Here is a 56,963-nt window from a genome sequence, read left to right as displayed (position 1 = left end):
CGGCCTGGCTGCGACCCAGGTCGACATTCATCAGCGCATCATCGTCATCGATGTCTCCGAGAACCGCGAAGAACAGCTGGTGTTGATCAATCCGGAGATCCTGGAGCAGTCCGGCAGCACCGGCATCGAAGAGGGCTGCCTCTCCGTGCCCGGCAACCGTGCTCTGGTTCCGCGCGCCGAGTGGGTCAAGGTCAGGGCGCAAGATCGCCACGGCAACACCTTCGAGCTGGAAGCGGACGATCTGCTCGCCATCTGCATACAACATGAGATGGATCATCTGGTCGGCAAGCTGTTTGTGGATTACTTGTCCCCGCTCAAGCGCCAGCGCATTCGTCAGAAGCTGGAAAAGATGGCCCGTGAAGATCGCAAAGTCCTCTGAGGATCCGCTCCATTGAACAAGCTGAAACTGATTTTTGCCGGTACCCCCGACTTCGCCGCCCGTCATCTGGCGGCGTTGTTGTCTTCCGGCCACGAGGTCGTCGCCGTTTATACCCAGCCGGACAAGCCCGCCGGTCGCGGCCAGAAGCTCACTGCCAGCCCGGTCAAGGAGCTGGCGCTGGCCCACGATCTGCCGGTCTATCAACCTGCCTCCCTGCGCAATGAAGCGGCGCAGGCCGAACTGGCCGCTCTGGGTGCCGATCTGATGGTCGTCGTGGCTTATGGCCTCATCCTCCCCAAGGCGGTGCTCGATACGCCGCGTCTGGGTTGCATCAACGTGCACGGATCCCTGCTGCCGCGCTGGCGCGGTGCCGCCCCGATTCAACGCTCCATCTGGGCGGGGGATGCCGAAACCGGCGTCACCATCATGCAGATGGACGTGGGGCTGGACACCGGCGCCATGATCCGCAAGGTAACCTGCCCCATCGCCAGTGATGAGACCTCTGCCAGCCTCTATGACAAGCTGGCCGGTCTGGGCCCGCAGGCACTGGTCGATACCCTGGACGCCATGGCTGCCGGCGACACCGCCGCCGAGCCCCAGGACGATGCGCTGGCCAACTACGCCGAGAAGCTCTCCAAGGAAGAAGCCCGCATCGACTGGTCGATGGACGCCGTTGCCATCGAGCGCTGCATCCGTGCCTTCAACCCCTGGCCCATCAGCTGGTTCGACGTCGCCGGACAGACCGTCAAGGTGTGGCAGGCCGAGGTCGTCGCACAGGATCACGGCCAAGCAGCCGGTACCCTGCTCAAGGCCGACAAGCAGGGGATCGAGGTTGCCACCGGTCAGGGGGTGCTGCGCCTGCTGACCCTGCAACCTCCCGGCAAGAAGGCCATGTCCGTTTCGGATCTGCTCAACTCTCGCCGCGACTGGTTTGAACCTGGCACGCAACTGATTTGATCTGGATTGAATTGACACAAGCGGGGCCCTGGCCCCGACTTGTGCATCTAAGGTAACGCTATGAAAACACGCGCACAGGCTGCTCTCGTCATTCAACAGGTGCTGGATCAGGGTCAATCTCTCTCCGCCGTTCTGCCTGCTGCCCAGGAGAAGGTCGCCCCTCGCGATCGCGCCCTCCTGCAAGAACTCTGCTACGGCACCCTGCGCTGGCTGCCCCGCCTCGATGCGGCGGTCAGCGAGATGATGGACAAGCCGCTCAAGAACAAAAGCCGCATCTTCCACTACCTCATTCTGGTCGGCCTCTACCAGCTCATCTATACCCGCATTCCGGCTCACGCCGCCGTGGCCGAGACCGTCAACGCCGTCAAGCTGCTCAAGGGCTCTTCCCTGCGCGGCCTCATCAACGGCGTACTGCGCAACTTCCAGCGCAGCGCCGAAGTGATCCTGCTGCGCATCGACCGCGTCCCCAGCGTCCGCCTCGGCCACCCCGAATGGCTCACCAAGCGCCTGCGTCAGGCCTATCCCGATGACTGGGAGTTCATCATGGAGGCGAACAACCAGCGCCCGCCCATGTGGATCCGCAACAACAGCCAGCGCCAGAGCCGCGAGGCCATGCTGGCCCGCATGAGCGAGGCGGGCATCCCGGCCATGGCCGGTGTGGAAGGGGAAGATTGCATCCTGCTGGAGCGCCCCTGCGACGTGACCAAGCTGCCCGGCTTCGAGCAGGGTGACTGCTCGGTGCAGGACGGTGCCGCCCAGCAGGCCGCCGCCCTGCTCGATCCCCAGCCGGGCGAGTGGGTGCTGGACGCCTGCGCCGCCCCCGGCGGCAAAACCGCCCACCTGCTGGAACGCCAGCCGGCCCTTGCCGGCGTGGTTGCCGTCGACGCCGACGACAACCGCCTCAAGCGGGTGCAGGAGAACCTGGATCGTATCGGCCTTCAGGCCCAAGTGATCCACGGTGATGCCAGCACGCCGGATCTGTGGTGGCCACGGGGGCAGTTCGACCGCATCCTGCTGGATGCCCCCTGCTCCGCCACCGGCGTCATCCGCCGTCACCCCGACATCAAGTGGTTGCGCCGGGATCAGGACATCCGCGAGCTGGCCGAGCTGCAACGCCGCATTCTCGACGCCCTCTGGGGCAAGCTGAAGCACGGCGGCACCCTGCTCTACGCCACCTGTTCCGTGTTGCCGGAAGAGAACCGGGAGCAGATCCGCGCCTTCCTGGCCGATACCCCGGATGCCCGCCTGGTGCCGTTGCATGCAGAAGACACCCCGGCCTGTCCGGGTCGCCAGTTCCTGCCCGGCGAGGCGGAGATGGACGGCTTCTACTATGCCAAGCTCATCAAGCTGTAGGCCGAACCGGCGGATGGCAGGCCCGGTGACGGGCCGCCTCATTACGAAGCAACAACCTTGAGTAAGATGGCCTTATGAAAATCATCATTCTGGGCGCAGGTCAGGTGGGTGGCACCCTGGCCGAGAATCTCGCCGGCGAGAACAACGACATCACCATCGTCGACACCGACAGCGAGCGCCTGCGCGAACTGCAGGACAAATTCGACCTGCGGGTGGTGAACGGCCACGGCGCCCATCCCAGGGTGCTGCGCGAAGCCGGCGCCCAGGATGCCGACATGCTGGTCGCCGTCACCAACAGCGACGAGACCAACATGGTCGCCTGCCAGGTCGCCTACTCCCTGTTCAACACCCCGAACAAGGTGGCGCGCATTCGCTCCCCCGCCTATCTGGTGGAGCGGGATCGCCTGTTCCTGCCCGAATCCGTCCCCGTGGACCACCTGATCGCCCCGGAGCAGCTGGTGACCGACTACGTGCGTCGCCTGATCGAGTATCCGGGGGCGTTGCAGGTGGTGGATTTTGCCGACGGCAAGGTGGGCCTAGTGGCGGTCAAGGCCTATTACGGCGGCCCCCTGGTGGGCAATGCGCTCTCCACCCTGCGGGAACACATGCCCAACATCGAAACTCGGGTCGCCGCCATCTTCCGCCAGGGGCGCTCCATCCGCCCCCAGGGCACCACCATCATCGAAGCCGATGACGAGGTGTTCTTTGTGGCCGCAGCGGGCCATATCCGCGCCGTGATGTCGGAACTGCAACGCCTCGAGAGCCCCTACCGGCGCATCATGATCGTCGGCGGCGGCAACATAGGCGCCGGTCTCGCCCGCCAGCTCGAGAAGCGCTACAGCGTCAAGCTCATCGAGCGCAACCAGAAGCGGGCGGAGCAGCTCTCCGAGCATCTGGAACACACCATCGTCTTCTGCGGCGATGCGGCGGATCAGGAGCTGCTGGCGGAGGAGCACATCGACCAGATCGACGTCTTCATCGCGGTGACCAACGAGGATGAGGCCAACATCATGTCGGCCCTGCTCGCCAAGAAGATGGGGGCCAAGAAGACCATGGTGCTGATCCAGCGCGGCGCCTACGTGGACCTGGTACAGGGCGGCTCCATCGACATCGCCATTTCCCCCCAGCAGGCCACCATCTCTGCCCTGCTGACCCATGTGCGCCGTGCCGACATCGCCAACGTCTACAGCCTGCGCCGCGGGGCGGCCGAAGCCATCGAGGCGATCGCCCACGGGGACGAGAACACCTCCAAGGTGGTGGGCAAGACAGTGGGCGAGCTCAAGCTGCCCCCGGGCACCACCATAGGCGCAGTGGTGCGCGGTGACGAGGTGCTGATCGCCCACGATCGCACCCAGATACAGCAGGATGACCACGTGGTGATGTTCCTGGTGGACAAGAAGTACATCCCGGAAGTGGAGCGTCTGTTCCAGCCCAGTCCCTTCTTCCTGTAAGCCGGCCATGTCTCTGGCAACGGTATCCGGACCCGGCCCTTTTTCTCAGGAAAGGTCCGGGTCTTTTTTCAATCAACGACCAGGTTATCTTGCATGATCAAGCTGCATCCCATCGTCTTCACGCTCGGGCTGGTACTCTCCAAGCTGGCGCTCTTCATGTGGCTGCCCACCCTGCTGGCCCTGCTGACCGGTTCGGAAGGTTTCGTCGAATTTCTCAAGTCGGTCTTGATCACCCATGGTGCCGCTCTGCTCTGCCTCCATTACGGTCGCAAGGCAGAGTTTCACCTCGGCGTGCGGGAAATGTTCCTGCTCACCACCTCGGTCTGGGTGGTCGCCTGCGTCTTCGGGGCCCTGCCCTTCGTCTTCATCACCCATATCGACTTTGCCGACGCCTACTTCGAGACCATGTCGGGGGTCACCACCACGGGATCCACCGTGCTGTCGGGGCTGGACGGCATGGCCCACAGCATCCTGCTGTGGCGATCCATCCTGCAGTGGCTGGGCGGGGTCGGCTTCATCGTGATGGCGGTGGCGGTGCTGCCCTACCTCAACGTCGGTGGCATGAAGCTGTTCCAGACCGAGAGCTCCGATTGGTCCGACAAGAGCGCCCCCCGCGCCAAAACGGTGGCCAACAACATAGTGCTGGTCTATCTGGTGCTCTCCATGCTCTGCTTCCTCGCCTACTGGGTGAGTGGCATGAACCTGTTCGAAGCGGTCAACCACGCCATGACGACCCTCAGCACCGGCGGCTACTCCACCTCCGATCAATCCATGTCCCACTTCTCCCACGCGGCGCACTGGATAGGCACCCTCTTCATGTTCCTCGGTGGCCTGCCCTTCCTGCTCTATGTGCAGGCCCTCTCCCGCCGTGACAACAGCCTGTTCAAGGATGCCCAGGTGCAGGGCTTCTTCTGGCTGATCGTCTGGGTGACCCTGGTCGTCACCTTCTATCTCTGGGTGAGAGACATCTACGGCTTCATGGATGCCTTGCGCATCAGCAGCTTCAATATCGTCTCCGTGCTCACCACCACGGGTTTCGGACTCGGCGACTTCGGCACCTGGGGCCCGCTCACCACCATTATCTTCATCATCCTGCTGGCACTCGGCGCCTGCTCCGGCTCCACCTCGGGCGGGCTCAAGATCTTTCGGGTCCAGGTGGCCTTCGCCCTGTTCAAGAAACAGATGCGCCAGCTGATGCACCCCTCCGCCGTGTTTCCCCAGAAGTACAACGGCCGTCCGGTCAACGACGCCATCATCCGCTCCCTGATCTCCTTCGTGCTGGTCTACTTCGCCATCATCCTGCTCATCGCCGCCCTGCTCGCCGCCATCGGGCTGGACCCCCTGACCGCCATCTCGGGCTCCATCACCGCCGTGGCCAACGTGGGCCCGGGCATGGGGCCTGTCATCGGTCCCAGCACCAACTTCGCCAGTCTGCCGGATGCGGCCAAGTGGATACTGTCGTTCGGCATGCTGCTGGGACGCCTCGAGATCCTGACGGTGGCTGTGCTCTTCTTCCCCTCCTTCTGGAAGCAATAAGCAGCCGTCCAGGCTGTTGCATGAAACGAAAAGGGCAGCCAATGGCTGCCCTTTTCGTTGTCCCGGCGAATGACGACTCCCCTCAGTCCGCCGACTCCTCTCGCTCCAGCGCCCGGTCCACCAGCGCGTCCGGCAAGGGCTTGGTCACCTCGACCCCCAGCTCGCGAAAGCGCTCGGCCTGGGCGATCAGGTTGCCACGACCGTTGACCAGCCGCCCCATCGCCTTGTCGTAGCTCTCCTGCGCCTTGTGCAGGCTGCCCCCCATCTGCTGCATCTCCTCCACGAACAGCCGCAGCTTCTCGTAGAGGCGGCCGGCCCGCTCCGCTATCTGGCGCGAGTTCTGGTTCTGCCGCTCGTAGCGCCACAGGTTCTCTATGGTGCGCAGGGCCACCATCAGGTTGGTGGGGCTCACCAGCAGGATGTTGTGTTCCAGCCCGTAGCGCACCAGGGAAGGGTCTGCTTCCAGGGCAGCGAGGAAGGCAGGCTCCACCGCCACGAACATCAGCACATAGTCCAGGGTGCGCACCCCGGGCAACTGCTGGTAATCCTTGCGGCCCAGCTCGCGGATATGGTTGCGCACCGAGGCGACGTGCTCCTTGAGCGCCACCGCCTTCTCCAGATCGTCAGCGGCGTTGTACCAGCGCTCATAGGCGGTCAGCGACACCTTGGCGTCGATGATGATGTCCTTTTCCTGGGGCAGGTGGACGATGACGTCGGGCTGGTAGCGCTTGCCCTTGTCCACCTCGATGTTGACCTGGGTGTGGTACTCATGCCCCTCGCGCAGGCCGCACTCGGAGAGGATCCGCGCCAGCACCACCTCCCCCCAGTTGCCCTGCTGCTTGCTGTCGCCCTTGAGGGCCCGGGTCAGCGCCGCCGCCTCTTCGGTCATGCGGGCGTTGAGCTCGGCAAGGCGCTCCAGCTCGAACTTGAGGTTGTGGCGCTGGGCCGTCTCCTGGGCGTGGGTCTCTCCCACCTGGCGGCGAAAGCCCTCGAGCTGCTCCTTGAGTGGAGTGAGCAGGAGATCCATGCTGTTCTGATTCAGTTCGCGGAAGTTTCCAGCATTTTGTTCAAAGATACGATTGGCGAGGTTCTCGAAGTGCTGGCTGAGACGCTGTTCAGCCTCTTGCTGCAACTGCAACTTCTCGGCGCTGGCGATGCGCTCGCTGCGCAGGGTCGCCTCGGCTTCCTTGAGACGGGCGGTGAGCTTGAGCAGCAGGGTCTGCTGCTGATCCAGCTTCTGCTGAGCCAGCATCTTCTCGTCCTGCAGCGCGTCCCAGCGATCCTGCAACCCCTGATAACGCTCCTCCAGCAGCAGCGCCTCTTCACGGCCGCTGCGCCGCCCCCACCACCAGCCAAACAGCAGTGCCAGCCCGCCAGCCAGCATGGCAGGCCACCAGGTCAGCAGCGGGGTCATCGGCGCCCCCGCTGGCGCAGGAAGAGTTCGAGATAGCGGTTGAGCAGCAACCAGATCAGCACATAGAGCAGGTAGGCCGCCAGCACCACCCACTTGTGGCTGTTGACCCCGGTATCCAGTTCACTGAACTCGATACCCTTGAGATGGCAGTAGGCCCACATCAGCAGGGGGAAGACATAGAGCAGAGAAGCACGCCACAGAAATAGCCACATGAGTTCATTCAATCCCGCAAAAAGACCCGCCTAGCTTACACAAGGGCAACCCGGCTTGCGATCCTGCCCGCCGCTATTCTCTGGCTTGCCGGCCTAAAACTGGATAAAATTAACCCCTAATAGGTATAGAGGTGGGCATGACGCATTTTTTCTGTCGCTGGCTGGCACACGCATGGGGGAGCCCCCGCAGACCCGAGGTGGTCTGCCATGAGGCACGCCCGCCCTGGGCCATCGACGAGTCCCAGTTCCTCACCCTCTGCACCCGTTGTGGCGACTGCTTCAAGGCGTGTCCCAACGGCCTCATCAAACCTGCCGATCGCCCCGAATATGACGGCAGCCCCATCGCCGGTACCCCAGTGCTGGATCTCGCCTGTGGCCAGTGCAGCTATTGCGGCAGCTGCGCCAGAGCCTGTCCCACGGGCGCACTGGATCTCTGCCTCGGCCGCCAGGTGCAGACCCGGGTCAGGATAGAGGCGAGCTGCCAGGCCCGTCAGGGCTACTACTGCCTGCTGTGTGAAGATGCCTGCCCCCAGCAGGCGATCAAGGTCGGCAGCGAGGGAGTGACCGTCAACATGGCCGCCTGCGATGGCTGCGGCGCTTGCGGCCTCGCCTGTCTGCACGGAGCCATCACCCTTGTGCCCCAGCTCTGATCGCTGGCAATGACAGAGGGGCCCGCAGGCCCCTCTGTCATTCACCGTGGCATCATGCCATGGTCAGGATATTATCCTGCTCTATACCGAGAAGGTGGCACAGACGAGTGGGATCCCGCACCGCATCCGCCAAAGTGTACTCCCCCAGCACCTCCAGGAAGGCGTGCATGGCGCGGCGTAGAATGCCCTGGATGCGGCAGCCCCCGGAGAGACGGCAGTTTTCGCGCTTGCAGTCCACCGGGCAGAGCACGTGCTCCATGTCCATCACCACATCGCGCAGGTTGATGGAGACGGCGGCACGGCCGAGGCGGATGCCCCCATGCTTGCCACGCACCGTCTCGATGTAACCCTTGATGCCGAGCTGATGCACTATCTTGACCACGTGATTGCGGGAGATGGCGAAGGTGTCGGCCACTTCCGTGATGGTCGACAGGCGATCACCGGGCTGGATGGCCAGGAAGGTCAGGGTACGCAGGGCGTAGTCGGTAAATCGTGTCAGTTGCATGGTCGCACTTGCCTCTTACTACAAGCCAGAAATCAGGACGACAGCCGGTGGCCAAAGAGGGGGTCTGCACATGCGTGTGCACGGGATGGGCTTCTTCGACCGAGTCGTGAAGTCACAAGGGTAAGAGCAGCCCGGGCGGGTGTCGACGAAGATGTACATAAATCGACACTTTCTTTGATTGATCGCAAACTTGCCGCCTCAGCGAGGGGTTTTGGCGGTTTCCGTCGACAAACCCCCACCTCCTCTGCCATCGCCGGAGCCGTTGTCCGGCGAGTTCAGTGGGGCTGTTTCAGCCAGTTGCGCAGCGCCTGGGAGGGGATGGAGCTCTCGGAGGCCACCGCGAAGGCGCCCCAGTCCACGGCGCACTGCAACGCATCGGCCATGGCCATGCCCCGCGCAAGACCGTGGATGAGGCCGCCCGCGAAGGCATCCCCCGCCCCCGTGGTATCCACCACGGAGACCGGTCGCGCCGCCACCCTGACCTGCTCCTCCCCGTGAATGGCCACGGCGCCCGCCTTGCCCTCGGTCAGCACCAGCCATTCAAGCTGCTCCCCTGCGAGCTGGCGGGCATGCTGCCAGAGGTCGCTCACCTCGCCGAGATCGGAGCGGGAGGCCACCAGCACGTGGCAGGGGCGGCGGGCCTGCCCCCCCTTGGGATACTGGGCCACTACGAAACTCTTGGCGAGCATCTGGCGCATGTAGCCCACGATGGCGGTGCCCGGATAGTTCACATAGAGGCAATCCACCCCTTCGGTCGGCAGATCCCCCGGCAGATCCGGACGACGTGGGCGCCTGAGAATGGTGCGCTCACCGGTGGCGTCCACCAGCACCAGCAGCTCGCCGGTCTCGCCGCCAAAGCGTTCCACATGGCTGCAATCCAGGCCGTATGAGGCCGCCTGCTCCAGCAGCCAGTCACCGGTGTCGTCCAGCCCGACCCGGGAGGCGATGATCACCTCGTGCCCCGCCCACACCAATCCGATGCCGGTATTGGCGGCGCCGCCGCCGAGCCTGCGCCCCTGATCCACGTATTGCAGCCGCGCCCCCGCCACCAGGGGTTCGGCCAGGGAGAGCACATGATCACAGTTGAGATTGGCGAGCAGCAGGATGCGGGACATGGAAACCTCGGCGGGAGGAGGCCGACACCCCGGGGTGCCGGCACAGAAACGGAAGCGGGATCAGTAGACGGGCAGCTCCACCCCTGACAGCAGCTCGTCGATGCGCGCCTGGGTCGGCTGCTGCATCACGTTCTGGATCATCTCCTTGGTGAGATGGGGGGAGAAAGAGCTGATGAAGTCATACATGTAGTTCTGCAAGAGGATGCTCTTGCTGAAGCAGATCTGGGCCGGGCAAGGCTCGAACAGGTGCTCCAGATTGATGGCCACGAGGCCGGGGGCATCGCTATCGTTGGCAACCAGGGAGGAGATGATGCCGATGCCAAAGCCCAGCTCCACGTAGCGCTTGATGACGCCGGCATCCATCACCGTCATGTAGTAGTTGGGAGTGAGGCCGGCCGCCTGGAACACCCTGTCCTGCACCTGACGCCCGGTGGCGCCGCTCTCGTAGCTCAGGATGGGATACTGGCAGAGCTGCTCTAGGGTCGGCTTCTTCACCTTGGCCAGGGGGTGCTCCTGGGGCACCACCAGGGAGAGGGTCCAGAGGTAGGCGGGCAGCGCGATCAGCTCCTTGTCGAAGCCTATCTCGTGGGCCACGATGGAAAAATCCGAGTATCCCTTGCTGATCTGTTCCTTGGTGGCGGACATCACAGGATGCAGGTGGAACGAGATCTTGGGGTACTTTTTGGTGAAGTAGGTGACGCTTTTCGGCAGCAGGTAGCGGGCGATGGTGTGGGTGGTGTGGATGTTGAGGGTGCCCACGGTCGGATCCAGGTACTCCCGGGAGATGGCCTTGATCTTGCTCTCGATATTGAGCATGGCCTCGGCACACTTGATGATCTCCTCCCCCACCGGGGTGATCCGGTGCAGGTGCTTGCCGCGGCGCTCGAAGATGCGCACCCCCAGCTCGCTCTCCAGCAAGCCGATCTGCTTGCTCACCCCAGGCTGGCTGGTATAGAGCGCATCGGAGGCAACGGAGACGTTGAGATTGTGGTCCCGCACCGCGATCAGATACTTCAACTGCTGTAGTTTCAAGGTTGCCCCCTCACAGACTGACGCGGCGCTCGTCGATGGACTAGGCCGCCAAAAATGGCGGCCAGTGTATCATCCGGACTGGGCATATCGCCGCTTGATCCTTCATTTTGCTACAAAATCTAGCATCAGCGCGGTGGATATGACAAACGGGGTTCAGCGCGCGTCGGCCCCGATCGGCAGGATGCCGAGGAACTGCAGCAGCCACTGCATCATGGTGGCGGAATCCACCTCCCCTTCCAGGGAAGAGAGACTGCTCTGGTAATGTGCATCGGGCAGCCTGTCCCGTCGCCGCTCGATCAGGGCCCGGTTGTACGCCACCGAGAATTCCGGGTGCCCCTGGATGGCGACGATGTGATCCCCCTGCAGGAACATGAAGTTGGGGCAGAAGTCGTTGCCCGCGAGCAGGGTCGCCCCCGGCGGAAGCTGCTCCACCTGATCCTGGTGGCTTGCCAGGATGCGGATGGTGTCCAGACCCGGCGCCATCCAGGGTTTTGTCGTCTGCATGGCATGGACCGACACCCCCAGCCCCCACCCCTTGGTGGACTTCATTACCTCCCCTCCCAGCGCCTGGGCGATCACCTGGTGGCCGAAGCAGACCCCGGCCAGCTTGACGTTGGCATCGTGGGCCCGGCGGATCCAGTCGCGCAGCGCCAGGATCCAGGGGATGTCGCTGTAGGCATCGTGGCGCGAGCCGGTGATGAGCCAGGCATCGCATTCGGTCAGATCCGGGGGCAGATCGCCGTCGAGGGCGGACCAGACCCGAAATTCCAGCTCGGGGGCCAACGCCCGGAAACCCTTGATAAACATCTCGGAGTAAACGGGACCAAAATCCCCCACCAAATCGGGGTCCAGCCGGTCACAATCGAGAATACCCAGTCGCATCTGTTACTCCTTGACAGAAGCGCCCCCGCAGACCGGCGGCCTGCGGGGGCAAGAGATTAAAGCCATGGCAGCGAGCCGGGGGCTCACTTCATGGTCGGCATGGAGAACTCGGCGCCGGCGCGCAGGCTCTGGGGCCAGCGGGCGGTCACCGTCTTCATCCGGGTGTAGAAGCGCACCCCATCCGGCCCGTGCATGTTGAGCGGCCCGAAGATGGACCGTTTCCAGCCACCGAAGCTGTGAAACGCCATGGGCACCGGAATGGGAACGTTCACCCCTACCATACCGACCTGAACCCGCGTGGTGAAGTCCCTTGCGGTATCTCCGTCACCGGTGAAGATGGCGGTGCCATTGCCGTACTCGTGTTCGTTGATGAGGCGCAGGGCCGTCTCGTAGTCCGGGGCCCGCACGATGGCGAGCACGGGGCCGAAGATCTCCTCCCGGTAGATGCGCATCTCGGGGCCGACCCGATCGAACAGGCTGCCCCCGATGAAGTAGCCCTCGCCATGGCTCAGGCCCCGGCCATCCACCACCAGCTCGGCCCCCTCGGCCACTCCCTGATCCACGTAGCCGCGCACCTTGGCCAGGTGTTCCCGGCTGATGAGGGGCCCCATCTCGTTCTCCGGACTCTGACCGAGACCGGGGCCGACCCGAAGGGCCGCCACCAGGGGCGAGAGCTTCGCCACCAGGGCATCGGCGGTCTCGTCACCCACCACCACGGCCACCGAGATCGCCATGCAACGCTCGCCCGCCGCGCCATAGGCGGCCCCCATCAGGGCGGAAACCGCCTGATCCAGATTGGCATCCGGCATGACCACCATGTGGTTCTTGGCGCCGCCCAGGGCCTGCACCCGCTTGCCGTGAGCCGAGGCGGTGGCATAGATGTACTGGGCGATGGGGGTGGAGCCGACAAACGACACGGCACCGACCCTCGGGTCGGTCAGCAGCACGTCCACCACCTCCTTGTCGCCGTTGACCACGTTGAGCACCCCGTCCGGCAGGCCCGCCTGCTTGAGCAGTTCGGCCATGCGCAGAGAGAGGGACGGATCCTTCTCCGAGGGCTTGAGGATGAAGGTGTTGCCGCAGGCCAAGGCCACCGGGAACATCCAGAGCGGCACCATGGCAGGGAAGTTGAACGGGGTGATGCCGGCGCAGACCCCCACCGGCTGCATCATGGAGTGACTGTCCACCCCGCGGCCCACGTTGAGAGAGTGCTCCCCCTTGAGCAGGTGGGGAATGCCGCAGGCAAACTCCACCACCTCCAGCCCCCGGGTCAGCTCCCCCTGGGCGTCGGAGAAGACCTTGCCGTGCTCGCGGCTGATGAGCTGGGCCAGCTCGTCCCTGTGCTGCTCCATCAGCTCCTTGAAGCGAAACAGCACCCGGGCCCGCACCAGCGGCGGGGTCTGGGACCACTCCCCAAAGGCGCGCTCGGCGCAGGCAATCGCCTCGGCACACTCATCGGCCGTGCTGAGAACGACGGAGCCCTGCTGCTGGCCGGTGGCCGGATTGAAGATGGCACCGAAACGCTCGCTGCGACTCTCGGTCGTCTCGCCGTCGATGAAGTTGTCGATCCTGTAACTCATAAATCCTCCGTGATGGGTCATCCGTCCTCCCCTCGCCGCGCCGGGGCAGCACAGGGGGATGACGCCCGGGACGAGCGCCATCCTGTGTGATGTGGGGGTCAGTCCTGGGCCTGCAGGGCGTCCTGCAGCAGGGTGAAGAGATCGTCTATCTGGCTGCGCTCGATGATGAGGGGAGGCGACAGGGCGATGATGTCGCCGGTCACCCGGATAAGCGCCCCCTTCTCGAAACAGCGCACGAACACCTCGTAGGCCCGCTTGCCCGGTGCATCGGGCATGGATTCGAGCTCGATGCCCGCCACCAGGCCGTAGTTGCGCACGTCCTTCACGTGCTTGCAGCCCTTGAGGGAATGGGCAGCCTCCTCCCAGTAGCCCGCCAGCTCGGCTGCCCGGGTCAGCAGATTTTCGCTCCGGTAGATCTCGAGGGTGGCCAGACCCGCCGCCGCCGCCACCGGGTGGCCGGAGTAGGTGTAGCCGTGGAACAGCTCGATGGCCCCCTTGCCCGCCGCCATCATGTCGTCATAGATATGGTTTTGCACCAGCACGGCCCCCATGGGGATGGCGCCGTTGGTGAGCCCCTTGGCGCAGGTGATCATGTCGGGGATGACGTCGAACTCCTGGGCGGCGAAGGGGGAGCCGAGGCGGCCGAAACCGGTGATCACCTCGTCAAAAATCAGCAGGATGCCGTGTTTGGTACAGATCTCCCGCAGCCGCTTGAGATAGCCCTTGGGGGGCATGATGACCCCGGTGCTGCCGGCGATGGGCTCGACGATGACCGCCGCGATGTTGCTGGCGTCGTGCAGGAAGACAATCTTCTCCAGTTCATCGGCCAGGGTGAGGTCTTCTGCTGGCAATCCCTTGGTGAACGCATTTTTCCCTATGTTGAGGGTGTGGGGCAGATGATCCACCCCGGTCAGCAGGGAGCCGAACCACTTGCGGTTGCCGGGAATGCCCCCCACCGAGATGCCGCCAAAACCCACCCCGTGGTAGCCGCGCTCGCGGCCGATGAGCCGGGTACGGGTCCCCTGGCCGCGAGCCCGCTGCCAGGCCAGCGCAATCTTGAGCGCGGTGTCCACGGACTCCGATCCGGAGTTGGTATAAAAGACGTGACCGAATCCCTTGGGGGCGATCTCCACCAGCCGGTTGGCCAGCTCGAACGGCAAGGGGTGGCCCATCTGGAAGGTGGGGGCAAAATCGAGGTGGGAGATCTGCTGGGAGACCGCCTCGGCGATCTCGCGCCGACCATGGCCTGCGTTGCAACACCAGAGTCCGGCAGTGCCATCCAGTATCTTGCGGCCATCCTCTGAGTGATAATACATCCCCTCTGCCGACTTCAGGATGCGCGGCGCCGCCTTGAACTGCTGGTTGGCGGTGAACGGCATCCAGAATGCGGACATGTCGGGGGTATTGATGTCGCTGACAGGTTTCATGGTCACCTCATCCTTAAGGCGTTTAGTAACACCCGGCTCATGCCTATTAAATTAAACACCTGAATCCATAAAAAAGGGCTTTTATCGCCCGGCTTGGTGTCACCCCTCAGGGGTGGTATAAGATATTTAACACAATTTTAATAATAGTAAACAGTCAAGGAGTGTCTATCGATGGATATCGGTCACCGCCTCAAGGCGGTTCGCACCAAGGCGGCCCTCTCCCAGCGCGAGCTGGCAAAACGCTCCGGTGTGACCAACGGCTTTATCTCCCAGATCGAGAAAAATCAGGTGAGCCCCTCGGTGGCCTCCCTGCGCAAGGTGCTGGAAGGCATCCCCATGTCATTGGCCAGCTTCTTCACCGACGAGACGGAGATGGATTCCGAGGTGATCTTCCGTGCGGACGACATGCCGGATCTCGGCACCCACCCCATCAGCTACCGTCTGGTGGGTCACAGCCGCGCCAACCGCGCCATCGGCATGATGCAGGAGATACTGCCCCCGGGCGCCGACACCGGTGACGACATGCTGAGTCACGAAGGGGAAGAGTGCGGCATCGTCATCCGGGGTCAGGTGGAAGTCACGGTAGGCGAGCAGGTTCACCTGCTGGCACCGGGGGATGGCTACTACTTCGACAGCCGCACTCCCCACCGTTTTCGCAACGTGGGGGATCAGGAGTGCGTGCTGATCTCGGCCAACACGCCCGCCAGCTTCTGACGGGCCTTCTCCCGTAACAGCCCGCCGGGATCCCCCCTGCCCAGCCCAGGGATCAGGCCAGCGACACGGGCTCCCGCCCCGCCGCGCGACCCCCGACACCACAGGCCAGGGCGCCCAGTTTGCCCCGCCGTTGGCCCGGGTTGTTCGGGGTCAGTGTTTAATGAATTGTTACAAGATGGATTTACAAGCGGCAGGATGTTTAGCATATTGATACGCGGAGACTGACTTTCTGCCGGTTCAAGGAGTGAACATGAGTGACCTGACCCTGGCCCAGTGGCAACACAAGGCCGCCCATCTGACCCTGCCCTCGCAAGCCTTTATCGACGGCACCTACCGGGATGCCGTCAACGGCGCCACCTTCGATTGCATCAATCCGGCCAACGGCCAACTGCTGACCAGGGTCGCCTCCTGCGACGCCGCCGATGCCGAGCTGGCGGTCAAGGCGGCCCGTGCCGCCTTCGACGACAAGCGCTGGTGCGGCCTCTCTCCAAAGCAGCGCAAGCTTATCATGCAGCGCTTCGCCGAGCTGATGCGCCTGAACCTGGTGGAGCTGGCACTGCTGGAGTCGCTGGATATGGGCAAGCCCATCGGCGACGCCATGGGGTATGACGCCCCCGCCGCCGCGAACTGCATCGCCTGGAACGCCGAGGCGATAGACAAGATCTACGATCAGGTCGCCCCGGTGGAAGAGTCCGCCCTGGCCCTGGTGACCCGCGAGCCCCTCGGTGTCGTGGCCGCCATCGTGCCCTGGAACTTCCCCCTGGTGATGGCCTGCTGGAAGCTGGGCCCGGCGCTCGCCACCGGCAACTCGGTGATCCTCAAACCCTCCGAGAAATCCCCCCTCACCGCCCTGCGCATCGCGGGTCTGGCGAAGGAGGCGGGCATCCCCGACGGCGTGTTCAACGTGCTGCCGGGCTTTGGTCACACCGTGGGCGAGGCGCTGGCCATGCACATGGACGTCGACTGCATCACCTTCACCGGCTCCACCAAGATCGGCAAGCACCTGGTGCAGTGCTCCGGCAAGTCCAACCTCAAGCGCGCCTTTATGGAGTGCGGCGGCAAGAGCCCCAACATCGTGCTGGCGGATGCACCGGATCTGGATGCCGCCGCCCGCAGCGCCGTCGGCGCCATCTTCTACAACCAGGGGGAAGTGTGCACCGCCGCCTCCCGCCTGCTGGTGCAAAACAGCATCAAGCCCCAGTTCATGGAGCGGCTGCTGGCCCACGCCCGCGAATGGATCTCGGCCAACCCGCTCGACCCCACCACCCGCATCGGCGCCATGGTGGACCACATCCAGATGGAGCAGGTCCTCAACTACATCGCCATCGGCCAGCAGGAGGGCGCCAAGCTGCTGCTGGGGGGCAAGCGCACCCAGCCCGAGGAGGGCGGCTACTACATCGAACCCACCATCTTTGACGACGTGACCCCGACGATGCGCATCTTCCGCGAGGAGATCTTCGGCCCCGTGCTGGCGGTGACCGGCTTCGACACCCTGGAAGAGGCCATCGCCCTTGGCAACGACACCGACTACGGCCTGGCGGCCGCCATCTGGACGGCGGATCTCAACCAGGCGGTGAAGGGCTCCCGCGCCCTGCGCGCCGGCACCGTCTTCGTCAACAACTGGGATGGCGGCGACATGACCATGCCGTTTGGCGGCTTCAAGCAGTCCGGCAACGGGCGCGACAAGTCCCTGCACGCCCTGGAGAAGTACACCGAGCTGAAAAGCACCTGGATCCAGCTCGAATAACGTCATAAATGACGCTTATCAACAAAACAGGGGGGAGAAATCCCCCTTTCTCATTTTTACTCTTTTATCCCCTCGCTCAATCGATATAATCGTCAAATAGCAAGCCATTAAATTTAAAGATAAAAATGCTGTTTTTTCTGGGAAGTGTACTGTTTCTGGTGGTGGGACTGCCGCTGTTGTTCTTCGTGCTGGGCCAGGGGGAAGCCTATGTCACCTGGGGCCCCTGGATCTCCGCCATCGCCCTCATGCTGTGGCTGCTGATGGACGTGGAGAAGATCCGCCGCGGGGGCGGTCGCTGAAGTCGCTCCTGCTGTTAAAATCCCGTCAGACCCATTTATTGTCTTCTTTCCCTGCAAAAGGATCGCTACACTGACTTTTTGCGATGTTTCCCGACATCCGCACTCCAGTGAAGGTTATCCGCATGCAACAACAGATCCAGCGCCAGGGCGTCCTCTATGCCCTCGGCGCCTACACCCTTTGGGGCCTGGCACCCATCTACTTCAAGTCCCTCTCCGCCGTGCCGGCCGCCGAGATCCTGACCCACCGCATGATCTGGTCCTGCGCCCTGCTGATGGTGCTGGTGCTGCTCGGACGCCAGTGGCACAAGGTGCAGGCGGTGCTGCGCCAGCCCAAGGTGCTGCTCACCCTGGCCTTCACCTCCGTCACCGTCGGCGGCAACTGGCTGCTGTTCATCTGGGCCATCAACAACGGCCACATGCTGGATGCGAGCCTGGGCTACTACATCAACCCCCTGTTCAACGTGCTGCTCGGCATGGTGTTTCTGAGCGAGAAGCTGCGCCGCCTGCAGTGGTGGGCGGTGGGGCTCGCCTTTGTCGGTGTCGCCGTCCAGCTCATCGCCTTCGGCTCCCTGCCCTGGATAGCCCTGGTGCTGGCCTCGAGCTTCGCCATCTACGGCCTCATTCGCAAGAAACTGGCCCTGGACGCCCTCACCGGCCTGCTCATCGAGACCCTGATCATGCTGCCGCCAGCCGCCTTCTATCTGTGGGGCATCGCCGACAGCCCCACCAGCCACCTCACCCAGAATGACTGGCACCTGAACCTGCTGCTCATCGCCGCGGGCGCCGTCACCACGGCCCCCCTGCTCTGCTTCACCGCGGCGGCCACCCGGCTCAAGCTCTCCACCCTGGGCTTCTTCCAGTACATAGGCCCCAGCCTGATGTTCATCCTGGCGGTGACCCTGTATGGCGAGGCGCTGGCGCTGGACAAGATGATCACCTTTGGCTGCATCTGGAGCGCCCTGGTGCTGTTCAGCCTGGATGGCCTGCGCAGCGGCAAGCGGCGCCAGGAGGTCGGCTGAGGCGCCAGCGCAATAATCTACAAGCCAAGGGGCCGCTTTCGGGGTATCAATAGGGGATGAACGCACCCCAATCCCGCATCCACTACTGGCAATCCCGGCTGCTGCCGGGGGTTGAACTCTCCCACTCCCACCACAGGGAGTTCAGCTATGGCCGCCACGTGCATCTGGACTACCACATCGGTCTGGTGCAGCGGGGCGGCCAGAAGTTCATCCACAAGGGGAACAGCCACAACCTGGTGCGCGGCGAACTCTCCACCGTCAACCCGGACGAGATGCACGACGGCCTCAGCCTGCTGCCGGAAGGGTACGAGGTGCGGGTCTTCTCCATCGCCCCCGAGCAGCTGGCCCGCTGGCTGCCGGAACACCCCGAGCCCTTTTTCCACCAGGGATTGCAGAGCCGCCCCGACCTCTATCAGGGCTTTGCCCGCCTGCACATGCACCTGGACGGCCCTTCCCCCGACGGCCTGCTGGCGGAGAGCCAGTTGCTGGCCCTACTGGGCGAACTGTTCCGGCTCGCCCCCGAGCGCCACGCCCTGGCGGATCCCCAGCTCAGGTTCCTGCGCGACCATCTGCTGGCCCGGCTGGACGAGCGCCACACCCTGGAGGACCTGGCCGCCCTGTTCGGGCTGGATCGCTTCGCCTTCCTCCGTCAGTTCAAGAAGAAGACCGGCATGACCCCCTATGCCTGGCTCAAGCGGCTGCGCCTCGAACAGGGCAAGCGCCTGCTCGGCAGCGGTCTGCCGGTGAGCGAGGTGGCACTGGCGGTGGGCTTCTTCGATCAGAGCCACTTCCACCACGGTTTTCGTCAGGCCTTCGGGCTCACCCCGGCGGAGTATCGCCAGCAGATGCTGCCCGCCTGAATCGTCGCCGCTGCAATCTTTTACAATCTCCCGTCCCCCGTCCTGCCCCATGCTGTCACCTCCATACCGCTGTCGGAGGTCTTTTATGTTCACCAGCCTGTTTCTGACCCTGGGTCTCGTCCACCTCGTCGCCCTGGCGAGCCCGGGCCCGGATTTCGCGCTCATCCTGCGCACCAGCCTGCACAGGCCCACCGCCCTCGGAGCGGCCCTTGGCATCGCCCTCGCCATCCTGCTCCACGCCACCCTGAGCCTGACCGGCATCAGCCTGCTGATCGCAAGCCAGCCCTGGCTCTTTCTCGCCGTGAAACTGGTGGGTGCCCTCTATCTGGGCTGGCTGGGCTGGGGGGCGCTGAAAGCGGCCTGGCAGGGAAGCGGGGATCTGGCGCTGCGCGCCGGAGGCGAGCGGCCGGGCTGGCGCAAGGGGGTGAAGTGCGGGCTGGCCACCAATCTGCTCAACCCCAAGGCGATGCTGTTCTTCATGGGGCTGCTGGCCGCCATGGTGACACCCCAGGTGGATGGCCTGACCCGGGGATTGCTGATCCTGGAGCTGTTCCTGCTCTCCCTCGTCTGGTTCAGCGCCCTGGCCTGGAGCCTCTCCACCCCCCGCGCCCAGCACCTGCTCGGCCGCATCCAGCGCCCGCTCAACCTGATGACGGGCCTGCTGTTTGGCGCGGTCAGCCTCTCCATCCTGGTGGATCTGCAGGGGCACTGGCCAGCGGCCTGACCGGCACATCCTTGTTGGCGGCAAGCAGGGAGGGGCCTTGACGGACGGCGCGACTACTCCCCGCGCCGCATCCCCTTGCGCAGGTAGACGTAACCCTCCCCCGGGCTGCCCCAGCGCTGATGGGCGCCGTTGTCATAGGCCCTGTCCAGCAACCGGACGCTGTCCGGGCCGATCCAGAGGTACTGCACCAGGGTGGTGGCACCGCCAAAATCGGTGGCGCAATGCCCGACCCGAGTCTGTCCCTTGTACTCCCCGCCCGGCTGGCGGGTCAGCCAGATCTCGCACCCTTCGCGCAGGGAGAGTTGCTGCGGGGTGAGGGAGTCGAGCAGCTCGGGCCGACGCCAGGCGCCGGCAAAATCCGTGGCCCTCGGCATGGTCAGTTCGGCCATCAGGATGCGGCCATCGGGCAGGGAGGAGAAGCGGTAGATGCGCTGGCGAAACGGTCGCTGCGCCCGTTCGGTCAGAAACTGCTCCGCATAGACCCAGCGGAAGGGGCCCTCCCCGGGCCAGATCTCCACCAGCCGCAGCTCGGCGCTGGTGAAGCGGGCATCGAAAGTGGCCTGCTCCTGGCTGGAAAACTCCCCCGAGAACCAGGAGAGCAGGGGCTCCAGCCTCCCCTGCGTGGCATGGGGGCCGGGGGCCGTCACGAAGGGGACGGGCGCCGCCCAGATCAGGCTGGCGTAAAACAACCCCAGCAGGGCCGCCATCAGCTGTGTCATCGAATCCTTCCGAGTCGCTTGCATGGCGGCGATTATATGAGCGAACGGTGACAATAACCTCTATCTTGATCAACTCCTTGAAGAGAAAACGAAAAATCCTCTCTGCAGGCGAAAGGAGGCGACGCCCCCCGCAGGCCACGGGGATGACGGCTATCCTTGCTGCGACCCGTCCCTGTTGCCACCAAGAGGAGTCCCCCATGAACACAGTCACTCTGCATCGCGTACTCAAGGCCCCGCCACAGCGGGTTTACCAGGCCTTTGTGGAGGCAGACGCCCTGGCCAAATGGCTGCCCCCCCATGGCTTCACCTGCAAGGTGGCGGCGCTGGATGCCAGGGTCGGCGGCCAGTTCAGGATGTCGTTCACCCACTTCGCCAGCGGCCACACCCACGCCTTCGGCGGCGAGTATCTCGCGCTGGAGCCGGGCAAGCGCATCCGCTACACCGACCGCTTCGACGACCCCAACCTGCCGGGGGAGATGCAGGTCACCATCACCCTCACCCAGGTGCTGTGCGGCACCGATCTCGCCATCGAACAGGCGGGTATTCCGGCGGTCATCCCGGTGGAGATGTGCTACCTCGGCTGGCAGGAGTCCCTGATGCAGCTCGCCACCCTGGTGGAGCCCGAGATCCCCGCCGAGTGACCCGACACGGGGGCTCCCCCGGTGGCCCCCGCACAGATACCCCTTGTGAGAGAGGGGCCTGATCAGGTATCTCTGTGGGCAGGGCGGGCTGTGTTCTTGCAGCGACCATCCACCGCCAGGAGCCCCCATGAAACGAGTCTTGATGATGACCATGGCCGCCGCCCTGCTGGGCGGGTGCGCCGTGAAGAACCAGGTCACCCACAGCCTGCAGGCGATCCCGCTCACCGCCTTCCAGCAAAGCGAGAGCAACCCCAACCAGCGTATCTACAAGGAGCCCGGCGTGGATCTGCGCCAGTACCACGCGGTACTGCTCGATCCCTTGCAATTCATCCGCCAGGAGAACGGCCAGTGGTATCTGCTGACTGCCAACGAGCAGAACGAGATAGGCCGCTACTACCACGCCACCTTCCAGCGGGAGCTGATGAGCCACGGCGTCAAGATGGCTACCGAACCCGGTCCCGGCGTGATGCGGGTGCAGGCGGCCATCACCAACTTCGACCTGACCCGGCCCGACCCCAAGCTGCGGGATCTGCTGCCCGCCAAGATCGCCATCAACGTCACCCGCGAGGTAATAGGCAAGGAGCCCTATCTGCTCAAGGTGGGCAGCATGGCCCAGTTGCTCGACGCCCAGAGCGGCAAGCTGCTGGTGCGGGTGATGGACGCACGCGAGAGCCCGGACACCACCCACAAGGATTCCCCCATCACCGCCGAGGAGATGGAGAAGATGATCGATCAGTGGGCCGCAAGTCGCGCCAAGCAACTGGCCGACAACCTGGGGCGCTGAGCCGGGCCGAAAACGACAAAGCCTGCCAGGGGGCAGGCTTTGTCGTCGCTGAAGCACGGCTTATTGCAGGTTCAGACCGCCCAGGTAATCCCGCTTGCCCAGATCCACCCCGGCCTGGCGCAGCAGGGCATAGGTCATGGTGAGGTGGAAGTAGAAGTTCGGGATGCCGTACTCGTGGACACAGCTGTGGCCGTCCATCCCCTTGCCACCGGCCCAGTAGGGGTAGTAGTGGCCGCTCGCATACTGGCTGAAATCGGCGTCCAGCTTGCCTTGCAGATAGGCGATGGTCTTGGCCACGTGGGCGCGCAGATCCGCCATGGTCTTGGGATCATCCCCCAGCACCGGCGGCTCGCTCAGGCTGGCGGTGGCCACCACGGCGCGGGCGCTGTCGCAGCAGATCAGCACCTGCTTGCTCAGGGGCAGCATGTCGACGATGAGGCGCTCATTGAAGAAGTTCTCCACGTTGAATTTCTTCGCCTCGGCGTGGGCCTCGGCCTTGGCCAGACACTGGTCCAGGTTGGTCAGCATCTTGATGAACTGGGCTGCGATATCACGATTCATAATGCACTCTCGGTTGGTTGAAGGCAGTAAAACGAGCGGCTCCACTATAGCGCATCCCCCTTGCAGTTCGAGCCCGAGGGGATGAAAAGCGGGGACGTCCTCCTTGCCCTGCGACAGGCGGTGGCGATCACCGGCGGGCTGCGAGGCCAGAACGCCGCGCCCCGTCGCCGCACCGAGTCCCTCTTTCCCCTTTTTTTGATCTGTGACAGGCATCTCGTTTTTCGAGGGGCGTAGTCTGGAGCCCGTTGCCCCGGCACGGGCCGGGGCACCCATCCCACAAGGAGAATGCCATGAAGATCTACGATCGAAACCGCAATGTGCTGACCCTGGGCCAACGGGTGATGATTGCCGCCACCGGCGCAGTCGACACCCTCAAGGAGGCGCACACCGACAACCTGACCCCCTATGAGGCGGAACATGAGAAGTGCGTGCTGCTGACGAACAGCCAGGAGCGCTACGCCCCCATCGAGTTGATTAGACTAGGCTGATCCCGTTTTCCGTCACCCTACTCTTTACAATTCACCCGGCCGCACGCCATGTCGCTGGCCGGGTTTCTCTCTCCGATCTCGACTCCTTCTCCGAGCCGCTGCACCTTATGAGGGCGAGGCGATGCAGCTGGCCGGGATCCAGCCTGAGCCCCCCGCTTCGTTGTGAACCCAGAGCCAGCCTGCCAGCTCCCGATCCACCCGTACCCGCTCCCCCACCGCCACATCCAGCTCCCGGGCGGTATAGTCCTGGCGCGCCTGCGCCTCGCCGGCGCCGATCGGGGTCAGCAGGGACAGGGGCGCCCACCCCTCGTTGCCGTCTGCGGTAAAGGTGCGCACCCAGCCCGGGAACTCGTCGTCCTCGTGGCCGATGCGCACCCGCTCTCCGGCCCGAAAGGCGATGGGATTGGGGTAGCAGGTGTGGTGCGCCGTGGTGATCAACGCCAGCATTGTCTCGTCCTCCGACAGGTTATGTTTGGTGACGCCCCGAGTCATACCACAACCCGGGCCTGACGGCTCTATGCCGGGCCGACTCTTTCTGGTCATCCCCGGACTGCCAGGATCCCCACCTAGCCAGCGGCAGGCCATAAAAAGACCCGGACTGACAGTTCAGTCCGGGTCCAGTCACCCCTGCTCTTGATGAGAGAGGGGGTTATTGACTGCTGCTGATGTCTTCCAGGATCAGCAACTCGGGATCGACGCCCCCGACGCTGTCAGACAAGGCTGCCGCAGTTAATACCTGGCTGGTCGACAAGGTGACCGGCAGGGGGCCAATGACCGGGCTCTTGTCACCCGAGGCGGTGACGGTGACAAAGTAGTCACCGGCGGCAACCGCAAGATACCCGCTGTCCCCCTTGAAGGGCACAGCCTTGAGCACGGGGGTGCTGGCGCTGATGTCTGACCCCGTCGTCAGATAAACGTCCACTGCCGGAGCCGTGGGTGCCGCATGAAGCACGCGAAGCTGCGCCTCTGTCGCCACCGCGCGGCCCGTGTCCGTCAGCAGCAAGGGCTCAATGGTTTCGCCAGCGGGATCCAGCAACTGGCCGACGGCAAACAGGGAGTAGCGGGTGCCCGCCTTGAGCGGCACGTCGCTGGCATTGATCACTTCAGGGGTCGTGGCGCCCGTCGGCGTGACCACAAAATCATAATCCGCCGCCGCCAGATCCAGATATCCGGTATTTCCCTTGAACGCCAGCCCCTGCAACGGAGCGGCGGTCGGTGCGGCACCATTGACCCGGATATCCACGGCCGGGGCGTCAGCAACCCCATGGACCACCCTCAGCTGGGCCTGCTCATCCACAGACAGGAGAGGGGTTGCACCAGTGCTGTCGATGGCAAGCAGCTTGACCGGGCTTGGCCCCGCCCCCAGGTTGTCGATCGCCGCAATCAGCAGATCCGCACCGCCGGTGAGAGGCAATGGACCCGAGTCATACACCACATCGCTGCTGCCCGGCAGCGTCAGCCTGACCTGATACTCCCCGGCCGGCAGAGTCAGGGGATCGCTATAGGTCTTGAAGGGAATGCCGGACAGCGTCGGACTGCCCAATGCGGCACCGGGAGCGGTGACATGAACATCCACCGCAGGTGCGCTCGGGGCGGCATGCACGACCTGCACCCGGATCTCGCCGCCAGCGGGCATCTGGTCCGGCCGTTCAATCACCAGCGGGCCAAACGCGGTATCGCCGCTGCCCGTCAGTTTACCCACGGCCAGCACGTCGTACTGGGTGTCGGGTTTGAGATCGAGGGAGACCGGCCCGATGACCGTCGCGGTACCGCTCGGCAAAATCCCGTCCACTGCCACCTCGTGGCTGCCAGCCGCCACCGGCTTGAGCCCGCTGCTCGAGCCAAAATCAACGGCCGTCAGGAAGGCAGCCCCATCGACATTGACATTCACCCTGGGGGCATCGGGGGCGAGGTGGCTGATCCTGATGGCCGCATTGGGCGGACTGCTGTCATTGTCACTGCCTCCGCACGCAGTCAGACCCAATATCATTGCAAGTGCGGCACAACGTTGAATCCATTTCATCTGGTCATTCTCCATTGGTTGGTCCCCACGGGCATATGCATCTCGCTAATGACTGGATCATCACTTTTTGTGCTTTTTTCACCCTGCTTGTGACGCAGCATGGTGCACCTGGCAGGCGTGCTCGTCCCTTTGCTCTGCCATTCATTACTGTCAGTGAATTTTCATATCATCCGAGTGCCATTTCAGTGAACACATCACCGCCCTAGACTGCTTCTCGAACCTTAACGAGGAGTCTTGTATGAAACTCACCCCTATCCCGTTGCTGGCCGGCACCCTCGCCTCGGCCTTCTCTTTCAACACCTTCGCCGGTGACATCGTCTCGGTGCAGTTCAGCGATGGCCGCCCCGCCGTGACCGGCATCGAAGCGGTCAACAACGCACTCAACCCCATCGGCGTCAACGTGGTCACCGTCGACATCCCCGAGGCCGCCAGGCCGCTGCTTGAAGCCTCCCACCGCCGCGCCCTGACCAAAGCGGAGCACGGCGCCCTGATTGCGGCCTTCAACCTGAGTCAGGGGGAACTGCTGGATCAGGCCAGGCTCGCAGGGCGCGAGCCTGCGGTGCAAGGGGGCGGCGTCGCCACCGAGGAGACCGACGTCGGCCCCTACCCCAAGGTCTATGACCTGATGGCGCTGGACGAGCGCACCCGCAGCGCCGTGCTCGGCAAATATGGCCGCATGCACGTCAACTCCGCCGAGGACGGCACCGACATCGACGAGGTGATGACGGTGGTCAGCGGCGGCCCCTTCCGCTGGGGCTTTACCCTCAAAGACGGCAGCATCGCCCGCTTCCAGATAGACAAGGTGGGCCTGGAGGACAAGGCGGTGCGAGTCAGCTATCACGGGCTCGGCATGCACGCCGGGTTGATGGACGCAAAACAGGGGCTGCTGGTGGCCTTCGCCCACGGCCCCAGAGCGTTCACCATGCGCTACCAGGCGGACGTGCCCCACGCCCAGTTGCTTGGCACCAACCCCTGGGCCGATGTCGGCATCACCCTGCCCCCCGCCCCCGGCAAGGTGCAGTAAGCCGGTGCGTGTCATCTGGCGGCGAGGCCCGGGCCCTGCCGCCTGCTTTTATGCCTGCCATCACGGGCCGGGGTGCCCTGGGCCCATCGCCTCTCTTTCGTCTGCTTCTCTGCCACGCCCGGAGGGCCATGATCCGGGCCGGTCTGCCACGGGCAGCTCTATGTCTGGCGGGGGATGGGGGGTGGACACCCCGGGGAACCGCACTATTGTGATAAAAGTGCGCAATGATGGCGCCATCATTTACCAGTAGTGAATTAACGGGGGCAGGATGAACAAGATCACGGCGCTGAACGTCTTTCGCCGGGTGGTGGAAATGGGCACCTTCAGGGCGGCGGCGGACGACCTGCGCCTCTCCCAGGCGGCGGTCAGCAAGAACATCAACGAGCTGGAGGCCTATCTCGGCATTGCGCTGATCAACCGCACCACCCGGCGGCTGAGCGTCACCGAATCGGGCATGGCCTATTACGGCCAGATATGCGCCGTGCTGGACAGCCTGGAGGCCGCCGACCAGTCCATCATGGCCGCCTCCTTCACCCCCAGGGGCAGGCTGAGGATCGGCATGCCCATGTCCTACGGGCTGATCCGCCTCAACCCCCTCGTCTGCGAATTCCAGCGCCGCTATCCGGAAATCGGCATCGAGGTGATCCTGAGCGACGCCTACATGGATCTGGTGGATCAGGGGCTGGACGTGGTGATCCGGGGGGCAGGCACCCTGGAGGACTCTACCCTGCGCGCCAAACCCCTGTGCGAGGTGCAGCGGGTGCTCTGCGCCGCCCCCGATTACCTGAAGGAGGCGGGCCAGCCCGCCCACCCGGCGGATCTCAAGGGCCACAACTGCCTGCGCTACAGCCTCTCCTCCTCCCCCAACAAGTGGTTCTTCACTCGGGACGCGGAGAGCGTGGCGGTAGAGCTGCCCCCCGCCAGCTTCTGCGCCAACAACGGCATCGCCCTGAAACAGGCGGCGGTGCAAGGGCTCGGGGTGATCCTGGTACCGGATGAATTCGTGTCGAACGACCTGTCGGACGGCTCCCTGGTCAGACTGCTCCCCGACTGGCAACCCGACCCCCACGCCCTGTTCGCCGTCTACCCCTTCCACAAGGAGCAGTCCCGCAACGTGCGGCTCTTTATCGAATTTCTCGTCAAGGCGTTTCAGCCGAGGTAAGTCAGACAGGCAGGAGCTTGAGGCATTCACCTGTTGGAACCCGCCTGCATGTAGGTTCGATTAGCGAAGCGTAATCGGACGATCGCGTAATCGATCGCTCCCTCTGGCTACCGTCCGTCGTCCAGGATGACGCCCCCTGCCTGTGTTGCGGATGTATCAGCAAAAAGCCGCCTGCCGAGCTGGCGGATCAGCAGCAATGGCGCCAGCAGGGTGAGCAGTAGCCAATGGGAGTGAGGCAGAATAAAGGTTCGGATGATCTCGTGAGGCAGCCAGGTCGAGGCGGTAGCCGTCATAAAGGCGATGTCATAGGTCTGCCACAACCAGAGCCCGGCAAAGAGCGGCAGCAACAGCGGGCAGGGCGTCAGCAAAAACAGCGGCCAGAAGGCACAAGCAAGCACGGCGCTGAACTCCAGCATGGCCGGGGCCAGCTCGGCAAAGGTCCGCCCTTGGGAGAAGCCACTCCATTCGAGAGACGTATCCTCGGCCAGTGCAGGCCACCAGGATGCGTATTGGAACAGGGTAAACGAGATCATAAACAGCAGGCTGGCCAGCAGCGCCAGCACCGTTTTTCGCAAAAACCAGCGCCCCATCCGGCGCAGTGTCGGTATCCACTTAGACATCAATGACTCCCATCTGGTGACGGGGCAGTATGCTGTCACTGGCAACACCGTTAAAGCTGCATCTTGGGCCACTAACCTTTTTGGTGACGACACGGATAACCTACCAGACACAGCTGCGCTATGGAGAGCGAGGCATCTGGCAACGCCATTATTGGGAACATCTGATCCGGGATAAGCAGGATTCGCCATATGGATCATGTCCATATCAAACCATTCAAGCATGGTTATGTTACTCAGGTGGCCGATTGGCCGTATTCCACTTTCCATCGTTATGTGACGAATGACTGAATACACAATCGCCCAATTACACTTTTAGTAGTTGCATTGACGGTATAGTCTGAAGTATTTATAAAAACAACACTTAACTCATCGTTATTTGGAATAATCAACCCAAATGGTTTTCAACTACACCACAATAAGCGAACAAATTAAATGGCGGTTATTTAAATGGATGTTAACATAAGATACATAAGAAATTTCATTGGCAATGGATTTTTCTTCTCAACCATATTGGGGATTTATTATTTTATAATTTTCACACATTATGAGGGCATTCCATTTCCATTGAACTCTAGCTCTCTCCCTACCATATTCTCATCTTTAGGTATTCTTGGAATATTTCTTACAGGTATTTTTCTATTTTATTCATCAATGTCAATTATGATTATTGCCGACCCATTTAGAATTGATTACCATAGTGCTTTCTACAAAAAAACATTCTGCATAGAAAATAAAAAAGCATCAAGTATTGCAAACTATTTTATATTTTTTATCTCCCCCTCACTATTTCTTTATGCATTATTTGTTAATGATGCACTCAGTGGCATTACATTTACCGGATTCATAATAATGCCATTATTATTTTCAATTCATTTATTATCTGACAGAAGAGATGTAAAGTACCATGAAAATAAAGCCAACTATTTTGCAAAATTAGGGGCAAATTTTATTACGTTTGTTTATCTTGGTTTCTTCTCCATAATTTCATACAGTATTTTCTATTCATATATAACGTTTACGGTAGGCTTTGACTCCCCAATGAACTTTATTATCGCAAGCTTAGTTTTCTTTACGCTGAATTATTTTATAATCTCCCCTCAGAGAAAGAGAAATGGTTATGAGTTAAATGCTAAAAAATACAGCAAGGATGGATATATAAAAGATTTTATTAGTACACCAGCAGCGCCAATATACATAATTGGATTTATATTGTCATTATATCCCGACATAGCTTTTAAGAATGCCACCAAGGTATTTGCATTGATTAATGCAGGAGGAGGCATAGAGCGCTCATATTATTTCTCAAAAAGTAGATCCCCGCAAAATACACTCCCAAATGAATTTATAAAAGAATGCAGAGTGGACCTCTGTATAACAAAACCACTAAAGGTTGTTTTGGATACTCATGACATAATCTATGTGAGGGGCAACTTTGAAGGCCACAAAAACTCTCTTGTCAGCATTCAAAATAAAAATATGCAGGTGATTATTAAACCAAAGGATACAAAATAGGGTTCATATTTAATAAATATACTGTAGTTTTTATCTTAAAGAACTTTGTGTTGGTTTTTTAGGGAAGCCCATAATCAGAACCAAAAATTGCTTTACTGCCGAGAGTCAGAGGTAACGCTAGGGGCTCTATCAGGATGATGGCGAAGCCAGCGGATTGGCGGGGGTCGCCTTTCTTTTGGTGACTTTTCTTTGGCCACGCAAAGAAAAGTCACTCGCCCAAGCCCGAAGGGCGGGCGAAACCCTGTCGAGGGCCCAGCCCTCGCGTCCAGCACGGCGCCAGCCGTGCTGCCAACAACCAGGCACACAATTTCCCCATGACGCGAACGTCCGATTACGCTTCGCTAATCGAACCTACAGTCCTGACAAAAAAGGAGCCAACGGCTCCTTTTTCTATTGATGGTGGGTGCGCTGCGCCTTACAGCGCCTCAAGGCGGGCATAGGCCGTCACCAGCCACTTGGCACCGACGTCGTCGAACTGGATCTGCACCCGGCTCTGCTGGCCGACCCCTTCGAAGTTGAGCACGATCCCTTCCCCGAATTTCGGATGGAGTACCCGCTGGCCGAGCTTGATGCCGCTGGCGTCGAAGCTCTGCTGCACCTCGTTCTGGCTGAAGCGGCCGTACTGGGTGGGGCGGCTGACCTGGGTGCGCAGCCGGATCTCCTCCAGACACTCGGCGGGCATCTCGCGGATAAAGCGGCTCGGCTTGTGGAACATCTCGCGGCCGTAGATGCGGCGGCTCTCGGCATAACAGATGTAGAGCTTCTCCATGGCGCGGGTCATGCCCACGTAACAGAGGCGGCGCTCTTCCTCGAGGCGGCCCGACTCCTCGGTGGATTGCTGGCTGGGGAACATGCCCTCTTCCACGCCGACCAGCAGCACCAGGGGATATTCCAGCCCCTTGGCACTGTGCAAGGTCATCAGCTGTACCGCGTCGGCATATTCGTCCGCCTGATTCTCGCCGGATTCCAGCGCCGCATGGGCGAGGAAGGCGGAGAGATCGCTCATGTCCTCCAGCTCGTCCGGGCGCTGGTACTGACGGCAGGCGGTGACCAGTTCGTCCAGGTTCTCTACCCGCGCCTGGGATTTCTCGCCCTTCTCCGCCAGATACATGGCCTTGAGGCCGGAGTGCTGGATGGCGATATCCGCCTGCTGGTGCAGGGGCAGCAGGGAGACCTGCTCCTCCAGCGCGTCGATGAGATCCACAAAGCCGCGCACCGCGTTGCCGGCGCGACCGGTCAGCACCTTGTCATTGAGCAGGGCCTTGGCCGATTGCCACAGGTTCTGGCCCTGATCCCGGGCGTTGTTTCGCAGTATCTCCAGAGTGCGATCGCCGATGCCGCGGGTCGGGGTGTTGACCACCCGCTCGAAGCTGGCGTCGTCGCCACGGTTGTTGATAAGGCGCAGGTAGGCCATGGCGTCCTTGATTTCCTGGCGCTCGAAGAAGCGCAGGCCGCCGTAGATGCGATACGGCATGGCGTCCTGCATCAGCGCCTCTTCCAGCACCCGGGACTGGGCGTTGGAGCGATAGAGGATGGCGCAGTCGGCGAGCAGACCCCCCTTTTCTTTCCAGTCCTTGAGGCGGCCGACCACGAAGCGGGCTTCGTCCACCTCGTTGAAGGCGGCGTAAAGGGAAATCGGCTCCCCCTCGGCGCCCTCGGTCCACAGCTCCTTGCCAAGGCGCTCGGCGTTGTTGGCGATGACGCTGTTGGCGGCTTTGAGGATGTTGGCGGTGGAGCGGTAGTTCTGCTCGAGGCGGATGGTCTGCGCCCCCTCATAGTCGGTCAGGAAGCGCTGGATGTTCTCAATCTTGGCGCCGCGCCAGCCGTAGATGGACTGGTCATCGTCGCCGACGATCATCACCTTGCCGGTGTCGCCGGCCAGCATCCGCAGCCAGGCGTACTGGATGCCGTTGGTATCCTGGAACTCGTCCACCAGGATGTTCTGGAAGCGGTCGCGATAGTGCTCGAGGATGTGGGGCTTGCCCAGCCACAGCTCGTGGGCGCGCAGCAGGAGTTCTGCGAAGTCCACCAGCCCGGAGCGATCGCAGGTCTCCTGATAGGTCTTGTAGATCTGCTGATAGGTGCGGGTGACGGGGTCGCCGTAGAGGTCGATATCGCCGGGGCGCAAGCCCTCGTCCTTCTTGCCGTTGATGTAGCCCATCACGGCGCGCGGGGCCCAGTGCTTCTCGTCGAGGTTGAGGGCCTTGAGCACCCGGCGAATGAGGCGGTACTGGTCGTCGGAGTCGAGGATCTGGAAATCCTGCGGCAGCCCCGCATCCAGATGGTGGGCCCGCAGCAGTCGGTGGGCGATGCCGTGGAAGGTGCCGATCCACATGCCGCGCACGCCGTCACCGATCACCTTCTCGACCCGGCCACGCATCTCGGCCGCCGCCTTGTTGGTAAAGGTCACCGCGATGATGGAGAAGGGTGAACAGCGTTCCACCTGCATCAGCCAGGCGATACGGTGCACCAGCACCCGGGTCTTGCCCGAACCGGCACCGGCCAGCACCAGCAGGTTGCAACGGGGGGCCGCCACCGCGTCTCTTTGCTTGTCATTGAGCCCGTCGAGCAGGGTTGAAACGTCCATCACCACTCCTGTTTATTTATACAGGCGGGGATTATACGGCCTGAGCCGCCAGAGACCAACCGGCAGGATCAACGAAGGGGGCGGTGATAGTCCCGGTATTGGCCCAGTACCTCACCGGAAAAGCTGAGCAACCGGGCGCGGGGGGCATCCAGCACCTGCTGGACGGGATCAAATCGCAGTGAAGCGGCCAGCATGCGGCCCTCAGGCAGGGTCACTTCCGTGTTCCCCATCACCAGCATGCCGTCCTGATAATGCCCATGCTCGAAGCGCACGATGACGTCATTCACCATCAAGGTGCCCTGCTTGAGCTGCAGTGATGCTCGTTGCATCTCTCGCAACGCAAACAGACTGGACAATGACGGACGCCCGCTGGGCATCCGCTGCAAGTATTCGTGGGTGGTCAATTGATATTGCAACTGACCCTGACGATCGAAGACACGCTCCCGATAATCGGTGTAGCGCGTCAGCATGCCGGCAGCCTGTGCCACCGGCATCCACAACAGGAGCGCCCCCGTCAGGAGCGCTCCCACTGGTTTACAGCTGATCGGCACAGCTGACCTTGTTGTCATCCAGGTCGGTACAGGAGACGAATACCTTGTCAAAGGTCGACCCGGCCACCGGCGTCATCTGGGTTGACCAGTCATAACCCACCCCCTTGGCATAGATGGCGGTGTGGCTCTCCTGATCTTCCTGCATCCAGCCGATGTACTTCAGTGCCCCGCGATCGCTCTGGGCAAGTGCCTTGAACTCGTCGCTCGTGATGAGACACATGGGCTCTCCCATGGCCTTGGACAGCTCGGCATCCCGCGCCCCCACGGCGCCATCACAGCCGCCGGTCACCTTGATGGTCATGTCACTGCGATCCAGCATCTCATCGAAGAACGGCAGCACATTGATGTTGTACTTCACCCCCACCTCTTGAGGCTGCCAGCCCATGCCGGTATTGACGTATCGGGTCTCGACGCTTTCCCACTGGATAGTGGGCACAGTGCCTGCAAAGTGGTTCGCCAGCTCCTTGAGAGTCGCGGCATTGGCCTCGATCTCATCCTGGGTCAACGACTCGTCCAGCTTGGTCTGATCGATGGTCAGAGCGAGGCTCACCGCATCCTTCAACTGCGACTTGGCCTTGGCCAACCGTGCTTTGGCATCGTCGGTCAAACGGAAGAAATCGGCGTGCGCCACCAGCGCATCCGGCTCGATTTCCTGCTGACTGAACTGGGTCTCGAAGGTGCTGCTGCTCTCTTCATAGGTGGTGGTCGGCTGCATGCCCCAGGTGTCCTTGATGTGCATACGCGGCAAGGTCACTTCTTCCTGCTGGGTGACATAGGCGCTGTCCGGACCGTACTGGTAGGAGGCGGCGATGTTGAGGGCCGATGCCATCGCCATCGCAGACGCCCGCAGTGCCTTGGCACCGTCGAGGTTGAGGGTGACGGTATCGTCATCGCCATAGGTGGCGCTGTAATCCGGATCCTGGATATCGGCCAGGGCAGCCGCGACGTTTTCCAGGCTGTCGGCATAGGCGCCCACCAGCTTGGCCACGTCACGGGTATATCCCTTGCCACCTTTGAGCGCCACGGAGGCGGTGCCGGGGGTGTGGATGATGACATCCATCACCTTGGCCAGGCTGGTGCTGTAACCACTGCCAATGGCGGACGAGGTGAAGGCCAGGCGCTCAGCCACCACGGGGTTGTTGGTCACCTCCAGCATGGTCAGCATGGCCAGCACGATCTGGCGATCGGCCTTGCCGCTCTCACCGGTCTCGGCCTGCAGGGTCTCCTTGTACTCCTTGAACTTGCTCTCGACGTCCAGGTTTTTCAGATCGGTCAGTCCCTGCAGATCGCTCAGCACCTTGTCGACCGCCACGGAGCGGCCATTGACGCCAGCCAGGGTGGCGGAGAGGTGGGCTTTCGCCGCAGCCAGAGAGACGACGGCTTTGGTGAGGCCCGCTGTTTTCAGCGCCTCAACCAGGGAGGTGTTGAAGGCGTCATCGCTACCCAGTTCGACGATCCCCAGTTGCGCGACCTGCGCCTTGTCGAGGGTGATGCCGTTCTCCGGATTGCTGTCCCTGTCGAGCGTCTGCAGCAATGCCGCAATGCGGATCGCTTTCTCCTTGTCGTCACCCGCCAGGGTGTAAGGGGTCACCAGCGAGTTGCCCGCCTTGAGGGTCACCGCCCCCAGGCGCTGGTTGCCCAATGCGAATTCGCAGGTGTCGCCATCATCAAACAGGAATTCACCCTTGGCATTGGTGACACCGGTGTAATCGTTGCACCGATAGTCGAGGCCACCTACGACGGAATCCAGGAAGACGGCAGTGTGAAGAGGCTTGCTGCCGGTGTCGGTGCCACCGCCATTGTTGCCACCATTGCTGCCACCACCGTTATCGTCACCACCGCCCCCGCAAGCGGTCAACATGACACCGGACAACACACAAGCCACTGCCATACTCAGCACGTTTTTTTTCATTTTTATCACCCGAACAAATGTCAAAAATACGGCCCCATCCCGGGGGCCAAGTTAATCCGGGTATAACCTAGCGTACCCATATGACAAACACCAATGCATTTCCATATGAGTGTGCTTGCCATCACGCAGGCCCCGAGCGAGCAGGAAAAACGGCCACAGACGACGGCCCTGGGAGGGGAAATAGCCATCCATCTTGGGCTGTCACACCTCGGGCGGACCTCCTGGCGCTCAGCCAGCCCGCCCGCCAGCGTGGCGTCGATGAGGCCGCAGGGCTGGTGCCGATGGAAGCCAGTTTTTTCATCAGGGGAGGAAAACGGTTGCGCCTAACGTCATGAATCCAAACACAAATGTCGATCGAGCCCTATTAATCCCGGAATTTAATTCTGCAAAAACACCATAAAACAAACACTTATAAGGCAATTTGCTTATATTTCAAACCGTTAACGCAAACGTTTTTCCTCTATGATCCCCTTGACCAACGGGCTGGCTCACTTACAGTTAGCCAGCGTGCTTTATGACCTGCCAAGACAGGTTGTGGACCCTCACATAACAATCAAGGATACGATCGTGACTAAAGTGCTCAAGCTGGCCACCGTGGCCGCCCTCACCCTCGCTGCCCTGTCCGCCCAGGCAGCCTCCGAGCCCGCCGTCATCTATGACACCGCAGGCAAATTCGACAAGTCCTTCAACGAAGCCGTGTTCCGCAACGGCGTCGAAGTCTACAACAAGGACAAAGGCGTCAAGGTCAAGGAGTTCGAACCTCAGAACGAAGCCCAGCGCGAGCAGGGCCTGCGTCGTCTGGCCAGCCGTGGCAACGGCCCCATCGTCGCCGTCGGCTTCAACATGGGTTCCGCGGTAGAGAAGGTAGCCACCGAGTTCCCGAACACCCAGTTCACCATCATCGACATGGTGGTCGACAAGCCGAACGTCCAGTCCCTCATCTTCAAGGAGCATGAAGGTTCCTTCCTGGTGGGTGCCCTGGCAGCCATCGCCTCCAAGACCGGCAAGGTCGGCTTCGTGGGCGGCATGGACATCCCGCTGATCCGCAAGTTCCAGTGCGGCTATGAGCAGGGCGCCAAGTACATCAATCCGAAGATCGACGTCTATCAGAACATGACCGGCTCCACCCCGGCAGCCTTTGCTGACCCCGCCAAGGGTGCAGAACTGGCCAAGTCCCAGTTCGCCAAGGGCGCCGACGTGGTCTATGCCGCCGCCGGTGGCACCGGTATCGGTGTCTATCAGGCTGCCAAGGACGAAGGCAAGCTGGCCATCGGCGTGGATTCCAACCAGAACCACCTGCAACCGGGCACCATGCTGACCTCCATGGTCAAGTCCGTGGGTCTGGCCGCGTACAAGAGCTGGGATGACGCCGCCAAGGGCAGCTGGAAGCCGGGCATCCAGTCCCTGGGTCTGGCCGAAGGCGGGGTTGACTGGGCGCTGGACGAGAACAACGCCAAGCTGATCACCCCGGAAATGAAAGCCAAGGTCGAGAGCATCAAGGCCGACATCATCGCCGGCAAGATCAAGGTGCACGACTACATGAGCGACAACTCCTGTAAGTACTGATCCTGCAAATACCGAGTCACTGCTACGACTCTCAACCAGTGATGACCGGCCCGCACGGGCCGGTTTTTAGTCTCTACTTCATGACCCGCAAGGACTGCATCATGGACCAGACAGATCGCTATGCCATCGAATTAAGGGGTATCGATAAGCGGTTCGGCGACGTGTACGCCAACAAGCAGATCGACCTTCAGGTTCGTAAAGGCAGCATTCACGGCATCGTCGGCGAAAATGGCGCCGGCAAGTCGACCCTGATGAGCATCATTTACGGTTTCTACCACGCCGACAAAGGCGAGATGCTGATCGACGGGAATCCGTTCAAACCCCATGGCTCCCAAGATGCGATTGCCGCCGGGGTGGGCATGGTGCACCAGCACTTCATGCTGGTGAACAACTTTACCGTATTGGAAAACGTCATCCTGGGGGCCGAGAACGGCTGGCGCCTGGGCAAGAGCCTGGCGGCCGCCGAGAAGCTGCTGGGCGAGCTGGCACGGGACTATGGTCTCGAGGTGCCGCTGTACGAGAAGGTCGAGGATCTGCCGGTGGGCCTGCAACAGCGGGTCGAGATCCTCAAGGCGCTCTATCGCGGTGCCCGCATCCTGATCCTCGACGAGCCCACCGGGGTGCTGACCCCGCAAGAGGCGGATCACCTGTTCGAGGTGCTGAAAAAGCTGCGGGATCAGGGGGCGACCGTCATCCTCATCACCCACAAGCTGCGGGAGATCCTGGCCATCACGGATCAGGTCTCCATCATGCGCCGGGGGGAGATGGTGGCTCACGTCGCCACCAAAGACACCGACAAGGAGCAGCTCGCCGAGCTGATGGTGGGCCGCAAGGTGCGCCTCAAGGTCGACAAGGGCACCGCCCAGCCGGGCGAGGCCAAGCTCAAGGTCGAGGGCCTCTCTTACGTCGATGACGCCGGGGTGGAACGGGTCAAATCCGTCAGCTTCGAGGTGCGGGCGGGGGAAGTGGTCGGCATCGCCGGGGTCTCCGGCAACGGCCAGTCCGAGCTGCTCAGCATGCTTGGGGGCATCCTCAAGCCCAGCAAGGGCGGCTTCACCATCGCCGGGGCGCAGCGCCACGAGGTGAGCCAGAGCCACCCGGCCGACCCGGAGCAGGTGCGCAACTTCGGCCTCGGCCACATCCCGGAAGACAGGCACAAGATGGGGCTCATCAACCGCTTCGAGGCGAAAGAGGCCTTCATCCTCGGTTATCACCGCCGTGCCCAGTACAACAAGGGCTGGCTGCAGGACAAGGAGGCGATCCGCCAGGATTGCCAGGCCAAGATGGACAAGTGGGACGTGCGCCCGCCGAGCCCGGAGCACAAGACCGCCAACTTCTCCGGCGGCAACCAGCAGAAGCTGGTGATCGCCCGGGAAGTGGAGCAGGACCCGGATGTGCTGCTGGTCGGCCAGCCGACCCGGGGCGTCGACATCGGCGCCATCGAGTACATCCACCAGCAGATCATCGCCATGCGCGACAAGGGCAAAGCCGTGCTGCTGGTCTCGGTGGAGCTGGACGAGATCATGAGCCTCTCCGACCGCATTCTGGTCATCGCCGATGGCCGCATCGTCGGCGAGCTGGACGGCGCCAGGGCGGATGAACGCACCATCGGCCTGATGATGGCGAACATAGTTCCTGACGACGTGGCGGCAAGCCAATCACAAGGGGCCACATCATGAAGGTCACAACCACTTGTAACGGATTCGGCCTGATGATGGTCAACACACCAGTCCCCGACGATATCAAGGAGGCCCATTCATGAGCCAAGCACGTGTTCCTGCCTGGATATCCGTGGGCGTGCTGCCCGCAGTCAATATCCTGCTGGCCTTCCTGGTGTCGGCCATCCTGTTCTATTACCTCGACATCAGCCCCATCGAGGCAGCCGAAATCATGTGGTACGGCGCCTTCGGCACCGGCGAGGGGATAGGCTTCACCCTCTACTACGCCACCGGTTTCATCTTCACCGGTCTGGCGGTGGCGGTGGCCTTCCACGCCGGCCTGTTCAACATCGGCGGTGAGGGGCAGGCCTATATCGGCGGCCTCGGGGTCGGTCTGGTCTGTCTGCTGCTCGGGGACGTGCTGCCGTTCGCCCTCTTGCTGCCGCTCGCCATCATCGCCGGCGGCCTGTTCGGCGCTGCCTGGGCCTTCATCCCGGCCTGGCTGCAAGCCAAGCGGGGCAGCCACATCGTCATCACCACCATCATGTTCAACTTCATCGCCGCCTCGCTGATGGCCTACCTCTTGGTCGACGTCTTCAAGCCGCCAGGATCCATGGCCACCGAGAGCAAGGTGTTCGCCATGGCGAGCTGGCTGCCGAAGATGAGCGAGCTGCTGGCGGCGGTCGGCGTGACGGTGCCGAACAGCCCGCTCAACATCAGCTTCTTCTGGGCGCTGATCTGTGCGGCCCTGGTGTGGGTCTTCATCTGGCATACCCGCTGGGGCTACGAGATCCGCTCCGTGGGCGCAAGCCAGAGTGCCTCCGCCTATGCGGGCATCTCCTACCCCAAGGTGGTGATCCTGGCCATGGTGATCTCCGGCATGCTGGCGGGCTTCTTCGCCCTCAACGTGCTGCAGGGTGAGCTGCACCAGATCAAGCTCAACTTCGTGGAAGGCTTCGGCTTCACCGGCATCGCGGTGGCCCTGATGGGTCGCAACCACCCGGTCGGCGTCATCATCGCCAGCCTGCTGTTCGGCTTCCTCTACCAGGGCGGCGCCGAGCTCAGCTTCGAGTTCGGGGTGGACCGCAACATCGTCGTGGTGCTGCAGGGTCTGGTGATCCTGTTCTGCGGCGCCCTGGAGCACATGCTGCGCCCGCGCATCGAGCAGGCCTATCTGGCCTTTGCCAACCGCCCGGCCGCCCAAGTGAAAGGAGCCTGATCATGTTCGAAATGCTGATCCTGATGCTGGACGCGACCATCCGTACCGCGCCTCCGCTCATCCTGGCGGCCATGGCCGGGATGTTTTGTGAACGCTCCGGGGTGGTCAACATCGCCCTGGAGGGCAAGCTGCTGGCCTCCGCCTTCGCCAGTGCGGCGGCGGCCGCCGTCACCGGTTCCGCCTGGATTGGGCTGGGGGTCGGGGTGGGGATCTCCATCCTGTTCGCCCTGCTGCACGGCTTCGCCACCATCACCCACCGGGGTGATCAGGTGGTGAGCGGCATGGCCATCAACATCCTGGCGGCCGGTCTCACCGTGACCCTGGGGCGCTACTGGTTCGATCAGGGGGGCCAGACCCCGGCGCTCTCCGGTGCGGCGCGCTTCGCCCCCATCGACCTGCCCTATGCCAAGGAGCTCTATGACGTGCCCGTCATCGGCCAGCTCTACAGCGAGCTCTTGAGCGGTCACTCCCTGCTGGAGTACGTGGCCTTCGCCGCCGTGCCCCTGGCCTGGTGGGTGCTGTTCCGCACCCGCTTCGGCCTGCGGCTGCGGGCGGTGGGCGAGGCCCCGGCCGCGGTGGATACAGCCGGTATCTCCGTGGTGCGGATGCGCTACACCGCCCTCATCATCGGCGGCCTGCTGGCGGGGATCGGGGGCACCTATCTGGCGGTAGCCCAGACCGCCCAGTTCATCCCCAACATGAGCGCGGGCAAGGGCTTCATGGCGCTGGCGGCCCTGGTGTTCGGCAAGTGGCGACCCTGGAACGCCATGGCGGCCTGTCTGCTGTTCGGCTTCCTCGACGCGGTCGCCATCCGGCTGCAAGGGGTCAGCATCGGCGATTTCCCGATCCCGGTGCAGGCCATCGAGGCGCTGCCCTACATCCTGACGGTCTTCCTGCTGGCCGGTTTCATCGGCAAGGCGGTGGCCCCCAAGGCCCTCGGCACCCCCTACGTCAAGGAGCGGGAATAGCCCCGCCCTTCATGCCATGCAAAAGGCCCGCACATGCGGGCCTTTTCTTTTTCGGGCGACGGCTCAGCCGATGGGCCGTACCAGGGCGGGTTGGTGGGGATCGCTGAGGCGCTCGGCCAGATAGTCCACCAGCAGCCGCACCTTGGGGGAGAGGTGGCGGTTGTGGGGATAGAGGGCCCAGATCCCCTCCTCGGGGGCCCGCAGCTCCGGCAGCAGCTCGATGAGCTCCCCCCGGGCGAGGTGGTCGTTCACGTAGTAGTCCGGCAACTGGATGATGCCGATCCCCTTGATGGCCGCATCCAGCAGGGCGTGGCCGCTGTTGCACTGAAGCAGACCGCGTACCCGCACGCTGTGGGGTTTACCGTTCAGGGTGAAGTGCCACTCGTCCCCGTTGCCCACCAGGCAGGTGTGACGGGCCAGCTCCGAGAGACTGTTGGGCATGCCGTGGCGGGCGGTGTAGGCGGGGGAGGCGCACACATAGGGTACCCTCTGCGCCAGCTTGCGGGCCACCAGGGTCGAATCCTTGAGGTGGCCGAGGCGGATCGCCAGATCGAACCCCTCGTGCACCAGATCCAGCAACTGGTTGGTGAGGTTGAGGGTCACCTCCAGCTGGGGGAAGCGCACCATGAAGTCGTTCACCAGGGGGGCGATGCGGCTCTCGCCGTAGGAGACGGGGGCCGTGATGCGCAAGGAGCCCTGGGGCACCGCCTGATGGCGTCCCACCGCCAGCTCCGCCTCGTAGAGGTTGTCCAGCAACTGGCGGCAGTGGCGAAAATAGATCTCCCCGAGTTCGGTGAGTCGCACCTGGCGGGTGGTGCGCAGCAGCAGCTTGGCCTGCAGCCTGTCTTCGAGCTGCGCCACCTGGCGGCTCACCTGGGCCACCGACACCCCGAGCTTGCGCGCGGCCGGGGTAAAGCCCCCCTGCTCCGCCACGCTGACAAATTCACAGACCCCTTCCCAGCCGAACATTATTACCTGTGTGTAAAAGTGATTTGATACTTAGCGTTATTATCACCAAATCGGCGGGAAACTACACTGGATCTCCGAACTCATTTCCGTTCATCCAACCACTACGAGGACGTCATTCATGGCACAGGTTCAGAGCATCAAGTGTAAAGCCGCCATCGCCTGGGGACCGGGTCAGCCCCTCTCCATCGAAGAGGTCGAGGTCATGCCGCCCCAGGCCGGCGAGGTGCGGGTGCGCATCGTCGCGACCGGCGTCTGCCACACCGATGCCTTCACCCTCTCCGGTGAAGATCCGGAAGGGGTCTTCCCCTGCATCCTGGGCCATGAAGGGGGCGGTATCGTCGAGTCCGTCGGCGAGGGTGTCACCAGCGTCAAGGTCGGCGATCACGTGATCCCGCTCTACACCCCCGAGTGCGGCGAGTGCAAGTTCTGCAAATCCGGCAAGACCAACCTGTGCCAGAAGATCCGCGCCACCCAGGGCAAGGGGCTGATGCCGGACGGCACCACCCGCTTCTCCAAGGACGGCCAGCCCATCTACCACTACATGGGCACCTCCACCTTCAGCGAATACACGGTACTGCCGGAGATCTCCATCGCCAAGGTGGATCCGGCCGCCCCGCTGGAAGAGGTCTGCCTGCTGGGCTGCGGCGTCACCACCGGCATCGGCGCCGTGATGAACACCGCCAAGGTGAAAGAGGGTGAGAGCGTCGCCATCTTCGGGCTGGGGGGCATCGGCCTCTCCGCCATCATAGGCGCGCGCCTGGCCAAGGCCGGCCGCATCATCGCCATCGACATCAACGAGAGCAAGTTCGAGCTGGCCCGCAAGCTGGGTGCCACCGACTGCATCAACCCGAACACGTTCGACAAGCCCATCCAGGAGGTGATCGTCGAGATGACCGACGGCGGCGTCGACTTCTCCTTCGAGTGCATCGGCAACGTCAAGGTGATGCGCGCGGCGCTGGAGTGCTGCCACAAGGGCTGGGGCGAATCCGTCATCATCGGCGTGGCCGGTGCGGGCCAGGAGATCAGCACCCGTCCGTTCCAGCTGGTCACCGGCCGGGTGTGGCGCGGCAGCGCCTTCGGGGGCGTGCGCGGTCGCAGCGAGCTGCCGAGCTACGTACAGCGCTACATGCAGGGTGAGTTCAAGCTGGACGACTTCATCACCCACACCATGCCCCTCGAGCAGATCAACGAGGCGTTCGATCTGATGCACGAAGGCAAGAGCATCCGCACCGTCATCCACTACTGATCCCATGAGCGCCCCGCCCATCGATGCATGGGCGGGGCAAGGAGTCCTTACATGAATCTGGACATCATCAGCAGCAACAAGAGCTTCAGCGGCTGGCACAAGCAGTATCGCCACCGCTCCAATGTGCTGGGGTGCGAGATGCGCTTCGCCATCTACCTGCCGCCCCAGGCCCTCACCGGCCAGAAAGTCCCGGTGCTCTACTGGCTCTCCGGTCTCACCTGCACCGACGAGAACTTCATGCAAAAAGCCGGGGCCCAGCGCATCGCCGCCGAGCTCGGCATCGCTCTGGTAGCGCCGGACACCAGCCCCCGCGGTGAAGGGGTGGCGGACGATCCCGGCTATGACCTCGGCATGGGGGCGGGTTTCTACGTCAACGCCACCCAGACCCCCTGGCGGGATCACTACCAGATGTACGATTACGTCACCCGGGAGCTGCCCGAGCTCATCGAGACCCACTTCCCGGTCTCGACGAAGCGTGCCATCAGCGGCCATTCCATGGGCGGCCACGGCGCCCTCATCGCCGCCCTGCGCGAGCCCGGCCGCTACCGATCTGTGTCGGCCTTCAGCCCCATCAGCCACCCGAGCCGCTGCCCCTGGGGCCAGAAGGCCCTCGGCGCCTACCTCGGCAACAACCCCCTGCTGTGGCAGGAGTGGGATGCCTGCCAGCTGCTGCGCCACCACGACAGCCCGCCCCTGCCGACCCTGGTGGACGTGGGGCTGGACGACCCCTTCCTGGCGGAGCAGCTCGGCATCGACACCTTGGCCGAAGTGGCCGCCACCCGGGCGTGGCCCCTGACGCTCAACCGCCATGCCGGCTACGACCACAGCTATTACTTCGTGGCGAGCTTCATCGAGGCGCACCTGCGCTTTCACGCCAACCACCTGGGCGAACCGGCCTGAGGCTGACCCGCTCGTGGCCGCCCCGTCAGCGGGCGGCCATTCACCCGGAAACAGGAGACAAGGATGCCTCTCTTCACCACATTGCTGGCCATGCCGGACCAGTTCGAGCGGCTGCTGGCACAGGTCCCCACCGACCGTCTGGACTGGGAACCCGCCAACTGGGCCGGGATCCCCTCCGAGCGTTTCAGTGCCAGGGGGCACCTCTGCCACCTGCTGGACATCGAGGTGCTGGGCTATCAGGTGCGGTTTCGTCGCACCCTGGCGGAAAGCCTGCCGGAACTCGCCTCCCTCGATGGCTACCAGCTGGCGCTGGACCATGATTACCCCCGGCAGGATACCGCCACGCAGCTCGACCGCTTTCGCACCGCCCGCCTGCAGACCGTCGAATGGCTGAAGACGGTACCGTCCGACGCCTGGCAGCGCCGCGCCCGCTATGGCGGCTATGGGGAGGTGACCCTGGACGGTCTGGTGCGCCTGCTCGTCAGCCATGACCACCAGCACCTCGCCGGCATGCAGTGGCTGCTGATGCGCCTGAACGCCGATCTGGGCCTCGCACTCCCCCTCGAGTGAGGCGTCACCCAACAGCGTCGCATCCTGCAAAAAAGGCCCCGAGGGGCCTTTTTCATTGTTGCGGTGATGGGATCAGCTCCCCAACCGGCTCACCTGGCCCGAGCCCGCGATCTCGCTGGTCAGCGCTGGGCTGCCCCAGTAGTTGACCGCACCGGCACCAGCGATCTCTATCTTGAGCCGCGACCGGGCCCGCACCTCGACCTCGCCACTGCCGGCGATGCTCACCTCGACCTCCTCGCTGGCGAGCCCGGCCCCCTTGACGCCACCGGCGCCGGCGATGTTCAGCGCCATCACCCGGGCGGAGCCCTGCCCCAGATCCAGGTTGCCCAGCCCGGCGATGTTGCCCTCCAGCCGATCCAGCGTCAGCCCGCTGGCGACGATGTCCCCCGTGCCCGCCAGGGAGAGCACCAGATCATCCCCCTTGAAGTCGCGCAAGGTGCCGTTGCCAACTCCCGCCAGTGCCAACTCGTGCAGCGTCGGCAGGGTGATGGTGATCTCCAGCGGCTGGGTGGGGTCGAGCCGGTAGCCATCCTTGACCTCGATCTCCAGCTTCTCCCCCTTCTCGGTGAGCACCAGATAGGGCAGCAGATTGGCCTCCCCCTTGACCCTGAGGGTGTGGCTCTCTCCCGCCACCAGGTACAGGTTGGCGGGCACGCCCGCCAGCACCCGGGTCACCTCATGCCCAAGGGGATGCTGCTGCTCCACCACGGCCCCCTCCCCGCGCACCTTGACGTCATCCTGCCAGCTGCATCCGGTCAGTCCCAGGGCCAGCACCACGCCCAGCATCCATTTCATCCCGCTACTCCTCGTTTCCTCTTTGCCGCACGGCGCGGCAGGTGAGTGGCAATCAGCAAACCCTGTGCCATATGGATAACATCATGATTTATCTATCCATTTCAATATTTCGAGGCTCGAGGGGCACACAACAAAGAGTCATTCAGACCACAATCTGGTCAATCTGACCACACCCGAAGGGGGGTGTTGACCCATTTTTTTGGTTGCCGCCCCGGTTCGTTGAGCCAATAGTGATACCTGGTGCGTATAGAGCACTCCATCGCTGCTTCACCCGCCAGAATCAACAAGGAGTCAGAGCGTGACCCAAGCCAGCCACCCATTCGTCCATCCGGGCCTGCCTGCCCCCACCCGCACCCCGCTGCTGACCGGCGACGATCCCGACCACAAGCGCCGCGAGCTGCTCGCCTACTTCTGCCAGACCTTCGATCTCTACGACTCGCTGTTCGACTGCCTGGCCGACGAGCGGGCCTGGTTCAACAAGGCGATCCCCCTGCGCCACCCCCTCATCTTCTACTACGGCCATACCGCCGCCTTCTTCGTCAACAAGCTGCTGGCGGCCCGTCTCATCGAGAGTCGGCTCGACCCACGCATCGAGGCCCTGGTCGCCATCGGGGTGGACGAGATGAGCTGGGACGATCTGGACGAAACCCACTACGACTGGCCCACTGTGGCCGAACTGCGCGCCTACCGCGGCCGCGTGCGGGATCTGGTGTGTGATTTCATCGAGCGGATGCCGATCGAGCTGCCCATCCATTGGCAGAGCCCGGCCTGGGTCATCCTGATGGGGATAGAGCACGAGCGCATCCACCTCGAGACCTCCAGCGTGCTGATCCGCCAGCTGCCCCTGGCCTGGGTGCGCAGCCAGCCCCAGTGGCCGGTCTGCCCCGAGGCGCGCCACGATCTCGCCGCCGTCCCCGTCAACACCCTGCTGCCGGTGGCCGGCGGCCAGGTGCGACTCGGCAAGCAGGATGCCACCTACGGCTGGGACAACGAATACGGCGAGCGCCACATCGAGCTGGCCCCCTTCCAGGCCAGCCGCATGCTGGTGAGCAACGCCGAGTACCTGGCCTTCGTGCAGGCGGGCGGATATGAAGCGCCCGCCTGGTGGGACGACGAGGGCCGGGGCTGGCGCCAGTATGCCAACGCCCGCATGCCCACCTTCTGGGTCGGCGATCCCAATGAACCCGAGCAGTTGCAACTGCGGCTGATGACCGAGCAGGTCCCCATGCCCTGGGACTGGCCGGTGGAGGTGAACCAGCTGGAGGCCGCCGCCTTCTGCCGCTGGAAGGCGGATCAGACCGGCCTGCCCGTCCAGTTGCCAAGCGAGGGGGAGTGGATGCTGCTGCGGGAGCAACTGGCCGGCGATCAGCCGGACTGGATGGAGGCCCCCGGCAACATCAACCTGGCCCGCTTCGCCTCCTCCTGCCCGGTGGATGCCTGCCCCCAGGGCAGCTTCTTCGATCTGGTGGGCAACGTCTGGCAGTGGACCAGCACCGCCATCGACGGCTTCGAGGGGTTCAAGGTGCATCCCCTCTACGACGACTTCTCCACCCCCACCTTCGATGGCAAACACACCCTCATCAAGGGCGGGAGCTGGATCAGCACCGGCAACGAGGCGCTCAAGTCCTCCCGCTACGCCTTCCGTCGCCACTTCTTCCAGCACGCGGGCTTCCGCTACCTGGTCTCACGCTATCAGGAGCCCGTCATCGTGAATCCTTATGAAACCGACACCCTCGTCGCTCAGTACCTCGACTTCCAGTACGGCCCGAGCCACTTCGGGGTCTCCAACTACGCCGAGGCTCTGGCCGGTCTTGCCAGCGAGCTGTGCGGCCGCCATGAGCGGGCGCTGGATATCGGCTGCGCCACCGGCCGCGCCAGCTTCGAACTGGCTCGCCGCTTCGCCCACGTGGACGGGGTGGACTACTCGGCCCGCTTCATCGACGTGGCCCTGACCCTGGCAAGACAGGACAGCTTCCGCTATGCGGTGCCGGTGGAAGGGGATCTGGTGGAATATTGCGAGGCGCGCCTCTCCCGCCACGAGCTCGGTCGCGAGCAGAGCGAGCGGGTCCACTTCAGCCAGGGGGATGCCTGCAACCTCAAGCCCAAGTACGGCGACTACGATCTGGTGCTCGCCTCCAACCTCATCGACCGACTGCGGGAGCCCGCCCGCTTCCTGCGGGACATTGCTCCGCGCCTTCGCAGCGGCGGCCTGCTGGTGCTCACCAGCCCCTACACCTGGCTGACCGACTACACCCCCAAGGCCAACTGGCTCGGCGGCATCCGGGAAAACGGCGAGGCCCTCGGCACCTATCAGGCGCTGCAACGGCTGCTGGCGGAGGAGTTCGAGGAGCACATGCCCCCGAGGGACGTCCCCTTCGTCATCCGCGAGACCGCCCGCAAGTACCAGCACACGGTGGCTCAGCTCACCGTCTGGCGCAAACGCTGACGACGCGGCAAACGAAAGAGGGAGGCCCATGGCCTCCCTCTTCTTTATCCGGACCGCTTACCCCTCCTGAACCTGGGGCACCGCCTCCTGCTCGCGGTAGCGGCGGGCCAGCACGGCGCACACCATCAGCTGGATCTGGTGGAAGATCATCAGCGGCAGCACCATGACACCGACGCTGGCGGCGGGGAACATGACGTTGGCCATGGGCACCCCGTTGGCCAGGCTCTTCTTGGAGCCACAGAAGACGATGGTGATCTCGTCCGCCCTGTTGAAACCGAGGCGACGGCTGATCCAGACGTTCCACCCCAGCACCAGTGCCAGCAGCACGCAGCTCAGCAGCACGATACTGGCCAAATCATACCAGCCGACCTGGTGCCAGATCCCCTGCACCACCGCCTCGCTGAAGGCCACATAGACCACCAGCAGGATGGAGCTCTGGTCCAGCTTGCCGATGAGTGGCCGGTGGCTGTCGACCCAGCGACCGATGAGGGGGCGTGACAGGTGCCCCACCACGAAGGGCAGCATCAGCTGCACCATGATGGCCTGAATGGAGTGCCAGGTATCGACCCCCTCCCCCTGCACATTGATCATCAGCCCCACCAGCACCGGCGAGAGGAAGATGCCGAGAATGCTGGAGGCCGAGGCGCTGCACACCGCCGCCGACACATTGCCCCCCGCCATGGAGGTGAAGGCGATGGCCGACTGCACGGTGGCGGGCAGGGCGCACAGATACAAGAAGCCGAGATAGGTGGCCGGGCTCAGCCACTGGGGCACCAGGGGCGTGAGCAGCAGCCCCAGCAGCGGGAAGAGCAGGAAGGTGCTCGCCATCACCACCAGGTGCAACCGCCAGTGGCCCAGGCCCGCCAGCAGGTTCTGGCGCGACAGCTTGGCGCCATGCATGAAGAACAAGAGCGCCACCGCCAGCTTGGTCAGCAGACCGAACCAGACGGCTACCTGCCCCTCGCAGGGGAAGAAGGAGGCCAGGGCCACCACGGCAATCAGCACAGAGGTAAAAGGATCCAGACGCACGGAGAGTCTCCAGAGAAAGCGCGTCCCGCACGGGAGGGGACGACAGGGCACGGGGAAGGCGTCATCAGACTGCGACCCCGGATACGAAGGGACAAGCTTACCCCGAACACCCTGTGGTGCAAAGTTGAGCGGCAGCCTCATTTGTTTCATTTTGTTAAACGATAACGCACATTCTCACAGCAAAACTAAACGAATTTGCCCCTCCGGCCCCGGATCCGGCCAACAAAAAACGGGCGACCCTGGTCGCCCGTCTCCTGTTTGCCACATGCCGGTCAGCGCTGGCTGGCCAGGGGGCCGCTGCCCGCTTTCTTCTCATTGCCACCGAGCTTGCGGGCTTGGCGCTTCTCGAAGCGGGAGATCCACCAGTAGGCCAGCGCCGAGAAGACCGCGGTCATGAAGACGTTGATGAAGAAGGCGCGCACCAGATCCACCCCGGCCGGGAAGGCGGAGGCGCTCATGCTCACCACGAAGATGGCGATCAGCACCGACACCACGCCCATCCCGAAGGTGCGCGATCCCATGCGGAACTCGCGCGGGGTGTCGTCATGTTTCCAGCGGAACACGAAGTAGGCCACCATGATGAAGATCGGCGGCAACATGGCGGTGCCGGCAGTGAGGTTGATGGCGGTGTTCATCATCTGCTGCACCGACTCGGAACCGAAGCCGTTGACCACCAGCATCACGAACACGAAGACAAACTGCCACCAGGCGGCGCGCACCGGCACGCCATGCTCGTTGAGCTGGGTGGTCTTCTCGCCGTAAACCCCCTGCGGGATCTCGGAGAAGTGGATCTTCACCGGGGCCGAGGTCCACATCATCATGGAGCCGAACATGGCGATAAACAGCACCACGCCGACGAAGCGGCCCACCAGCGCTTCCGACAGCTGGAAGTACTGCGCCATGCCGGTGAAGATCTCCACCATGCCGCCGGCATAGGTGAGGCTCTCGCGCGGCACGAACACGTTCACCAAAAGGGAACCGACCGCATACATGGCACCGATGACGATACCGGCACTGATGATCACCTTGATAAAGGACTTCTGGCCCCCCTTCACGTCATTGAGGTAGGCCGCCGCCGTCTCGGCACCGCCCGCCGCCTGGAAGATCCAGCACATGATGCCGAGCGTCGCCCAGTTGACGGTAGGGGTCATCGCCTCCAGGGTGATGGGCTGGGCGGGTACATGATCGCCACTCAAAGCCATCAGGGCGCCCAGCACATAGATGGCGAACAGGGCAAAGACGCCGTAGGCCACTATTTCGGCAATCTTGCCGAGCCAGCTCGCCCCCTTGGTGGAGATGTGGGTCGCCGCCGCAAACAGCACGATGGAAATGACTGAGGTGACCATGGGCGAGAAGCTGTACTCATAGCCCAGCATGGCGTAGGAGGCGTAGGCGATGACGTTGGGCAGCAGGGAAACGAACCAGAACAGGTTCACGAACCAGTAGAGAAACGAGCCCAGATAGGCCATCCGGGTGCCGAGCGGTTTTTTAAGCCAGTCGTACATCCCCGACTCGGAGTTTTTATTGGCCGAGACGAACTCGGCGATGATGAAGACGAACGGGATGAAGTAGACGATGGTCGCCAGCAGGAAGATGGGGGCGGAGCTGAGCCCCAGCTCGATGTTGTTGTTGACGATGTTGCGCACGTTGAACACGGCGGCAAAGGTCATCGACAACAAGGCAAACTTGCCTATGGTGCCGCGTACGGATTCAGACATGGTGTCCTCCAGTGGACTCGCGTTCCCTGCGGGTAACGCTGTGACTCTGTGATGTGTTCGGCAAGGGTCTGTCGGCCCCGCGCTTTACTCTCTTGTTATGATCGGGCCGCGTGGACAGCCTCGTTGGTGAACCGGTGCCGTCTCCCGCACCGGCTCGCAATACCAGTCAGACGATCGGAGTGCCCGGCGCCATCGGCACCCGCGGCTGCAACAGCACGCTCTGGCTCTCGTCCGGGGCCTCGGCGCAGAGCAACATGCACTCGGATCGCTCGCCGCGCATTCGGGTGGGCTTGAGATTGGTCAGTACCACCACCTCGCTGCCCATCAGCTCCTCTTCGCGGTAGTGGGGCACCAGACTGGTGACAGTCTGCAGCGGCCGCTCGCCACCCACGTCTATCTGGACGATGTAGAGTTTGTCGGCCCCGGGGTGACGCACCACCTCCAGCACCTTGCCCACCTTCATCTCGACCCGCTTGAATTCGGCAAACTCGATCGTCTCGCTCATGCTCTTTTCCTTTTCTGGTTCAACGGTTTGCGGGTGGCCAACGGCCACCCGGTTTGATGGGGTCATGACGGCTGGATGACGACCTGCGCCGCTGGCTCGGCCTCTTTCGCGCGCGCCTCGGCGCTGAGGGAGGCCTCGTATCTGTTGTATTTCCACCAGGCGAAGCCGAGGAAAATCACGATCCCGCCGACGTTGTAGAAGACGATGGTCATGATGTCGGCGCCGGTCGGGAAGGTGGAGGCGAGGAAGCCCACCGAGAAGAGGACGATCAGCACCGAGACCACGGCGATGCCGGTGGTGCGCGACCCCATCTTGAACTCCCGCGGCAGGTGGTCGAGCTTCAGCCGCAGATTGAGGTAGGCCAGCATGATGAACAGCGGCGGCAGCATGGAGGCGGCGGCGGTCATGTTGATGACGGTGTTCATCAGATCCTGCGCTGTGTTGGAGCCCAGAGTCGGGATCACCATCAGCGGAAGCACGATGAGGTACTGGATCCAGGCTGCACGGGCGGGCACGCCGTTCTCGTTCAGCTCGACGGTCTTCTTGCCGAAGATGCCGGCCGGGATCTCGGAGAAGAAGATCTTCACCGGGGTCGCGGTCCACATCAGCAGGGAGCCGAACATGGCGGTGAAGGAGACCAGCCCAACGAAGCGGTTCATCAGGATCTCCGGCAAGCCGAAATGGGCCGCCAGCCCCTCGAACACCTGCACCGAGCCGCCGGTATATTTCAGGGTGTCACTGTGAACAAACACGTTGATCAACAGCGATGCGATGGAGTAGAGCACCCCGATAAAGATCCCGGCGACGATGATCACCTTCACGAAGGATTTGGAGCCCCCTTTCACGTCATTGACGTAGACCGCCACCGACTCGGCGCCACCGGCTGCCATAAAGATCCAGGTAGTGATGCCGAGGAAGGCCCAGCTGAAATCGGGGACCATGGCCTCTACCGTGATGGGGTCAGCCGGTTGCACGCCGCCCACCAGTGCCGCACCCGCCAGCAGAATGTAGGAGAGGGTCAGCAGCAGCATCAGGGACGAGGTCACAGAGGTGATGGGGCCGAGCATCTTGGCGCCGTTGGTGGAGACGTAGGTGGCAAAGGCAAACAGCACCATGCTCAAGGCCGTGGTCGCCACCGGAGTGAGAATGTACTCGTAGCCGAGGAAGGCATAGGAGGCGTAGGCGATAACCCGCGGCAGCAAGGAGGTGAAGAAGAAGAGGTTCACGAACCAGTAGGTGTAGGCGGAGATAAAGGCCCAGCGACCGCCGAGGGAGCTCTTCACCCAGGCATAGACGCCTGCTTCGGAGTTCTTATTCAGTGACACAAATTCCGCAATGATCAGGCAGAACGGAATGAAGTAAAAAATGGTAGCCAGAAAGAACATCGGGGCCGAGGCCAGACCGATTTCGATGTTGTTGTTGATGACGTTGTTGAAGCTGAATACCGCCGCGAAGGTGAGCGACAGCAGACCAAACTTGCCTATCGTATTGCGTTTGGAATCAGACATGGTGCATCTCCAGACCTGTAGTTATCTCGCGAAAGAGCGGGGCATGGGTTGTAGGGTGAGCCCCGCCCTTCCGGCTTTGTCAGTGCAGAACCGGCGGCTTGTTATTTGTTTTTGAAGTAGCCGCCTTCGACGGTGACCTTGATGATCACCTTGCGCACCGGCCCGTCGCCGACGAACCGGTAAGCCTCGTCGTTCTCGAAGATCACCACCTGACCGTTGCCCACCTGCTGGCGCTCACGCACCTCACCTGCCAGCCACTCGCGGTCTGTGGTGTCGTCATAGCCCTGCTCGACCCGCAGATCCGACTTGGCAGCCCACTCCACCGTCTCTTCCCCTTCCAGGTAGTAGTGGACGTCGAAGTAGCGGCGCTGCCCCTCGAACAGGGAGGTGGCCGGGCTGGCCCCCTCCTGCAAGCGGTAGGTGAGGGAGTCACCGATGGAGTGGCAGATGCCGGGCTTGAGGTTTGGCAGGTTGTTGATGGCCTCCACGCAGCGGCCCCACTTCTTGCCCTCCCGGTAGATGTTTTTGAACAGGGTCAGGTTGTCCAGGGTGATCATGCGAGGTTCCTCCCGCCGTTGATGGTGAGATCGAGCCCGGCCAGCGCAGCCGGATTGAGGTTGCCACGGGCGATGGGCAGCAGGGTCAGGCCGAAGCTGAATGGCTCGAATCGCACCCGCCAGGAGTCCAGCACCTCGGAGCCCCAGGAGTTGGAGCCGAGCCCCAGTACCTTGTGATCCAGATTGAGGGTGAGATAACCGCTCGGTTCCAGCTCGTTGATGTGCTGCGCCGCGTGGATATGCTCCCAGCTGTAGGGCCAGACGCTCAGGTTGATGGGGGCATCGGGCCGCACGTAGAGACCGGCGCCGTGGCGGTTGGTCAGGGTCGCCCAGCGCACCTGCTGGCGGTTGCCGTTGTCCTGCGGGAAGGGGTAGTGCTCCCACATCTCGCTAACTGTGCTCTGGAAGCTGTCGATCCAGTTGCTCTGGCGGCTGTCCTGATAGTTTTCGCCCGGCCCCATGCCGTAGTAGTGCACCCGGTCGAGATCCTGACGAATGCCCAGCTCGAAGCCGATCTTGGGGATGATGTCGTCATAACCGCCGTAGGGCTGACCGGACAGCGCCACATGCAGCTGGCCGTTCGGGCTAAGGGTGTAGACGTAGCGGCAGCGCATGCCGAAGTCGAACACCGGCGGCGCGATCAGGCTCTCCACCGTCACCTCGACCGCCTCGCCCAGCTGACGCCAGCTTAAGGTGCGGAAGTGTTCCTGCATGATCTGCAGGTGGTTCGGGTGCCACAGGCTCTCGTACTCCTGTTTGTGGTTGTCGATCATCGGCTTGAAGAAGGTGAGGCGTGGGGCTCGCTCGATGAGCTCGATACCATCCTGCTGCCAGCTCACCAGCTTGCCGTCGAGGCGTGAGAAGCGCAGGGCGAAGCCGCTGCCGCTCAAGGTCAGCGCGAGCCGCTCGTCGGCAATCTGCAATGCTGTGGCATTGGGATTGGCAAAGGGCTGCAGCTGACGAGTCGACTCCTTCAGCTGGAACTGGTACTGACCCAGTTCGTGCTCCGCCGCGCTGTAGCAGGTAGCTGTGGCCTTGATGACCCGCAGCTGGACGAAGGTTTCCCGCCTATCGAGGGATGGCAGTTCGAGTTGCAGCTCAGTGGTGGCACCGGGGGCCACCCCTTCCAGCCGGATTTGCTGGCTGGCCAGCAGTTCGCCTTCGGCCTTCACCTCGACCAGCAGGCGGATGTCGTCGAGAGTGGAGAACCAGTAGCGGTTTTCCACTTCCAGCTTGCCGCTCGCCAGATCCAGCGCGCGCACCTTGACCGGGCAGATCACCTGCTTGTATTCGCGCAGGCCCGGCCCCGGGGTCTGATCCGGGTAGATGAGGCCATCCATGCAGAAGTTGTAGTTGTTGGGGTAGTCGCCGTAGTCGCCGCCGTACTTGTAGACCGGGCGGCCCTGCTCGTCCTGATCCAGAATGCCGTGATCGCACCACTCCCAGATGTAGTGGCCCTGAATGTGGGGATGACGGTCGAACACCTGCTGATATTCGCTGAGGCCACCCGGGCCGTTGCCCATGGCGTGGGCGTATTCGCAGAGGATGCGCGGCTTCTCCATCGGGAACTCGCCGAAGCAGTTCATCTGGGAGACGCGGGAATACATGGTACTCACCACGTCCACCACCTCGGCATCGCGATCCTCTTCGTAGTGCACCAGCCGGGTCGGGTCGATCCCCTTGCAGCACTGGTACATGGCTCTGATGTTGCAGCCGTAGCCGGACTCGTTGCCCAGCGACCAGATGATGATGGAGGGGTGGTTCTTCTGGGCGTGCACGTGGCGCTCGATCCTGTCCACGAACACCGGCTCCCAGAAGGGATCATCGGTGATGCGGCTGAGATCGCCGACGTTGGCAAAACCGTGGGTCTCCACGTCGGTCTCCGCCATCACGAACAGACCGTACTGGTCGCACAGCTCGTAGAAACGCGGGTCGTTCGGGTAGTGGGCGGTGCGCACCGAGTTGAGGTTGTGCTGCTTCATCAGCACGATATCGCGTTCAACACGATCCATGCCGACCGCACGGCTCTTGAGGTGATCGTTGTCGTGACGGTTCACCCCGTGCAGCTTGAGGTAGTGGCCGTTGACGTAGAAGAGGCCATCCTTGACGGTGATTTCACGCACCCCGACCCGCTGCGGGATCACTTCCAGCAGATCCCCCTGAGCGTTGTAGAGGGAGAGCTGCAGCTGGTAGAGGTAAGGATCTTCGGCGCTCCACAGATGGGGGTTGGCCAGATCCAGCGTGAAGCGGCAATCACACTTGCCATCGATGGCGAGATGGTCGAGCGAGCCGCTGGCGATCTCGCTGCCCTGATCCAGCAGCGACCAGACCAGACGGTGGTCACGGGCAGCCGCCCCCAGATTTTCCAGCTGGATATCGCAGCTCAGGGTGGCGCTCTGGTTGTCGTCAGCCAGCGCGGTCTGGATGAAGAAGTCCTGCACATGGACCGCCGGTTTGCCCACCAGGTAGACGTCGCGGAAGATACCCGCCATCCACCACATGTCCTGATCTTCGATGTAAGTGGAGTCCGCCCACTGCATCACCCGCACCGACAGCAGGTTTTCGCCAACCTTGGCGTAGGCACTGATATCGAACTCGGCGGTGAGACGGCTCCCCTTACTGAAGCCGACATACTGGCCGTTCACATAGACCTCGAAGTAGGTCTCCACCCCGTCAAACTTCATGATCACCTGCTCGCCGTCCCAGGCCGGGCTCAGCGTGAAGCTGCGCTGATAGGCGCCGGTGGGGTTGTTGGTCGGCACGAAGGGCACATCGATGGGGAAGGGAAAACCCTCGTCGGTGTACTGCAGCTGACCATGTCCTTCCATCTGCCACATGTTGGGCACGGTGATCTGGCCCCACTCGCTCATGGGGCTGTGATAGAAGGCCTCCGGCACCTGCAGGGGATGGTCGAAGTAGTGGAACTGCCACTGGCCGCTCAGGCTCAGAAAACGGCGGCTCAGCTCGCGCTGCATGGTGGCCGCCAGCCCGTGGTCGGCATAAGAGAAGAAGTAGGCGCGCGGAGCCAGCCTGTTTTCACCAACGAATTGGACGTTTTCCCAGTTATTCACATGTCCTCCCGGAACAAGGCAACGTTAACTGGGTAAACTCTAGATAGACATTTACTAAATATCAGCTCTAGATAGGTAAAGTTTTAACCTGATCACAATGAACAGATGGTTTTGTGAGCGAGATCAGAAGCGGGAGATAAAGGAGAGCAAGATATGAATGAGTGGCATGGATGTTGATAGCAGTAGGCTGAACTGTAATTAAATCAATTATAAAACAATATGATATGAGTTTGCTGGAAGAGATGGGAAAGAGATTTGCTTGGGAGATGTGTTGCGCCACCGCAAGATGGCGCGACTAAAAACATAGGTGTTTTACTAAAATTATCGTGTAGTACCACGCAGGGTCAATTTGCTCGGTACCAGCACCCGCAGCGGGATATCCCGCTCGTCACGCAGCCGCTCAACCAGCAGGTTGACCCCCTGGGAGCCCATCAACTCGGAGTGGATCCGCACCGTGGAGAGCGGCGGGAAGGTGAACTTGGCGGTCGGGATATCGTTGACGCTGATAAGCTCGATCTGCTGGGGAATCGCCAGTCCCTTCTCGTGGATGGCACGCAGCACGCCGATGGCGATGGAGTCGGAGGCCACGAACAGCGCCTTGGGCCAATCCCCGGCCAGCATCTCCTTCGCCAGCTTGTAGCCGGAAGCGCTGGAGAAGTCTCCGCGATAGAGGTCGCTCTCCTGTACCACGCCAAGCCGCTGGCCATAATCGCGAAAGGCGAGTTCCCGCAGATCCGGGCCATCATCCTGGCCACCGATATAGCCGATGCGCTGATGGCCCTCGGCGATGAAGAAGTCCACTACCTGCTGGCTGATGAGTGCCAGATCCACGTCAATCGAGTCAAAATCGCCCTGAGAGCGGCAATCCACGAACACCAGCTGGGCAGACAGGCCGCGCAGCACGGCCAGCCGTTCTTCCGGCAGATGGCCGATGACCAGGATGCCATCGACGGCAGAGAGCTCACGCCCCTCGGCACCGTTGTAGCAGTGGGCCAGCTCGATGTTGAGGCGGGTACACTGGGTCTCGATGCCATAGCGGATGGCCAGATAATAAGGGTCGTTGACCTCGGTGCTCTGGGGATAGGCGTAGACAGCCAGGAGCTGCAGCTTGCTCTTGTGCACCCCTTTGCGGGCGCTGCTGGTCTTGTACTCCAGCCGCTCGGCAATCTCGAAGATCTTCTGCCTGGTCTCGTCCTTGACGCTCAGGCTGGGATCCTCGTTCAGCACACGGGATACGGTAGCAAGCGATACCCCCGCCTCCTGTGCAATTTCCTTCAACGTAGCCATCAATACCTCGCAGGCAGCATCACGTGTTCATCGGGCAACGGCTAAAGAGTAACGAGCAATCCCTTGATAGCCCAGCATTTTTACTGAAATAGAAGCAGGGAATTGAGGCGGGAGGACAGAAATGCAAAAAGGCCTCCCGCATGGGAGGCCTCTTCTGAATAGGTGCCTGACAGTGTCCTACTCTCGCATGGCGAATGCCACACTACCATCGGCGCTACCGCGTTTCACTTCTGAGTTCGGCATGGGATCAGGTGGTTCCACGGCGCTATTGCCGTCAGGCAAAAGCTGTACTGCTTGAAAATGGTGCTGATACCCAGAATCGAACTGGGGACCTCATCCTTACCAAGGATGCGCTCTACCGACTGAGCCATATCAGCACACTAACCGGTAAAGACCACGCTCAATGCGTAATCTAAAATTGGGTGCCTGGCAGTGTCCTACTCTCGCATGGCGAATGCCACACTACCATCGGCGCTACAGCGTTTCACTTCTGAGTTCGGCATGGGGTCAG

The 56,963-nt window shown here is 62.5% G+C and carries 51 protein-coding genes, 1 tRNA gene and 1 rRNA gene (1 of these 53 running past the window's edge); 26 read left to right on the top strand and 27 right to left on the bottom strand.

Annotated elements, in window-relative coordinates:
* The 5 genes from def to AB5Y51_RS07285 all read left to right on the top strand — a co-directional run.
* Positions 1–379, top strand: the 3' portion of a protein-coding gene (gene def / locus AB5Y51_RS07305; RefSeq protein ID WP_010672507.1) for a peptide deformylase. The gene continues 134 nt to the left of window position 1, outside the view; 379 of the gene's 513 nt are visible here — the last part of the coding sequence; its start codon lies off the left edge, out of view; its stop codon occupies positions 377–379.
* Positions 380–391: 12 nt separating this feature from the next.
* A complete protein-coding gene (fmt, locus tag AB5Y51_RS07300) occupies positions 392–1,336 on the top strand; it encodes a methionyl-tRNA formyltransferase (protein ID WP_042015233.1) in 945 nt (314 codons plus the stop codon).
* 60 nt (positions 1,337–1,396) lie between these two features.
* Positions 1,397–2,689 carry a 16S rRNA (cytosine(967)-C(5))-methyltransferase RsmB gene (gene rsmB / locus AB5Y51_RS07295; RefSeq protein ID WP_368178224.1) on the top strand — a complete coding sequence of 431 codons (1,293 nt, stop codon included), beginning with the start codon at positions 1,397–1,399 and terminating at the stop codon, positions 2,687–2,689.
* Between the two features lie 74 nt (positions 2,690–2,763).
* Positions 2,764–4,140: a Trk system potassium transporter TrkA gene (gene trkA, locus AB5Y51_RS07290; protein WP_010672504.1), complete on the top strand. Its 1,377-nt coding sequence runs from the start codon at positions 2,764–2,766 to the stop codon at positions 4,138–4,140.
* A 93-nt stretch (positions 4,141–4,233) separates the two neighbouring features.
* On the top strand, positions 4,234–5,676 hold the full coding sequence (locus tag AB5Y51_RS07285; RefSeq protein ID WP_010672503.1) for a TrkH family potassium uptake protein: 1,443 nt from the start codon (positions 4,234–4,236) through the stop codon (positions 5,674–5,676).
* Between the two features lie 82 nt (positions 5,677–5,758).
* Here AB5Y51_RS07285 and rmuC read toward each other — a convergent pair whose 3' ends face one another.
* Positions 5,759–7,090, bottom strand: a complete 1,332-nt coding sequence (rmuC, locus tag AB5Y51_RS07280) for a DNA recombination protein RmuC (protein WP_368178223.1) — start codon at positions 7,088–7,090, stop codon at positions 5,759–5,761.
* A complete protein-coding gene (locus tag AB5Y51_RS07275; RefSeq protein ID WP_010672501.1) occupies positions 7,087–7,302 on the bottom strand; it encodes a hypothetical protein in 216 nt (71 codons plus the stop codon). Before AB5Y51_RS07275 ends, rmuC begins: the two co-directional genes overlap by 4 nt.
* 137 nt (positions 7,303–7,439) lie before the next feature.
* Between AB5Y51_RS07275 and AB5Y51_RS07270 the strand changes: the two genes are divergently transcribed.
* On the top strand, positions 7,440–7,952 hold the full coding sequence (locus AB5Y51_RS07270; protein ID WP_010672500.1) for a ferredoxin-type protein NapF: 513 nt from the start codon (positions 7,440–7,442) through the stop codon (positions 7,950–7,952).
* Between the two features lie 52 nt (positions 7,953–8,004).
* Here AB5Y51_RS07270 and AB5Y51_RS07265 read toward each other — a convergent pair whose 3' ends face one another.
* The 6 genes from AB5Y51_RS07265 to AB5Y51_RS07240 all read right to left on the bottom strand — a co-directional run bounded on the left by AB5Y51_RS07265 (position 8,005) and on the right by AB5Y51_RS07240 (position 14,493).
* Entirely contained in the window at positions 8,005–8,457 is a 453-nt protein-coding gene (locus AB5Y51_RS07265) for an Rrf2 family transcriptional regulator (protein ID WP_010672499.1), read from the bottom strand.
* A gap of 275 nt (positions 8,458–8,732) precedes the next feature.
* Positions 8,733–9,572, bottom strand: coding sequence for a PfkB family carbohydrate kinase (locus AB5Y51_RS07260; protein ID WP_049636720.1), 840 nt, complete (start codon positions 9,570–9,572; stop codon positions 8,733–8,735).
* A 60-nt stretch (positions 9,573–9,632) separates the two neighbouring features.
* Positions 9,633–10,604, bottom strand: coding sequence for a LysR substrate-binding domain-containing protein (locus AB5Y51_RS07255; protein WP_041212153.1), 972 nt, complete (start codon positions 10,602–10,604; stop codon positions 9,633–9,635).
* Positions 10,605–10,757: 153 nt separating this feature from the next.
* A complete protein-coding gene (locus tag AB5Y51_RS07250; RefSeq protein WP_010672496.1) occupies positions 10,758–11,486 on the bottom strand; it encodes a glutamine amidotransferase in 729 nt (242 codons plus the stop codon).
* Between the two features lie 83 nt (positions 11,487–11,569).
* Positions 11,570–13,066: a CoA-acylating methylmalonate-semialdehyde dehydrogenase gene (locus tag AB5Y51_RS07245; protein WP_039039524.1), complete on the bottom strand. Its 1,497-nt coding sequence runs from the start codon at positions 13,064–13,066 to the stop codon at positions 11,570–11,572.
* Positions 13,067–13,164: 98 nt separating this feature from the next.
* Positions 13,165–14,493, bottom strand: coding sequence for an aspartate aminotransferase family protein (locus AB5Y51_RS07240; RefSeq protein WP_045522440.1), 1,329 nt, complete (start codon positions 14,491–14,493; stop codon positions 13,165–13,167).
* A 171-nt stretch (positions 14,494–14,664) separates the two neighbouring features.
* Between AB5Y51_RS07240 and AB5Y51_RS07235 the strand changes: the two genes are divergently transcribed.
* From AB5Y51_RS07235 to AB5Y51_RS07210, 6 genes are all read left to right on the top strand, one after another.
* Positions 14,665–15,207 (top strand): cupin domain-containing protein, encoded by a 543-nt coding sequence (locus tag AB5Y51_RS07235; RefSeq protein ID WP_010672493.1) that lies wholly within the window; start codon positions 14,665–14,667, stop codon positions 15,205–15,207.
* 250 nt (positions 15,208–15,457) lie between these two features.
* Positions 15,458–16,954 (top strand): aldehyde dehydrogenase, encoded by a 1,497-nt coding sequence (locus tag AB5Y51_RS07230; RefSeq protein WP_039039526.1) that lies wholly within the window; start codon positions 15,458–15,460, stop codon positions 16,952–16,954.
* Between the two features lie 125 nt (positions 16,955–17,079).
* The gene (locus AB5Y51_RS07225) at positions 17,080–17,253 is read left to right on the top strand and encodes a hypothetical protein (protein WP_010672491.1); all 174 of its coding nucleotides are present in this window, start codon (positions 17,080–17,082) and stop codon (positions 17,251–17,253) included.
* 122 nt (positions 17,254–17,375) lie between these two features.
* Positions 17,376–18,272, top strand: coding sequence for an EamA family transporter RarD (gene rarD / locus AB5Y51_RS07220; RefSeq protein WP_039039527.1), 897 nt, complete (start codon positions 17,376–17,378; stop codon positions 18,270–18,272).
* A 56-nt stretch (positions 18,273–18,328) separates the two neighbouring features.
* Complete coding sequence (locus AB5Y51_RS07215; RefSeq protein ID WP_049636721.1) at positions 18,329–19,132, top strand: AraC family transcriptional regulator; 804 nt, start codon at positions 18,329–18,331, stop codon at positions 19,130–19,132.
* Positions 19,133–19,217: 85 nt separating this feature from the next.
* The gene (locus AB5Y51_RS07210) at positions 19,218–19,856 is read left to right on the top strand and encodes a LysE family transporter (RefSeq protein ID WP_323880337.1); all 639 of its coding nucleotides are present in this window, start codon (positions 19,218–19,220) and stop codon (positions 19,854–19,856) included.
* A 53-nt stretch (positions 19,857–19,909) separates the two neighbouring features.
* Here AB5Y51_RS07210 and AB5Y51_RS07205 read toward each other — a convergent pair whose 3' ends face one another.
* Complete coding sequence (locus AB5Y51_RS07205; protein WP_041212148.1) at positions 19,910–20,575, bottom strand: chromophore lyase CpcT/CpeT; 666 nt, start codon at positions 20,573–20,575, stop codon at positions 19,910–19,912.
* A gap of 197 nt (positions 20,576–20,772) precedes the next feature.
* On the opposite strand from AB5Y51_RS07205, the gene AB5Y51_RS07200 reads away from it, so the two are divergent.
* Positions 20,773–21,216, top strand: coding sequence for an SRPBCC family protein (locus AB5Y51_RS07200; protein ID WP_045522445.1), 444 nt, complete (start codon positions 20,773–20,775; stop codon positions 21,214–21,216).
* A 127-nt stretch (positions 21,217–21,343) separates the two neighbouring features.
* Positions 21,344–22,000 carry a DUF3313 domain-containing protein gene (locus AB5Y51_RS07195; RefSeq protein ID WP_039039532.1) on the top strand — a complete coding sequence of 219 codons (657 nt, stop codon included), beginning with the start codon at positions 21,344–21,346 and terminating at the stop codon, positions 21,998–22,000.
* Positions 22,001–22,060: 60 nt separating this feature from the next.
* On the opposite strand, the gene AB5Y51_RS07190 is transcribed toward AB5Y51_RS07195, so the two are convergent.
* Positions 22,061–22,561, bottom strand: a complete 501-nt coding sequence (locus tag AB5Y51_RS07190) for a DUF1993 domain-containing protein (protein WP_042882230.1) — start codon at positions 22,559–22,561, stop codon at positions 22,061–22,063.
* A gap of 290 nt (positions 22,562–22,851) precedes the next feature.
* On the opposite strand from AB5Y51_RS07190, the gene ydfZ reads away from it, so the two are divergent.
* Positions 22,852–23,049: a putative selenium delivery protein YdfZ gene (gene ydfZ / locus AB5Y51_RS07185; protein ID WP_010672483.1), complete on the top strand. Its 198-nt coding sequence runs from the start codon at positions 22,852–22,854 to the stop codon at positions 23,047–23,049.
* Positions 23,050–23,154: 105 nt separating this feature from the next.
* Here the strand turns inward: ydfZ and AB5Y51_RS07180 are convergent, their stop codons facing one another.
* Positions 23,155–23,496: an SH3 domain-containing protein gene (locus AB5Y51_RS07180; RefSeq protein WP_048209201.1), complete on the bottom strand. Its 342-nt coding sequence runs from the start codon at positions 23,494–23,496 to the stop codon at positions 23,155–23,157.
* 202 nt (positions 23,497–23,698) lie between these two features.
* On the bottom strand, positions 23,699–25,072 hold the full coding sequence (locus AB5Y51_RS07175; protein WP_041214102.1) for a DUF4397 domain-containing protein: 1,374 nt from the start codon (positions 25,070–25,072) through the stop codon (positions 23,699–23,701).
* 238 nt (positions 25,073–25,310) lie between these two features.
* Between AB5Y51_RS07175 and AB5Y51_RS07170 the strand changes: the two genes are divergently transcribed.
* Together AB5Y51_RS07170 and AB5Y51_RS07165 are read left to right on the top strand one after the other, a co-directional pair.
* Entirely contained in the window at positions 25,311–26,096 is a 786-nt protein-coding gene (locus tag AB5Y51_RS07170; protein WP_368178222.1) for a hypothetical protein, read from the top strand.
* Between the two features lie 268 nt (positions 26,097–26,364).
* Positions 26,365–27,258 carry a LysR family transcriptional regulator gene (locus tag AB5Y51_RS07165; RefSeq protein ID WP_368178221.1) on the top strand — a complete coding sequence of 298 codons (894 nt, stop codon included), beginning with the start codon at positions 26,365–26,367 and terminating at the stop codon, positions 27,256–27,258.
* A gap of 107 nt (positions 27,259–27,365) precedes the next feature.
* Here the strand turns inward: AB5Y51_RS07165 and AB5Y51_RS07160 are convergent, their stop codons facing one another.
* Complete coding sequence (locus tag AB5Y51_RS07160; protein WP_368178220.1) at positions 27,366–27,878, bottom strand: hypothetical protein; 513 nt, start codon at positions 27,876–27,878, stop codon at positions 27,366–27,368.
* A gap of 447 nt (positions 27,879–28,325) precedes the next feature.
* On the opposite strand from AB5Y51_RS07160, the gene AB5Y51_RS07155 reads away from it, so the two are divergent.
* Positions 28,326–29,390: a hypothetical protein gene (locus AB5Y51_RS07155; RefSeq protein WP_270830029.1), complete on the top strand. Its 1,065-nt coding sequence runs from the start codon at positions 28,326–28,328 to the stop codon at positions 29,388–29,390.
* 415 nt (positions 29,391–29,805) lie between these two features.
* On the opposite strand, the gene uvrD is transcribed toward AB5Y51_RS07155, so the two are convergent.
* The 3 genes from uvrD to AB5Y51_RS07140 form a co-directional block, all read right to left on the bottom strand.
* Positions 29,806–31,977, bottom strand: coding sequence for a DNA helicase II (gene uvrD / locus AB5Y51_RS07150; RefSeq protein ID WP_324047330.1), 2,172 nt, complete (start codon positions 31,975–31,977; stop codon positions 29,806–29,808).
* 68 nt (positions 31,978–32,045) lie between these two features.
* Positions 32,046–32,507, bottom strand: coding sequence for a hypothetical protein (locus AB5Y51_RS07145; RefSeq protein ID WP_124244684.1), 462 nt, complete (start codon positions 32,505–32,507; stop codon positions 32,046–32,048).
* A gap of 4 nt (positions 32,508–32,511) precedes the next feature.
* Positions 32,512–34,419 carry a hypothetical protein gene (locus AB5Y51_RS07140; RefSeq protein WP_368178219.1) on the bottom strand — a complete coding sequence of 636 codons (1,908 nt, stop codon included), beginning with the start codon at positions 34,417–34,419 and terminating at the stop codon, positions 32,512–32,514.
* 588 nt (positions 34,420–35,007) lie between these two features.
* On the opposite strand from AB5Y51_RS07140, the gene AB5Y51_RS07135 reads away from it, so the two are divergent.
* The 4 genes from AB5Y51_RS07135 (at position 35,008) to AB5Y51_RS07120 (ending at position 39,851) form a co-directional block, all read left to right on the top strand.
* Positions 35,008–36,006 carry a BMP family protein gene (locus AB5Y51_RS07135; protein ID WP_041212138.1) on the top strand — a complete coding sequence of 333 codons (999 nt, stop codon included), beginning with the start codon at positions 35,008–35,010 and terminating at the stop codon, positions 36,004–36,006.
* A 101-nt stretch (positions 36,007–36,107) separates the two neighbouring features.
* Positions 36,108–37,685: an ABC transporter ATP-binding protein gene (locus tag AB5Y51_RS07130; protein WP_368178218.1), complete on the top strand. Its 1,578-nt coding sequence runs from the start codon at positions 36,108–36,110 to the stop codon at positions 37,683–37,685.
* 79 nt (positions 37,686–37,764) lie between these two features.
* Positions 37,765–38,883 (top strand): ABC transporter permease, encoded by a 1,119-nt coding sequence (locus AB5Y51_RS07125; protein ID WP_048209188.1) that lies wholly within the window; start codon positions 37,765–37,767, stop codon positions 38,881–38,883.
* Positions 38,884–38,885: 2 nt separating this feature from the next.
* Positions 38,886–39,851, top strand: coding sequence for an ABC transporter permease (locus AB5Y51_RS07120; protein WP_010672471.1), 966 nt, complete (start codon positions 38,886–38,888; stop codon positions 39,849–39,851).
* A 63-nt stretch (positions 39,852–39,914) separates the two neighbouring features.
* Here AB5Y51_RS07120 and AB5Y51_RS07115 read toward each other — a convergent pair whose 3' ends face one another.
* Complete coding sequence (locus AB5Y51_RS07115) at positions 39,915–40,820, bottom strand: LysR substrate-binding domain-containing protein (protein WP_368178217.1); 906 nt, start codon at positions 40,818–40,820, stop codon at positions 39,915–39,917.
* Between the two features lie 118 nt (positions 40,821–40,938).
* On the opposite strand from AB5Y51_RS07115, the gene AB5Y51_RS07110 reads away from it, so the two are divergent.
* From AB5Y51_RS07110 to AB5Y51_RS07100, 3 genes are all read left to right on the top strand, one after another.
* On the top strand, positions 40,939–42,066 hold the full coding sequence (locus AB5Y51_RS07110) for an S-(hydroxymethyl)glutathione dehydrogenase/class III alcohol dehydrogenase (protein ID WP_010672469.1): 1,128 nt from the start codon (positions 40,939–40,941) through the stop codon (positions 42,064–42,066).
* Positions 42,067–42,117: 51 nt separating this feature from the next.
* On the top strand, positions 42,118–42,966 hold the full coding sequence (gene fghA / locus AB5Y51_RS07105) for an S-formylglutathione hydrolase (protein ID WP_324062959.1): 849 nt from the start codon (positions 42,118–42,120) through the stop codon (positions 42,964–42,966).
* A 63-nt stretch (positions 42,967–43,029) separates the two neighbouring features.
* Positions 43,030–43,536 (top strand): DinB family protein, encoded by a 507-nt coding sequence (locus AB5Y51_RS07100; protein ID WP_010672467.1) that lies wholly within the window; start codon positions 43,030–43,032, stop codon positions 43,534–43,536.
* 72 nt (positions 43,537–43,608) lie between these two features.
* On the opposite strand, the gene AB5Y51_RS07095 is transcribed toward AB5Y51_RS07100, so the two are convergent.
* Entirely contained in the window at positions 43,609–44,331 is a 723-nt protein-coding gene (locus AB5Y51_RS07095; protein WP_171865057.1) for a DUF2807 domain-containing protein, read from the bottom strand.
* Between the two features lie 298 nt (positions 44,332–44,629).
* Here AB5Y51_RS07095 and ovoA point away from each other — a divergent pair, with 298 nt between their 5' ends.
* Entirely contained in the window at positions 44,630–46,777 is a 2,148-nt protein-coding gene (gene ovoA / locus AB5Y51_RS07090) for a 5-histidylcysteine sulfoxide synthase (RefSeq protein WP_368178216.1), read from the top strand.
* 57 nt (positions 46,778–46,834) lie between these two features.
* Here ovoA and AB5Y51_RS07085 read toward each other — a convergent pair whose 3' ends face one another.
* From AB5Y51_RS07085 to AB5Y51_RS07045, 9 genes are all read right to left on the bottom strand, one after another.
* A complete protein-coding gene (locus AB5Y51_RS07085) occupies positions 46,835–47,806 on the bottom strand; it encodes a bile acid:sodium symporter family protein (RefSeq protein WP_368178215.1) in 972 nt (323 codons plus the stop codon).
* 272 nt (positions 47,807–48,078) lie between these two features.
* On the bottom strand, positions 48,079–49,524 hold the full coding sequence (locus tag AB5Y51_RS07080) for an amino acid permease (RefSeq protein WP_368178214.1): 1,446 nt from the start codon (positions 49,522–49,524) through the stop codon (positions 48,079–48,081).
* A 166-nt stretch (positions 49,525–49,690) separates the two neighbouring features.
* Complete coding sequence (locus AB5Y51_RS07075) at positions 49,691–50,029, bottom strand: tRNA-binding protein (protein ID WP_319905516.1); 339 nt, start codon at positions 50,027–50,029, stop codon at positions 49,691–49,693.
* A gap of 62 nt (positions 50,030–50,091) precedes the next feature.
* The gene (locus AB5Y51_RS07070; protein ID WP_201895213.1) at positions 50,092–51,537 is read right to left on the bottom strand and encodes an amino acid permease; all 1,446 of its coding nucleotides are present in this window, start codon (positions 51,535–51,537) and stop codon (positions 50,092–50,094) included.
* 101 nt (positions 51,538–51,638) lie between these two features.
* Entirely contained in the window at positions 51,639–52,094 is a 456-nt protein-coding gene (locus AB5Y51_RS07065; RefSeq protein ID WP_227263142.1) for a beta-galactosidase subunit beta, read from the bottom strand.
* A complete protein-coding gene (ebgA, locus tag AB5Y51_RS07060; protein WP_368178213.1) occupies positions 52,091–55,165 on the bottom strand; it encodes a beta-galactosidase subunit alpha in 3,075 nt (1,024 codons plus the stop codon). The genes AB5Y51_RS07065 and ebgA overlap by 4 nt, the downstream gene beginning before the upstream one ends.
* A 321-nt stretch (positions 55,166–55,486) precedes the next feature.
* Positions 55,487–56,452 carry a transcriptional regulator EbgR gene (gene ebgR, locus AB5Y51_RS07055; RefSeq protein ID WP_039039553.1) on the bottom strand — a complete coding sequence of 322 codons (966 nt, stop codon included), beginning with the start codon at positions 56,450–56,452 and terminating at the stop codon, positions 55,487–55,489.
* 164 nt (positions 56,453–56,616) lie between these two features.
* Positions 56,617–56,731: ribosomal RNA gene (gene rrf, locus AB5Y51_RS07050) — 5S ribosomal RNA — on the bottom strand.
* 22 nt (positions 56,732–56,753) lie between these two features.
* Positions 56,754–56,829: transfer RNA gene (locus tag AB5Y51_RS07045), tRNA-Thr, on the bottom strand.
* Positions 56,830–56,963: the final 134 nt, after the last annotated feature.

The organism is Aeromonas sp. R7-1, assembly GCF_040908115.1.
In the GTDB taxonomy this organism is placed as follows: domain Bacteria; phylum Pseudomonadota; class Gammaproteobacteria; order Enterobacterales; family Aeromonadaceae; genus Aeromonas; species Aeromonas caviae.
This window is presented reverse-complemented; position numbering and strand designations above follow the sequence as displayed.

Excerpts from the sequence above, each read along its gene's own strand:
- rsmB (WP_368178224.1), top strand. The coding sequence starts at position 1,397 with ATGAAAACACGCGCACAGGCTGCTCTCGTCATTCAACAGGTGCTGGAT.
- trkA (WP_010672504.1), top strand. The coding sequence starts at position 2,764 with ATGAAAATCATCATTCTGGGCGCAGGTCAGGTGGGTGGCACCCTGGCC.
- AB5Y51_RS07285 (WP_010672503.1), top strand. The coding sequence starts at position 4,234 with ATGATCAAGCTGCATCCCATCGTCTTCACGCTCGGGCTGGTACTCTCC.
- rmuC (WP_368178223.1), bottom strand. The coding sequence starts at position 7,090 with ATGACCCCGCTGCTGACCTGGTGGCCTGCCATGCTGGCTGGCGGGCTG.
- AB5Y51_RS07275 (WP_010672501.1), bottom strand. The coding sequence starts at position 7,302 with ATGTGGCTATTTCTGTGGCGTGCTTCTCTGCTCTATGTCTTCCCCCTG.
- AB5Y51_RS07270 (WP_010672500.1), top strand. The coding sequence starts at position 7,440 with ATGACGCATTTTTTCTGTCGCTGGCTGGCACACGCATGGGGGAGCCCC.
- AB5Y51_RS07265 (WP_010672499.1), bottom strand. The coding sequence starts at position 8,457 with ATGCAACTGACACGATTTACCGACTACGCCCTGCGTACCCTGACCTTC.
- AB5Y51_RS07260 (WP_049636720.1), bottom strand. The coding sequence starts at position 9,572 with ATGTCCCGCATCCTGCTGCTCGCCAATCTCAACTGTGATCATGTGCTC.
- AB5Y51_RS07250 (WP_010672496.1), bottom strand. The coding sequence starts at position 11,486 with ATGCGACTGGGTATTCTCGATTGTGACCGGCTGGACCCCGATTTGGTG.
- AB5Y51_RS07245 (WP_039039524.1), bottom strand. The coding sequence starts at position 13,066 with ATGAGTTACAGGATCGACAACTTCATCGACGGCGAGACGACCGAGAGT.
- AB5Y51_RS07240 (WP_045522440.1), bottom strand. The coding sequence starts at position 14,493 with ATGAAACCTGTCAGCGACATCAATACCCCCGACATGTCCGCATTCTGG.
- AB5Y51_RS07235 (WP_010672493.1), top strand. The coding sequence starts at position 14,665 with ATGGATATCGGTCACCGCCTCAAGGCGGTTCGCACCAAGGCGGCCCTC.
- AB5Y51_RS07230 (WP_039039526.1), top strand. The coding sequence starts at position 15,458 with ATGAGTGACCTGACCCTGGCCCAGTGGCAACACAAGGCCGCCCATCTG.
- AB5Y51_RS07225 (WP_010672491.1), top strand. The coding sequence starts at position 17,080 with ATGCTGTTTTTTCTGGGAAGTGTACTGTTTCTGGTGGTGGGACTGCCG.
- rarD (WP_039039527.1), top strand. The coding sequence starts at position 17,376 with ATGCAACAACAGATCCAGCGCCAGGGCGTCCTCTATGCCCTCGGCGCC.
- AB5Y51_RS07215 (WP_049636721.1), top strand. The coding sequence starts at position 18,329 with ATGAACGCACCCCAATCCCGCATCCACTACTGGCAATCCCGGCTGCTG.
- AB5Y51_RS07210 (WP_323880337.1), top strand. The coding sequence starts at position 19,218 with ATGTTCACCAGCCTGTTTCTGACCCTGGGTCTCGTCCACCTCGTCGCC.
- AB5Y51_RS07205 (WP_041212148.1), bottom strand. The coding sequence starts at position 20,575 with ATGACACAGCTGATGGCGGCCCTGCTGGGGTTGTTTTACGCCAGCCTG.
- AB5Y51_RS07200 (WP_045522445.1), top strand. The coding sequence starts at position 20,773 with ATGAACACAGTCACTCTGCATCGCGTACTCAAGGCCCCGCCACAGCGG.
- AB5Y51_RS07195 (WP_039039532.1), top strand. The coding sequence starts at position 21,344 with ATGAAACGAGTCTTGATGATGACCATGGCCGCCGCCCTGCTGGGCGGG.
- AB5Y51_RS07190 (WP_042882230.1), bottom strand. The coding sequence starts at position 22,561 with ATGAATCGTGATATCGCAGCCCAGTTCATCAAGATGCTGACCAACCTG.
- ydfZ (WP_010672483.1), top strand. The coding sequence starts at position 22,852 with ATGAAGATCTACGATCGAAACCGCAATGTGCTGACCCTGGGCCAACGG.
- AB5Y51_RS07180 (WP_048209201.1), bottom strand. The coding sequence starts at position 23,496 with ATGCTGGCGTTGATCACCACGGCGCACCACACCTGCTACCCCAATCCC.
- AB5Y51_RS07175 (WP_041214102.1), bottom strand. The coding sequence starts at position 25,072 with ATGAAATGGATTCAACGTTGTGCCGCACTTGCAATGATATTGGGTCTG.
- AB5Y51_RS07170 (WP_368178222.1), top strand. The coding sequence starts at position 25,311 with ATGAAACTCACCCCTATCCCGTTGCTGGCCGGCACCCTCGCCTCGGCC.
- AB5Y51_RS07165 (WP_368178221.1), top strand. The coding sequence starts at position 26,365 with ATGAACAAGATCACGGCGCTGAACGTCTTTCGCCGGGTGGTGGAAATG.
- AB5Y51_RS07160 (WP_368178220.1), bottom strand. The coding sequence starts at position 27,878 with ATGTCTAAGTGGATACCGACACTGCGCCGGATGGGGCGCTGGTTTTTG.
- AB5Y51_RS07155 (WP_270830029.1), top strand. The coding sequence starts at position 28,326 with ATGGATGTTAACATAAGATACATAAGAAATTTCATTGGCAATGGATTT.
- uvrD (WP_324047330.1), bottom strand. The coding sequence starts at position 31,977 with ATGGACGTTTCAACCCTGCTCGACGGGCTCAATGACAAGCAAAGAGAC.
- AB5Y51_RS07140 (WP_368178219.1), bottom strand. The coding sequence starts at position 34,419 with ATGGCAGTGGCTTGTGTGTTGTCCGGTGTCATGTTGACCGCTTGCGGG.
- AB5Y51_RS07130 (WP_368178218.1), top strand. The coding sequence starts at position 36,108 with ATGGACCAGACAGATCGCTATGCCATCGAATTAAGGGGTATCGATAAG.
- AB5Y51_RS07125 (WP_048209188.1), top strand. The coding sequence starts at position 37,765 with ATGAGCCAAGCACGTGTTCCTGCCTGGATATCCGTGGGCGTGCTGCCC.
- AB5Y51_RS07120 (WP_010672471.1), top strand. The coding sequence starts at position 38,886 with ATGTTCGAAATGCTGATCCTGATGCTGGACGCGACCATCCGTACCGCG.
- AB5Y51_RS07115 (WP_368178217.1), bottom strand. The coding sequence starts at position 40,820 with ATGTTCGGCTGGGAAGGGGTCTGTGAATTTGTCAGCGTGGCGGAGCAG.
- AB5Y51_RS07110 (WP_010672469.1), top strand. The coding sequence starts at position 40,939 with ATGGCACAGGTTCAGAGCATCAAGTGTAAAGCCGCCATCGCCTGGGGA.
- fghA (WP_324062959.1), top strand. The coding sequence starts at position 42,118 with ATGAATCTGGACATCATCAGCAGCAACAAGAGCTTCAGCGGCTGGCAC.
- AB5Y51_RS07100 (WP_010672467.1), top strand. The coding sequence starts at position 43,030 with ATGCCTCTCTTCACCACATTGCTGGCCATGCCGGACCAGTTCGAGCGG.
- AB5Y51_RS07095 (WP_171865057.1), bottom strand. The coding sequence starts at position 44,331 with ATGAAATGGATGCTGGGCGTGGTGCTGGCCCTGGGACTGACCGGATGC.
- AB5Y51_RS07080 (WP_368178214.1), bottom strand. The coding sequence starts at position 49,524 with ATGTCTGAATCCGTACGCGGCACCATAGGCAAGTTTGCCTTGTTGTCG.
- AB5Y51_RS07075 (WP_319905516.1), bottom strand. The coding sequence starts at position 50,029 with ATGAGCGAGACGATCGAGTTTGCCGAATTCAAGCGGGTCGAGATGAAG.
- AB5Y51_RS07070 (WP_201895213.1), bottom strand. The coding sequence starts at position 51,537 with ATGTCTGATTCCAAACGCAATACGATAGGCAAGTTTGGTCTGCTGTCG.
- AB5Y51_RS07065 (WP_227263142.1), bottom strand. The coding sequence starts at position 52,094 with ATGATCACCCTGGACAACCTGACCCTGTTCAAAAACATCTACCGGGAG.
- ebgR (WP_039039553.1), bottom strand. The coding sequence starts at position 56,452 with ATGGCTACGTTGAAGGAAATTGCACAGGAGGCGGGGGTATCGCTTGCT.